We start from the raw sequence: 57,671 nt of genomic DNA, 5'->3' as shown, positions 1-57,671 counted from the left end.
AACTTTGAAACAACTGCCAGCTGATCAGTCGATCGAGAACTTTGCCAATGAGAAGTTCAATCAACTGGGAGTTGGGGATAAAGAGTATGATTCTGGAATCATGTATGTGATTGCGGTAAAGGATCGTAAACAACGGATTGAAGTAGGCTACGGTCTGGAAGGAGATATCCCTGATGCCTTGGCGATGGATCTTATGACAGAAGAAGCAAAGGACTATTTTCGCGGGGGAAATTATAATGAAGGGATCAAAATCGTTACAGGTAATATTAATCACATTTTAATAGGAAGAAAAACGATCAAGGATTTTGAACCAGGGTTCTTTGAAAAACATTTTGCAGGTAAAAGTGCTTGGCAGATTATTCGCAACTATGTCTTTCCGGCACTGGTTGTGATCGTGATTATTTATGCCTTTCTAGAGACGCCAGTATTGAAGCTTTACAGCTATTGGAAAAGCCGCAGAGAATTTGCTGCTGAGTTGAAAAATGATTTAGAGAAAGATGATCCGAAATTTCAACGCTATTTGGTTAGAAAAATGATTCATAGTAAAGAACCGGAAGTATTGATTGCTAGAAAAAAATTGTGAAACGCTATAAGCGGCTAAAAAATAAAAAGCCACGTTACTACCATTTCTATTATGCTTTTGGAACCTTGAAGCTCATGGATTTGTTTACGCAGAAAAAGAAAGAAATGAAGCAATACTCCGTGTATTATCATCACAAGGATTTGTGGAATGAGGGTGGCTCCAGCAGTGACAGATATGGCAGTGGAAGCTCGTCAGGCGGGGGAGATTCATTTGGCGGCGGCAGCACTGGCGGTGCAAGTTCAGATTGGTAAAACTGTTGAGAAATTATTTTCAGCAGTTTTTTACGTTAGAGGAAGTACAGATTTTAAGCGTTTCTTTTCCTATTAAAATAGATAGATGAAGGATTGCATGAGTTTTTCCTAAAGGATAACTAGTATAAGGTACTTTAAAGGGAGTAATGGACAAAGTAGCGCAAATTCTACTATATTTTTTATTAAAAAATCGTCAAAGCTTCAGAACAGTAGTCGATAAATCCTTAAATCGGTATTATTTCAACTATTTTAATTGTCTCAAACATATTTCAACTGTGACAAAAATAAAGAGTCTAATTATTTGTAGAGTCCTAATAGTCTAGGTAACCCCTTTCTTATTTAAGGATAATAGTGAATTAAAATACAAATTAATTATAATATATGAAAATGCTTTTAATTCTTTTATATTTTTCTGAAATAAATAGTGCATATAACATTATATTGGTTGTTTAAATAATCATTGATATTGCAGTCTGTCTGAACTATAATAATAACGTTGATTGTGTTTTTTAAGTTAAAATAGAATAAATGTGTAAACACACAAGTGAATGCATAAACAAAAAAACATTGTATTTTTGATTGGTGTTTATTGTATAAAAAACAAGAAAACTGTGTTTTAATGTAATAAAGAAGTAATTATCATGTTTTTTTATGAAAAAGAAAACAGCCTAGTTTCATATAGAGTAGCACTTGTAGAAGGATTCAAAGAGGACGGATCGAGATAGAAAAGTTCTTTTTCTTTATAAAAATTGTTGAAAAAAGAAGCTAAAATTTCTAAAAGGAATGCCTTTCGTTTCAAGCTTATTTGATATAATATGGCTGCTATTTAAGGGAACTAACCAAAGGGAAAAAAGTAAATTTTAGGGAAGTTGAGGGTCTTATGGAACAAACAATCAGTATCAAACAATTATTTGAACTACTAAGGAAGAGGATTGGGTTAATCATATTAGGAGGACTAGCAGGCCTTTTGATTTCTGGTCTATTAGCCTTTTTCATTTTAACACCGAAATACAGTTCACAAGCACAGTTGGTGGTCACATTGCCGCAAACAGAAACAACCAATGCCAATGACGTGAATACCAACTTGCAGATGATCAATACATATAAAGACATTATCACTGGGGACTTGGTAACCAAAGAAGTCTCTGAGAAATTAAGTTCTGAGTATGGGTTGAAAATGAACACCAATGACCTTAAAGATAGTATCAAGGTAGAACAAAATCAAAACTCTCAAATGTTTTCAATTATAGCAACAAGCAAAAGCCCGAGAGAAGCAGCGAATATTTCAAATACAACTGCTGAGATATTTAAGGCTAATGCGAAAGATGTGCTGAATGTCGATCGTATTTCAATTATCTCTCAGGCGGTAGCAAGCAGCTCACCAGTTTTTCCGAATAAAAAGCTAACTATTGCTGTGGGACTATTACTTGGTTTGATGTTAGGAATCTTTTTAGCGGTTCTTCTGGAATTATTAGATCGTACAGTTAAAGAAAGTAAAACAATAACAGATGAATTTGGCTTAACGCTTTTAGGAAATGTTCCAGAATTAACACAAAAAGAATTGAACGCTAAAATTCGTCGTGAACCAACATCAACAATCACTAAAAGAGAAGTTCCTAAAAAAGAAACAGACATGACTCTTGATCGTCGCAGACGTAAACGGGTCTAGGAGGTAACTATGGCTAAAAGAATGAAACAATCTGATGTAGCACAGGCAGTCAGCCTGATCACTTTAGTAGATAAAAGTTCACCGGTATCAGAACGCTATCGTACGATTCGTACAAACATCCAATTTGCGTCTTCAGCAGATCGACAAATTAAGACATTAGTAATCACTTCGTCAGGCCCAGGTGAAGGGAAATCAACGACAGCAGCCAATCTTGCAGTGGTTTTTGCTAATTCAGGACAAAGCGTTCTATTAGTGGATGCGGACATGCGGAAAGCAACAGTACACAAAACCTTCCTATTAAATAATGGGGTGGGTTTGAGTAATGTTTTAAGTACAGATATGAATGTGAGCGAGGCAGTTCAACGTAGCGTTGTTCCAAATTTATATGTAATGACAAGTGGTCCAAAGTCACCCAATCCATCAGAACTATTAGGTTCAACTCGAATGGATCAATTGGTCAGAGAATTGAGAGCTGATTATGATTTTGTGATCTTTGATATGCCGCCAATCGTAGCGGTAACCGATGCCCAAATCGTTGCCTCTAAAGCGGATGGTACGATGTTGGTCGTACGTGAAAATGTTACCCGCAAAGATTCTTTGCAAAAGGCTCGTGAACTGCTATCCATGGTTAATGCCAATGTATTGGGTGCTGTGTTTAACGGTAGTACAGATGCGAATGATCAAGGCTACTACTACTATGGTACAGATAAATAGTACAAGAGGGTGGAAGAATTGATTGATTTGCACAGTCATATTTTACCAGGTGTCGATGATGGTGCTCAAACGATAGATGATAGCATCGCAATGGCTAAAAAAGCAGTTAGTCAAGGGATCACTCATTTAATGTGTACACCGCATCATAATAATGGTAAATACTCCAATCCTGCTCAGCAGGTTATTACTAGGGTTAATGAGTTACAAAGCGTATTGGACCAAAATGATATTCCTCTCACTTTGCTTGAGGGACAAGAAGTACGGATCACGGGTTCGCTAATAGACGATATTCGAAATCAAGAAATCTTGTTTACTGATCTAGACAATACCTACGTTTTGATTGAATTCCCTTCTGGCGACGTGCCGGAGTATTCGGAGCAGCTCTTTTTTGAATTGATGAGTAATGGGCATGTACCAGTAATTGTTCACCCGGAGCGAAATGCGGTTTTTCGAAAAGAACCGAACCGCTTAATCCCGTTTCTCCAAATGGGTGTACTCACACAATTAACTGCGCCGAGTATTGTCGGCGTATTTGGGAAAGATATTCAAAAGACAGCAAAGCTCATGTTGAAGCACAATATGTTGTATATGGTTGCTTCTGACGCGCACAATCTAAAACATCGAACCTTTCTTATGAAAGAAGCCTACAAAGAAATTCATAAAATCGGTGGAGCGAGAATGGTTGAAGAGATGCAGCAGATGGCAAGAGACTTAGTTAATGGTGATGAAGTTGTACGTCCAGAATTTACAATGATCAAGGAATCACGCTTCAAATTCTTTAATTAAATAGTTTGTTTGGGGGAACATATTATGAAAAGTGAAAAGACTTTTGGGGATGTGAATTTTTTGAAAAAGAAACCTAGCTCTGAATTAGAACAGTCAGAGTTGATTTGGATTGATAAGGAAAAAATCCGAAAACAAAAAGGGTATGATTTTGTTAAGCGACTCATTGATATAGTTGCTGGAACGATCGGAATCGTATTGATTTCTCCGCTTATGCTTTGGGTTGCATATAAAATACATAAGGATGAACCGAATTCACCAGTAATCTTTTCACAGAAACGTGTTGGTCGAAATGGAAAACTATTTACGATGTATAAGTTTCGTTCAATGTGCATAGACGCTGAGAAAAAATTAGATGAATTGGTTGATAAAAATGAGATTAAGGGTGCTATGTTCAAAATGAAAGAGGACCCGAGAGTTACCGAATTTGGAAAATTTATCAGAAAAACTAGTTTGGATGAACTGCCCCAGTTAGTCAATGTTATTAAAGGGGATATGAGTTTGATTGGTCCACGGCCGCCTCTACAACGAGAGGTAGCAGAATATACTCAATATGATATGCAGCGTTTACTTGTTAAGCCAGGTTGTTCAGGGTTATGGCAGGTTAGTGGAAGAAATGATGTTCATTTTGATGAGATGGTAGGTTTTGATATAGATTATATAGAAAATCGAAGTATTGGAATGGATATTTCTCTAATTATTAGAACAATAAAAGTAATGATTAAGCCAGGTGGGGCTTATTAAGGAGTTTTTTTGTGAAAGATAAAAAGCAGCATGTCTATATCATTGGTTCAAAAGGGATTCCGGCAAAATACGGTGGTTTTGAAACGTTTGTTGAAAAGCTGACCGAATATCAAATGGAAAAAAATATTCAATATCATGTAGCGTGCATGACTGAAAACTCAGCCAAATCAGGAATTACTGACAAGCACTTTGAGCATAATGGCGCAAAGTGCTTTAATATTGATGTGCCGAAAATTGGGCCAGCTCGAGCAATATATTACGACATTGCAGCTTTAAACTATGCAATTAAGTTAGCACAAATGAATCAAGATCATCAACCAATTTTCTACGTTTTAGCATGTCGAATTGGTCCTTTTATAAGTGGAATAAAAAAGAAGATCGAAAAAATAAAAGGAAAACTGTATGTTAATCCTGATGGCCATGAATGGATGCGAGCAAAATGGAGTTATCCCGTGCGTAGATACTGGAAATACTCTGAACGGTTAATGGTAAAATATTCAGATTTGTTAATCTGTGATAGTAAGGCCATTGAAAAATATATTAACAATACATATCACGAATACAAACCCAAAACAACTTACATTGCGTATGGAACTGATTTAGCAAAAACCAACTTGAGTGAAAATGATTTAACAGTAATTAAATGGTATAAAGAAAAGAACATTCAATTCAATAATTATTATCTAGTAGTGGGGAGATTTGTACCGGAAAACAATTATGAAATGATGATAAAAGAATTTATGCTTTCAAATTCGAAAAAAGAATTCGTATTAATAACAAATGTGGAAGAAAATAAATTTTATGAAAAATTAAAAAAAGAAACTAATTTTGATAACGATGTTAGAATAAAGTTTGTTGGAACTGTTTATGATCAAGAATTATTAAAATTTATTCGAGAAAATGCATACGCTTATTTACACGGCCATGAAGTGGGAGGGACTAACCCGTCGCTATTAGAGGCAATGGCAAGCACTAAAACTAATTTGCTACTAGATGTTTCTTTCAATAAAGAAGTTGGAGAAAATGAAGTGTTGTACTGGAGAAAAGATAGTGGAAATTTAGCAAAATTAATTAATGATTTAGAAGAACACAATTTTGAATTAAATGTTAATCCTACTAAAATCATTTCAAAAAGATATTCTTTAGGTGGTATTTCTAAAGAGTATGAGTCTCTTTTCATGAAGAAGTAGATTTATAAGAATTAGACAGGCTAATTGTTTATTTTAGTAAGAAAATAATTTTGAATGCATTATTATTAATAGTTGACTAAAGTACTAATGAAGATTGAGGACGAAGTGATATGAAAAAGATTCTAATTGTTTCAAATATGTATCCATCCAGTGAATATCCTCACTATGGAGTGTTTGTTAAAAATACGGAAGATATTTTGATTGAAGATGGATTCCTAGTTGATAGATCAGTAATGTACAAACAAGTTGGAATTATCAAAAAAATATTATCGTACTCATCATTTTATATTAGAACAATTTGTATGATGGTTTTTAGTAAGTATGATTTTATTTATGTTCATTTTGCTTCATTATCCTCTGTACCTGTACTATTTGCAAACAAACTGTCTTCATCAAAAATAGTAGTCAATGTACACGGAAATGATCTTATTCCAGAAACAAAGAAAGATGAAAAATATAGAAAAATTGTACAAAAAATCCTCAATGTTTCAGAAATGATTATCTCGCCATCTCAGTACTTTACTAATGTAATTATTAATGATTTTCATATCTCAGAAGAAAAAATTGTTGATTTTCCTTCTGGTGGTGTAAATAACAATATTTTTTATCCTATGGATAAAAAAGAAGCGATAAGTAAAATGAAACTTGATGATAGTAAGTTTTATCTAGGCTTTATTAGTCGACTTGAAGCAAATAAAGGTTGGGATACTTTTCTAAGAGCATATAAAAAAATATTAGAACGAGAACCTTCGAAAAATATCGAAATTGTAGTGGTGGGGGACGGTAACGATAAAACTGCCTTTTTATCGCTATTAAACGAGTTAAGTATATCCAGCCGGGTTCATTATTATCCTTTACTTGGACAGAATGAAATTAATGTTATTTTAAACTGTATTGATGTATTTTGTTTTCCAACAAATAGAAAGAGTGAAAGTTTAGGTTTGATAGGACTTGAAGCAATGGCTACACGTACTTTAGTTGTTGCTAATAATTCATTTGGTCCGTCTTCTTATATGGAATCAGGTAAAAATGGAATATGCTTTAATGAAAATGACCCGGATGTACTATATGAGGCGATAATACGTGCTATGAACCTGAGTAAAACTGAGAGAGAGTCGTTTCTCTCCAATGCATTTAAAACTTCACATGAATACTCTGTTTCTAATCAAAAAAAATATTTAATTGATGTTTTTAAATAAGTGAAATTGATTTTCAGTAAGAAAGTAGGTGTAATAGATTGGAATCAAGTGAAATCAAAAAAAATAAAGTTGAATATATTGGTTCAAGGGATATAGAGTCCAAAATTTTAAATATTTTCCTTTATCTTTTCCTAGGTTTAATACCTATTATCGATATGATTAATGGATACAACCTTCTGTCTAATACTGGTTTAGGATCACTAATTGGAATAATGTTTCGCCTTGTATCAATAGTTTTTCTATTCTTTCTTATTATTAGAAAAAATAGAATGTCACACTTAATTATTTTATACACGTTCATTCTCTTTCTATTTACCATAGTGAGTATAAATTATTTCAGAAATGGAGATCTAAGAGGCTTTTTGGATGAGATAACTTATGCAACAAAACTTTTGTTGCCTATACTGTATACGTTGGGGATTTCAAATGCCGTGAATAACGGAATTGTGAGTAAAGATATTGTGGATAAGGTGCTAACTTTTTTTTCAATTCTTGTACCATTGACACTGATTCTTCCTATGCTATTTGATGTAGGCTACTCGTCATACGCTCTGGGAGGGGGATACAAGGGATTTTATTACTCAAATAATGAACTCAATATTCTGATGATCAGTATTACAATATTTGCATTTTGGCAATGTGCTATGTACAAAAAGAGAATGTTTATTATTCTGTTCCTTTTAAACTGTGTAACAATGCTGTTAATTGGATCAAAAGCAAGCATATTTTGTATAGTATTATTAGGAGTTGTCTATTTATTAAAAAAAATGAGTGTGAAATCAATTGTCAAAATTTTATTAGCTACGTTATTTGCGAGCGTGTTTGCATCAATATTTTTCTCAAACTTCATTGATGAAATAGTATTTAGGTTTCAATATTATTATAACATCACTAATGGTTCTGAAAATATATTCAATTTTCTATTAAGCAATAGAAATCTTCGAATAGTCCCGGCCATTACTGACATATTCCTTAATAATGAGAATGGATTTTTAAACTTTCTCTTTGGATACGGGCATTATCAGCAATTTGATGCTACTGTATTACAATCAATCATGGAAATGGATTTCATAGATACTCTGATTTGGTATGGAGCGTTGGTTTCTCTTTCTGTATTAGGGTTCTATGTTTACGTGCTAATTTGTGGAATAAAGAAAAAAAATGGTTTTTTATATACTTTTATATATATCATTATTTTTGCTTTCTCTATGATAGCGGGACACGTATTATATTCAGCTTTAGCTGGTGGGATATTCGGAATTATCGGTTCTTGTCTTCTTCAGAAAGAAGACGAAGACAAAAAAAATAATGAAATTAGTAATTTGCAAAACGGTTAAACATAAAAATGTTATTTTCAAAGAAAAAAGTGGTGAAAAGATGAATAAAATTGCGATTTTAACCTTACCTGGGAACTTTAATTATGGCAATAGACTGCAAAATTATGCTTTACAAACAATTATTGAAAACAGAGGATATAAAGTTGAGACCTTAGATATCTCTTTTTCTAGAAAAAGTAAATATAGAAAAATTTTTGATGCCGCAATGAGATGCTGCCAATCTCCCAGTTTAATTAAATTGATGTTTCGTAAAAGAGAATACGGGAGAAATTTTATCGATATGGCAAAATTGAAATCTCCAAAGTTAAAACCATTTACTGAAAAAAAATTGAAAACAAGAATTGTAGAGAAGGAAGATTTAAATAGTATTGGCTCACAATATGATGTTTTTATTTCAGGAAGTGATCAGGTTTGGAATCAATCATCCATGAGTGACTCAACATATTTTCTAGATTTTGTTCCTTATGAAAAGAGATTTTCATACGCGGCAAGTTTTGGGAAGTCAATGATTTTAAGAGCTGACAAAAGATATTTTAAAGAGAATCTAAACGGTATGAGAAAAATTTCTGTTCGAGAAATTCAAGGTGTAAATATCGTTGAAAAATTAACCACCAAGACTGCCCATGTACACGTTGATCCAACAATGTTGGTGACATCTCATGAGTGGAGAGAATTGTCTTTACAAGAGGATCTAAAATGGTTACCTTCAAAAAAATTTGTTTTGGTATATACTTTACGAGGCATGAGTGCATCAAAAAGAGAAGAGCTAAGTGAAATTGTTAAAAAAAATGATTATGAGATTATTTCGATAATGGGCGATTCAATTGATGATAATAGTCAAATTCTTACTGTTATTCAATTTATTCAAGCAATTGATAGAGCAGAACTTGTTATAACGGACTCTTTCCATGGAGCTGTTTTTTCGATTATTTTTAATACACCATTTCAAGTTTTAGAGCGAATGACAGGTAATATGAATTCTAGATTAGACACATTACTAGAAAAATTTAACTTAACTAAAAACTCAAGTAAAGAGAACATGGATCTAGAGAAGGTTCTAGAAACTGATTTTTCTGGAGTAGAATCAATTTTATTAAGTGAAAGGGAAAAATCAGCAGAGTATTTTGATAGTTTTCTTGACAATAAAGGGGACTGGTAATGGATAAGAGTTCTGAACGGAAATTTGCGGTAGTTCTTTCATATGCAAATATTATAATAAAAAATTTGATAGTTTTTCTTTACACGCCGTTTTTATTGAAATATCTTGGACAATCTGAATATGGAATTTATCAGATGACTAATTCTGTTATCATGGGTCTAAGTGTTCTGTCTATGGGTTTTTCGGGCTCGTACGTTAGATTTTATATGAAGTTTAAGAACGCAAAAGAAAGAAAATCTATTAATAGTTTAAATGGAATGTATTTATTATTATTTTTAGGAATGGCACTTTTGAGTCTCTTGATAGGTTCAATACTAGTCGTAAATACAAAAAAATTTTTTGGTGCTTCGTTTACAGGAGAACAAGTTCATCAAACAAAAGTACTAATGGGGATACTAGTCTTAAATATTGCTCTTACATTTCCGTCAACTGTCTTCGACTGCAATATTTTAGCTAATGAAAAGTTGAAATTTCAGCAAGCTAGGCAGGTTGCCCAGACTATTTTAGTACCAATAATCAGTATTCCATTAATAATCTTTGGAGCAGGCTCTGAAGCAATTGTAATCACTCAAACGGGGACTACATTTTTATTGCTAATAATGAATGCAAATTTTGCAATTACCAAATTAAATATGCGTTTTAGCTTTAAATCAATACCAATAGATCTTCTTAAGGAAGTATCTGTATTCTCATTTTTTATATTTTTATCACAAGTAATAGATTTAGTGAATAATAATGTTCCTAGCTTCATTGTTGGAATGTTTCTTGGAGCTAAAGATGTGGCAGTCTATTCTGTAGCATCACAAATAAAAAATCTTTTTTTTATGCTATCTGTAGGACTTTCTGGAGTATATGTTCCTCATATTAATGAATTAGTGAGTTCTGGTACAACAAAGAAAACTTTATTGAATTTAATGATTAAAGTAGGGCGAATGCAACTAATTCTATTGACCTTTATTTTGGGTGGTTTTATTGCGATAGGAAAGTATTTTATCGTCACTTGGGCTGGAAAAGATAATATTCAAGCTTACTATCTTTTGATACTAATGATATTTCCCGTATTAGTACCACTCAGCCAAAATGTAGGTATTGAAATACAAAGAGCTATGAATAAGCATTATTTTAGGTCAATCATCTACTCAATTTTTGCATTAATTAATATTGGTGTGACTGTATTATCAGTAATTAAACTAGGATTAGTAGGATCGATTTTCGGTTATACAATTGCTACGGTATGTGCAAATGGGGTTGCAATGAACTGGTATTATCAGAAAAAAATGGGGTTGGATATGAAAATTTTCTGGAAGAATATCATAAGTGTTTTTGTCCCCTTTGTGATATCTACAAGTATTGTTTTTACATTATCTAATTTTATGAAAAATATTAATATATGGATTTTTATTTTGTTGGGATTAATTTATTCGATACTGTACATAGCTATTTATTTACGAATAAGTGCTACTGATTCGGAATTAAGTAATGTTAAAAATTTGATTAATCATATAAAGAGATAATTTAGTTTAGGGAGAGATACTAGTGGAGAAACATTATACAGATGAAAAAAATGCTCAAATAGTAATAGCACTTCTGAAGAAACATGGAGTTAATCAAGTTATTGCCTCCCCAGGGACAACCAATATACCGATTGTGGGAAGTGTACAAAACGATCCTTTTTTCACCGTATATTCTTCAGTGGATGAAAGATCGGCAGCTTACATGGCCTGTGGGTTAGCTAGGGAAAGTGGAAAACCTGTTGTATTGACATGCACAGGTGCAACGGCATCCAGAAATTATTTGCCAGGTCTTACTGAGGCTTATTACAGTAAGATTCCTGTAATCGCGTTAACATCGCTTAATGATTTACAGGATGTAGGAAATTTGAAACCTCAAAATATCGATAGGAGTCAGTTGCCAAATGATGTTATGAAGTTATCAGTTAATCTTCCAATAGTTAATTCTTCACAGGATTACTGGTTTGTAAATCACCAGGTGAATAGAGCCCTTCTGGAAATGACTAGACATGAAGGCGGACCTGTCCATATTAATTTGAATACAAATTATATGGCAACATTCACCACTAAACAGCTTCCTAAAGTCAATTTTGTTGAAAGATTTTTTTCTCATAGTCAAAACTTACCTCAAATTCCTGTAAATTCTAAAGTTGGTATATTTATTGGTAGACATAAAAAATTTACTAAGGAAGAGGAACTGTTGCTTGATAAATTTTGTGAGCAATACAATGGAGCGGTTTTTGGGGATAGAACAGCTGGATATAATGGGAAGTATCTTTTGAATTCTTCATTAGGTGGTGTAAATTTAACTAGAAAGCACGCTAACTTCTCTAACTATGCACCCACAATGACCATTCATCTTGGTGAGGTCACTGGCGATTACTCTAGTATGGATACTTTCAATAAAAGTAATGGCCCAGTTTGGAGAGTTTCAGAAGATGGTGAATTGAGAGATACTTTCAAGAGACTTAGATATGTATTTGAAATGAATGAGAATGCTTTTTTTAGCAAATATATTAAAGAAGATTACGAAAGTAAGGATATTTCTTTTTTTGAAACTTGGAACCAATATATATCTTCACTACGTAATTCAATCCCAGAGCTGCCGTTTGCTAATTCATGGATTGCACAAAATACTATACCAAAAATCCCCAAAAATTCTTTTGTAAATTTAGGTATTTTGAATTCACTAAGAAATTGGAATTTTTATCCCATAGATTCATCCATCCAAGTTGAGTCTAATGTTGGAGGCTTTGGTATAGATGGATTAATTTCGACTACACTGGGTGCATCTTTAGTTAATGAGAATAAGTTATATTTTGTTGTTTTAGGAGACCTAGCTTTTTTTTATGATGTAAATAGTTTAGGAAATAGACATCTAGGGAAAAATCTAAGAATACTATTAATTAATAATGGGACAGGAACTGAGTTCAGGAATTCTTCTCATATAGGATCGCAGTTTGGAGAGCAATCTGATCAATTTATTGCTGCAGGAGGTCATTTTAGACAAAAATTTAATTTGAATGATAAGAAATCGTCGTTAGCACAGGCATGGTCAACTACTATAGGATTCAACTATTACTCAGCTAGTTCTAAAGATGAATATTTAAATATATTGCCTAAATTCATGGATTCAAGCAGTGATGCTCCCGTGATTTTAGAAGTTTTCACAAATCCGGAAGATGAGTCTGATTCTTTAGAGAAGATGGTTGGATTAGATAAAGAATATTCTTTAAAGGGAAAGGCGTATAATTATTCTGAACGGATTTTACCAAAGGAGAGTTTAAAAAAAATAAGAAGAAGTCTTAAGAGATAGGAGATAGAGATGAGTAGCCTAAAAAAAATGAAAAACCTTTTCTTATCAATGAGACAAAAACAAAAAATACCTATTATAAAAGAGTCAACTAAGGATGATTTATTGAAAGGTAGAACTGCTATAATTACTGGTGGTACGGGAGCGATAGGGCAAGCTATCGCTTCCGCTTTTATAGAAAGTGGTGCTACTGTTTATTTGATAGGTAGAAATACTGATAAGCTAAAAAAAGAGTCAGCTAGACTTGGGAATAGCTGTCACTATTTTCAGATGGACATTACAAATATTAAAATAATGGAGGAGCAGATACCCAAGTTATTAAAAATATCTAATTATAAGATTGATATTCTTGTTAATAGTGCTGGACTACTTACTAGGGAACAATTCGGACATGTTTCTGAAAAAACTTGGGATGACGTTATAGATACAAATTTAAAAGGTACCTTTTTTTTAAGTCAAATGGTTTCAAATGTTTGGATAGAAAAGGGTATAAAAGGAAATATTTTAAATATATCTTCCGGGAGTGGTTTAAAGCCTGGCTGGACTCCATATCAAATTTCGAAAAGGGCTTTAGATTCAGCAACAGTTGGAATGGCTCAATTCTTAATTTCTTATGGTATTGTAGTAAATTCAATAGCTCCTGGTCCAGTTTTTTCAAGCATGCAGGGGTTGTCGGAATCTGATTCTATGGAAAGCATTGATAACCCTACTGGACGATTAATTACACCCATTGAAATTGGAGAGTGGGCAGTTTACATGGTTTCGTCTATTGGACAATATGCTGTCGGAACTAACGTTCACCTAACTGGCGGAAATGGTATATTTCAATTTGAAGATAGATAATAATTTTATTGAATAGTAAATGTCAAAAAATGAGGGTAGATAAAATGTCTGATAGAAAAAAACGTAAGCGTCAAGGTGTCAAACGTACTAGCCGATCAAAGAAGATTTTCTTAACATTGTTAGGACTCTTGCTAACGATCATTCTGGTAATTGTTGGTGTCGGTGCAAAAATGTATCATGATGTAAAGTCTACGGCGGATGGTGCCTATGAGACGGTGAAGCGAAGCGGATCTGAAAAGCGGCAGGTGAATCTGTCTGAGCAGGAGCCTTTTAGTATTTTACTTTTGGGAGTGGATACTGGCGCACTGGGACGAACGGAGCAGGGGCGTTCGGATACAATGATGGTGGCGACGGTGAATCCGTCGACGAGTGAATCGTTATTAATTAGCTTGCCGCGTGATACGTATGCGGAGATCGTTGGACATAATACGCAGGACAAGATCAATCATGCTTATGCTTTTGGCGGCGCTGCGATGTCGATGGATACTGTGGAGAAATTATTGGATATTCCGATCAATCATTACATCACAATCAATATGGAAGGTATTGAAGCCTTAGTGGATGCTGTTGGTGGGATCGAGGTCAATAATCCTTTTGAATTTACGTATGAAGGCACCACTTTTCCTAAAGGTTCTCAGCGGCTTGACGGGGAACTAGCTCTGAAGTATTCTCGCATGCGCTACGATGATCCGAATGGGGACTATGGTCGGCAGGAACGGCAGCGCCAGATTATTACTGGTGTCTCGAAAAAGGTTTTAAGTACGAATGGGTTGACCAACTATCAATCGATTTTGACAACAATGGGTGAGAACGTGAAAACGGATTTGAGTTTCACTGATATGCGGAATTTGATGGGAGACTATCGCGCAGCCTTTGGCAATATCAAATCCGATCAGATGAAGGGCGAAGGATTTATGCAAGATGGTGTATCTTATCAGCGAGTTGATCCTACCGAGTTGAAGCGTGTGCAGGATGAATTGAAAGCACAATTAAAATAGACCTTAGTTTAGAGCTTCGAAACCAGAAAGTGAAGTCGGATGTTGTCTGGGGGCGAAATCGGTAAAAAGATAGGGCTCTCAAAAAGAAAAATCGGCTAATCTTTTATTTAATTGTAGAAAGACTATTTTGATATTTGTAACTGCTTGTTAAGAAGCCGGAAAGTTAACTTTCCGGCTTTTATAATTTTTCAACGAGGTGATTGGCATTCTAGCGATAGATAAATAATTTATTGTATGTTATTAATATTTTCTTGTTAATCAAATTGCATTTTCTTTGCTTGTAAATAAAAAATAAAATGTATTGTCTTTTAAAATGATAAAAAGTATACTTGTATCATCGAAAAATATTATTTTCGATGATTTTTTTGTTTGCCATTTTTTAGTAAAGGAGGTATGTAGATGAAGAAAATTGTAAGTGGGTTCATTGCACTCATTGCGGTGATTTTATTTGTGGGGCCTAGTGCTCAAGCGGATGGTGCGATTACTGCGGATGAGCAAAGAATTTTGTCGGAACTGGACAAAGGTGTAACTGTGGGCGGAAAGACGTTCAATATTGGCGCATCTGAACGTGCGCAGGCAGAGAACTTCTTGAAGCAGAATGATGTGTCTGCGGATAAGGTGAATGTGGTGGTTGAACAGATTCAGAGTGCTCGTGCTTTAGTTGAAGCGTCAGGTCTTGATGTATCAAACATCCATTCGATCGAAGCGTTGATTAAGGCGTTGCCGCTGAACACTAAGAACCAATTGAAGGATATGATCACCAAAGCGGCGAATACACTTGGGCTGACAATTACCTTCTACCCTGGAGGCTATTCTATTACTCAGCCAGGCTCTGGTTCAGCCGGTTCAACAAGCTCAGGCAACACTGTTTACACATCAGGTGGTGCTGTGAAGCAGACAGGCGTGACCTATTTGTCTAGTGCGATTTCCTTCGCAAGCTTACTACTCGTTGCAGCAGGTGCATTTGTAGTGGGACGTAAAAAGTTTGCCTAGGTCTTCAAGCTTGAAGAGGGTTGGAGTGACTTTAGTCGCTCCAATCATCTTTCTGGTTATCGGCTATTCTTTGATTTATGTAATAGGAAAACCTGTCATACAATTTGTCACTTCTTCTATCCAACTGTTTTTATTGACGGATACCCCTAACTTTGAGCCTACGAAACAGTCATTTACGGCTGTGGACAATAAAAAGATCGCAACGAATGCGAAAAATGAACTGCCATCGAGTAAGATTGATTATCCGGTGGGTGGACAGCTGTATGGGAAAGTGAAGATAGAAAAACTGCAATTGAATGTTCCTTTGTATTTTGGAGATACCGAAGAAATTTTGCGTGAAGGCGCGGGACAATTTATGGGTTCTGTTTATCCTGGAGAACTGGGAACATCGTTGATCGGCGGACACAACGTCGATGACTTTGGAAAACTGGGCGCGGCACAGGTTGGCGATGAGATTACTCTTCAAACAACCTACGGAAATTATGTTTATCGCATCAATCAAATTGAAGTACGAGATAAAAAGGATAAAGAGATCAATGACATGATCTATCAGCGCAATGATCGGCGGATCATTATTTATACCTGTTATCCAATCGATAGCTTGGGATTAACCAACGAACGGTTATTTGCCATCGGAGAATTTGTCTCTGGGTCGATGATCAATGGCAATGAGTAATGGTAATTATCAAAAAAACGATCGCAGAACAAGGAGGAAGCAACGACAATGAATCATTTAAAACGAACTATTCCCCGATGGATTTTGGCCTTTATAGGGTCCTTGCTTCTTTTTGCGACGTTGGCTTTGGTGTGTATTCGCATGACATTGTTCAATCAGAACTTTATGATCCAACAGGTTCGCCGGACGGGCTATGTTGAGACGATCAGAAAGGATATGACGGAAAGTATTCAAGACTTAGGTCGGGGGAGTAATATTCCACCTGAAGTCTTGGCGGATGTTGTTCCAAAAGAGGCGGTTTCTTCGAATGTTGAGAATTATATTCGGAGTATTTATCAGGAGGTCCCTTTTGAGCTTCAAGGGGAGAATCTGATTAAAGAAAATATTCTCAAAAATGTCGATCAGTATGCGGAACAGAAGAATTACACGATCGATGGCGCGACACGCACGAATTTGAGTAATTTAGCGGAGAGTGCAACCAAGAATTATTCCTCCTATATTGAGATTCCGTATTTATTGGAGTATGGGAAGAAGGTCATGAGCTTTCGTTCTTCGTTAAATCTGATTTTGATTTTGGTGGCAGTCGCCGCATTGTTTATTTTTCTAGGATTAATCATGATGGTCAAAATGAAGCATCAACGCATGCGCTGGAGCAGTATTGTCTTTTTTGGCGCGGGGCTGATGTTAATCGTCTTGCCAGCAGCGATTTATTTTAGCGGTGTGATCAATCGACTAGGAATTATGTCTGAAGGCTTGTATCGTTTTGTGACGCAATATATTACGGCGTTTGATCTGAGTTTTGTTTTTGCGGGACTGAGTTCGACGGTTCTGGCGATTCTATTGGTGCTTATCAGTGAACGGTTTCGTCGTAAGAAAATACTTAAGGTTCGTTAGTGAGGGGAAAAGTGATGGAAGAGACAATCAGCATAGTAGAATTAATTCAAATTTTAAAGAAGAAGGCATTATTGATCATCATGACCACGATCGCTGGCATTGGTCTGGCAGCTGGGGTCACCTTTTTCATGCTCACTCCGATTTATGATTCAGCGGCGCAGCTGATCGTACAAAATAAGCAGGCCGAGGGAACGGCGACCAATCTGCAAAATGATATCAATGGGAATGTGCTGTTAATCAATACATATAAAGATATGATCAAGGGCGATATCGTGATTGATGCGGTTCAAAAGGAGCTGCAAAAGGAATATCAATACACCTACAGTAATAACGAGCTGAAGGATATCATCGAAGTGGAACAAGCGCAAAATTCTCAAATGTTCCGCATTATCGCGAAATCTCCTGAGCCGCGAAAGGCAGCGACGATCGCTAACGTGACCGCAGGGATTTTCAAGCAAAAGGCGGAAGATGTACTGGAGGTTAGCAAGGTGACGATCACTTCAAAGGGCGTCGTTCCATCAAAAGCGATCTTTCCTAATAACAAACTGAATCTACTGATCGGTGCAGTCGTAGGGATGATGCTTGGTATCGGATTAGCGTTCTTGATCGAATTGCTGGATAAAACGGTCAAAGATGATCGGTTTATTGCTGAATCATTAGGGCTGCCGATTTTAGGGCAGGTATCTGAAATCAGTAAAAAGGATCTGTTCGAAAACCGCGGCGTGATTGTAAAAACACCGGAAGAGACTCAGAGGAAAGGGGCTCGCACAGTCAGTTCACGGAAACGCAAGCGTGTGTAGAAAACGATATTATTGAGAATTAGGAGAAGATAATAGATGGCGAAAAGAAAACAAATGATCAATCCGGTTGATTTGATTGCTTCGATCAACCCTTTTTCTACAGCAGCAGAGCAATACCGTAAAATTCGGACAAATATCGAGTTTTCTTCAGCGGACAAAAAAATTAAATCATTGGTCATTACTTCGTCAGGCCCCTCAGAAGGAAAATCGACGACGGCGGCCAATTTAGCGATCGTTTTTGCCAATACGGGAAGCCGTGTGCTATTAGTGGATGCGGACTTACGACGACCAAGTGTGGCGTTGAGCTTTAAGGTTCCTAATGTGAATGGCTTGAGTAATTACTTGACTGAAGGCAATTCATCCAGCGGAAGCTTTCATAAAGAGAGCACCTATCTGACACAGGGGAGCACGGCGCTTGATAATCGGTTGATTGAAACTAGTACAGAGAATTTGTATATCATGCCAAGCGGCCCGACTCCGCCGAACCCTTCTGAGCTGTTGCGATCACAAAAGATGCAGGACCTGGTAGAGGTGTTGGAGGAATCGTTTGATTTAGTGATTTTTGATATGCCGCCGGTGGTGACGGTGACGGATGCGCAAATTTTATCTGCCTATGTGGATGGGACGATCCTAGTGATTCGAGAACGAGCGACCAAGAAGCAAGCCGTGTTGGAAGCGAAAAAAATGCTGGACATGGTTCAGGCGAAAATCATCGGGGTCATTTACAACGGGAAGAAACAAGGTGACGACTCCTATTATTATTACGGTGCGGAAGGAACTAAGTGAGCAATAAATGATCGATCTACATAGTCATGTCCTGCCTGGGGTGGATGATGGCGCACAAAATCTAGAGGATAGTTTGGAAATGATTCGCAAGGCGATTAGTCAGGGAATCACTCATCTGATGTGTACGCCCCATCACAACAACGGAAAATATCACAATCCAGCAGACAAGATCATTCAACAGGTGGAAGCTTTACAAAAAGAAATTGACCAGCGGGGATTGAAGCTGACCTTGCTGGAAGGACAAGAAGTTCGGTTAACGGAATATCTCCTGATGGAAATCGAGCGTGGAGAACTTTTATTTACGGATTTAGATAATATCTATTTATTAGTGGAATTGCCGACAAATGAGGTTCCGTTATATGCGGAGGAAGTCTTTTATCATTTGTTGAAGCAAGGACATGTTCCGGTAATTGTTCATCCTGAAAGGAACACCGTTTTTCGCAGAGACCCCAATCGCCTACTGCCATTTCTTGAAATGGGGGTGCTAACACAACTGACGGCCCCCAGTATCGTAGGTGTCTTCGGAGATGAAATCCAGCGAACAGCTAAACAAATGCTGGAGCACCAGATGCTGTATATGGTCGCTTCTGATGCTCATAGTTTGCGGCATCGGAATTTTTACATGAAGGAAGCCTACAAGGTGATCCAAAAAGTTGGCGGGAAAAAGATGGTGGCGGATATGCAGCAAATGGCTAGGGATTTGGTGAATGGTGATCCAGTCGTGCGGCCGAAGTATCAAGCGATAAAGGAAGTGCGAGTTAGCTTTTTAGGAATGAATAGTATCTTTAGAATCTAATAGTAATGAAAAACAGGACTGTGGTTAATAAGAATCACAGTCTTATTTGTTTGTAGAGATGGAATATTATTCAAAAAAGAACAAAAAGTCTAAGAAATATGGCGTTTAATTGTATAGTAAATCCCAATTCTATTTAATGAGGTGGTGCAATTAGTTATTTATAAGTTGATTTGATGATAACTATTATATTTCCCTATAGCTATACTAAATCGAGATAGTTAGGTATAGCATAAAGACATCTTTCCAATTTGAAAAGATGTCTTTATATTTTTTTATGAATTATTGAAATTTAAAGTATTTCTATTTTTGAGATTTTTTTCTTAGTCTTGTAAAAAACTAGAAACATCAATAACTAAACAGTTCTAAATAACTTATTTGTTTAATATATCAATATCATTTCACAGATCAATTATATATTATTGATTATTAATAATCAATATAATTCATAAAAATAATTATTTGTAAGAGAGGAGATTGTGGTTATCAAATAATCGTTTTTTTTAAAGAGAGTTAGAGATGATATTTCAAAAAAATACGCCGTCTGTTAAGCCGTCAAATAGGAGGAAATTTTACATGCGTAAAGGTGAGAATATTTATCTGAGAAAAGATGGCCGTTGGGAAGGAAGATACCCAAAAGGTCGAAAACTTAGTGGGAGGATAAAGTATGGATATATATATGGAAAAAACTATAGTGAAGTCAAGCAGAAATTATACCCTCTTCGTCTTAAATATCAATCGTTGCAGCAAATTCAAGGATCCTCTGCCGAAACTTTTGAAGAATGGACGATTGAATGGTTCAATGAGGTACAAAATGAGGTAAAACCATCTACATTTTCCAGTTACTACTATAAATTATGCACATATGTTTTTCCGATAATCAGAGATATTTCTTTAAATGAGCTCTCGATTGAGACAGGAAAAAAATTGCTAGCAGATTTGCAAAAGAAATTGTCGAACTCTACAATTCAAGTTATTTTCCGGATACTAAATAAATGTCTTAATCATGCCAAAAAGCTTGGGAAAATCAATGTTAATCCTTTTTCTGAACTAAAAATTCCAAAGAAGAAACAGCGGAAAATTCGAGCGTTATCTTTGTCTGAACAAAAGAATGTAATGGCGATTGCTGCAAAAGAAAAGAAGGGATATGGCATCCCAGCATTATTAGCCTTGTATTCAGGGATGCGCATTGGTGAAATAGCTGCATTGAAATGGTCTGATATAGATTTTGATGCAAACTTAATTAATGTTAGTCATACTTACCAAAGGATCCCAATTATAGATAAACAGAGAAAAACGCAATTAGTTCTGACAGACTCGAAGACAGACGCATCTGTTCGAATAATTCCAATGAGCAAGACGTTAAAAAAACTATTATTAACTCATCGTAAACACTCAAAAGGTGCTTTTGTCTTCTCTACAAATGGTCAACCTTGTGAACCGCGCTTACTCACTTACCATTTTCATCAAATTCGGAGGAAAGCGGGTTTGTTACACATTCATTTTCATCAACTACGCCACACTTTTGCAACGCGTTGCTTGGAAGCGAACAAGGATATTCCATCGGTAAGTGCAATCTTAGGGCATGCATCGACTCAAATGACTTTAGATACATATGTAGATGCAATGCTGGAGCAACGCTATCAAGTAATTGATGATTTGGATTGCTTTATAAGTTAATTTTTTTTAGAAATAGAATTTTCGGGTATTCTTTTTTTAATCCCTGAGTAAGCGCTTACTTTGGGTGGCAGTTTTCTGTGCAGATGGTTTTCTATTCATGAAAATTGATTTTTTTCTGGTAATCACATGAGAGTAGGTTTTCAAAAAAAGAATAAGCCGTCATTCATCGTCAAAAGGTTTGAAGATTCCTTGAAATATAGGTATCTTCAGACTTTTTCTAGTTTTTTACAAGACTAGGCAAAAAATGTGTTCTAGATAAAGTAGGAACTAGAAAAAAGAAACAAATCAAATTAACTTATTGCAAACTTTGAAAGGAGGTATGTTTATCGAGGGACGGACATACTAATTTCTTATTAATTCCCAATACCCAAAGAGAAAAAGGAATCTCATTCAGGTATTGGAAAAAATAAATAATTGAGAAAATGGCGGCTACCTCTTCTCACTTATTTATTTTAGCTAATTTGGGAGTAAAAAACAAAAAGTAAAGGAGTTTATTTATGAAGAATAAGAAAAAATGGATAAGTAAAGCAGCATTGACTTTGGGTGTATTAACAATGTTAGGATCAACAGGCGCTGGATTAGGCTCGATCGCTTATGCGGATAAACCAGATCAAAACATCAGTGCGAATGCAGTATCTGATAATACATCAAAACGGTCGATTACAATTTGGAAGTATGAGATACACAGTGCATCAGAATTGGGAGGACGTGGAGACGGAGAATCGTTAGACCCTTCAGTAGCACCAGATTTGACTGGAAAAAAAGTTATGCAAGATGTCAATTTTGAAATTGTTCGTGTCATTCCTAATACAGGAGTAGATTTGACTGATCCTTTAACGCAAAAAGAAACGACTCATTACACAATTGATCCAACGTTTACTAAACAAACAGGAAAGACTGCCGCAGACGGAAGTTTGACATTTGATGTAGGAACCGGTAAAGCAGCTGATGGTATTTATTTAGTACGAGAAATTACCGACAGTAGTGGTAAATACACGTATACAGATCCAAGTACAGGTGAAACTGACCTTGAAATCAATAAACCGATGGACCCATTCTTTGTTTGGTTACCGCAAACAAAACGCGATGACACGTCTAAGTTAATCTATGATGTGCATGTTCATCCAAAGAATATTGTAACAAATACCGATTTAGACAAGACAATTGAAGGTGGTAAAGGCTATTCAATTAAAGCAGGTCAAGATTTCCAATGGGAAGCAACGACGGCCTTGCCTGATGGATTGTATAACCAAATCACAAAGGAAATGACGATTACAGATGTTCTTGATCCTACAACTGGAACAAAATCAGATTTGGTTATTACTGGTAGTATGCTGCCATATGATTTATACGCGAACTACTTTACAGTAACCGATACTTTGAATAAAGATTTGAAATTAAAGGATATTGAAGTACAAGTATTAGACAAAGATGGAACAACTTGGAAAACGTTGACTATTGGCACTGACTTTACTGTTAAGTTAGACGGTACAGCAGTAGCTGCTCATCCTGTCACAGATATGACTGTTGGGGCTGCTAAAAAAGTGGAAGTCGATTTGACTCAAGCGGGAATGAAGAAAGTAACAAATGATAAAGATACACATATTCGTGTTGTTTATAAGACTACCGTAGAAGAAGATTTCAACGGACCAATCTCTAATGAATACGATGTTGATTACTTGATTCCTGGTCAAGATCCTGTGACTGATACCAGTGACAAACCAGAATATTACAATGGTGGATTTGATATTAAAAAGACTGATAAAGCCGGAGCAGATTTGTCAGGTGCAGAATTCCATATTGCACTAACTGAAGCAGATGCAAAAGATAATATTTTCTTAGCAAGTGATGGCAAAACGTATAGAAAAACAGCTGGACCGGGCGGAACACCAGCAGCTGATACGTTACCAACTGGTGTGACTTATTTAACTTCTACCTCAGATGCAACAGGTAAAGCTCATTTTGATGGTTTGAAATTAGAGTGGTTTACAGATACAGATGGAGATGAAGAACAGGATCCTTCTAATACAGCGGAAGCAACTTGGCCAAAAGTTGATCCTGGTGACGGTACGCCATTTATTTCTAAAGAATATTGGGTAGTGGAAACAAAATCACCATCTGGGTATGAATTGTTGAAAACTCCGCAAAAAGTAATTGTTACATTGGATACACATGATAATTCTGCACCAGAACTTGAAGTGGTCAATGAACCTAAAACCAACTTACCATTCACTGGTGGCACTGGAACAATGTTACTAGTAATTATCGCAATCGGAGCTATCACTATTGGTACAGCAGCAATCGCAATTGATAAAAAACGTCGCGCCGTGTAATGGAGACGACAGAAAGGATGGGTAAGTTATGCAAAAGACGAGATTGATTAAAAAAATCGCGATCGTTCTTCCCATCATTTTCCTATTAGGAGTAGCTGCATTTTTAGCTGCTCCTTATGGGGGGCTTTTGAAAGCTGATGACACGGCTCACACAGTAGTAAAGATTTATCACGATAAAGACGATATTACAGATGGTTCTTTCCAAACGAAAGAATCATCTGTGGTATTAGATATTAAATCTGATGAAAATCAATTAGTTCAATTCTCTGAGTTGGATTTCTTGGCAGTTTCCTCTAAACAAGAAGATCTTTCGGTCAAGCAAGTTACCGAGGCGGATTTCAATGCCAAAGAAATACTTGCGACAATAGAAGAGTCCAAAGAAGAATCTAGCGATAAGACAATTAAGGATGAATTATTTCAAGTTGTTAATGATGAAGGGAAAGTTACAGGCTCATATTTACAGATAGTTAAAGGCTCCACTGTAAAGTTACTTTTTGAGAAAAAGGTAAGTGGCAATATAGAAGCACTATTAACTTCTGTTAAGGAATCAAAGAAACAGAAGCTGTTTCAATTTACCGAAAAGAAGAAAACAAAAGAAGATATTAACTTACCTACTTATGAAGAAATAGAAAAGAAAAATTTTACAGCAAAAGATTCTTTTAAACCGATCGCATTTAGGGGAGAAATTCCTGATTTGGCGAAAGAAACCTTTAAATCGACGAAATCGTCACCTGCTGTCAAAGTAACAGGACTACATCTTAGTGAACTAGATGGTACGCCAGATAAATCTGGTAAATTTGATCCTGACAATTCGCCTGGATACGATAAGGATCAAACGAACAAAATCGTAAGAAGTTATGATTCACTTACGTATAAGCTGGCTTTCTCAATGGAGAGTACCGATCCTACAACGAACTATACCAATATCAAATATCGAGTAGATATGGAACTTCCAGATGCTTATACCATTGACGGTAGCGGAGAAGAAAGATTTAACGCCGCTGTAATGTCAGGAATGGATGATTTTGGAGAGTTGATAGATGATACGGCAAGCTCGAAGAAATCAGTAGGCTATGTAGAAGATGTACTGAGAGAACCGGGAAATAGTAATATTATCATCCCGATGATTGTCAATGTGTTTGGAGCGAAACATGGACACACACTTCAACCAAAGATTAAATTAACGATCATAAGTGCTGAAAATGAAAAAACTGGTGAAATTGTTACTATAGATAAGGAGTATACCTCTAGCGATCCAGAGACAGCGGCTCTAGCGACTTCCGTTATGACCGTGTCGGCTAAAGCATCAATCACGCCAACACTGTATTCTGGCGGGAAAATTGCGCATAATGCGTTTTTAAAAGGAACTTCTGCAAAAGATGAGAATTGGGATGCGATTGGATTAGGTGTTACTTTGACACTTAATCCATTATCTGGACGAGATTCAGATGATTTTCGGGGTTCAACATTCCCGAGTGGTCCGGTAACATACCAAATTGATTCAAATTCGAGTTATTTACCAGACGGATTGATGGTGAAACCACCTGCGACTGAAGTAACACGGATCCCTGTACCTATCGGAACGGGGATGTATGATCCTAAACCTGTTGTTCCTATTGCGCATTCTCCAGCAACGACGAGTCAGACACCGACTGATTGGAACTGGATCAAATATAATTCTGCAGGGAATTCATTAGCCTTCACCGCAAGCTTAATCGATATGGCTATTCCTAAAGGAAACTCTGGAAAAATTTATACTGAAGAACCGTCTAGTTCGATTGACAAAAAACAAGTTGGTGTATATAAAACTGGTAATAACGTCATGGCTACTAGCGGGGATTCCTTCACCGTGACTAATACAGGGTATTCTCCCTTGCACAATCCTTACACCTATACGATGCGGGGCGGAAAAATCGGCGCTAACCAGAAAATTTTCTCAAGTACAAGTATGGTTGTTGAATGGTCGAAGGAACATCTAGCAGGCAGAGCGGCAGGGGGATATGAGACTACTATAAATATCTCAAGTATTTCCTATGAAGGGAATACTTACTCGACGGATTCTAAGCAGACCTTTTATGCTGGTAAAGAAATATCTGGTGCTTATGTAACAGGTGTCGGTGTTGTACGGATACCTGAAGGGGAAACACCAAAGGCATATGATAGTGCTGGCAGTACTCATAGAGCGATGAAGGGAGATGGGAAGATTGAACCTGGTGCGAGTGATGTGTATCTGGGGAATATTGCATATGCGAACCCTCTCGAAGTAAGAAAAGTATTTACTTATTTGAGATGGAACCCAAAATCCTTTAAGTATGATAAAAGTCGAGAGCTGCAGCTTGATCCAGAAACAACAGCAGGGTATGTAGATAAAGCCCAGACTGAATATGGTGTGAAAAAATCAGCAGGGACGCCAATTACTCTTACGAGACATACACGATCCAGTTTAGAGAGTGAATACGATTGGTTTCCGACAGTCGCTGCTGCCCAGAGTCATGGGGATATCGGAGCGGTCAAAGTAGTTTCTATTAAAGCAGCAGAGTCAGACTATTCATTCATGTTCCGGGCGCCAGTACAAGTTATTGGGAAGTCTGGAGCGACAGATAGTAGTGGAAACCCTCATGTTTTGACAATGGATTCTTATTCTTATGATAAGGATGACAAACTACTCAATCAGTATCCTAATATTGGCGATACCTATTATCCATCTACTTTTGATTCGGATGGAAATCTCGTGACCAGCCATACGGGTGATGGTTATCATGGTGACACGATTTTCATTAAAGAGTTGGGGATTGAAACAACGACAGCTCCTAAAAAGAAAATCTATAAAACCAATGAGAAAGTCAAATGGAAAGTTACTGGAGAAATTCATTCCAACACTGATAAGGAACATACGATCCGATTGACAACGACACTACCGAATGGACTAAGCTATGATGATGGTTCAGCAGTGGACAACTTTGGTAATAAACCGGATCCATCTGATCCTTCTACTACGATCAAGGAGACCGTTACGGTCAATCCAGATGGAACGACTACGATCGTTTGGGAGCTGACGGGGCGTAATCCGACCAAAGGACATCTGGCGGAAGTCGAATTTACCACATCTCCCGTATTGAAAAATTTAACCTTTAATTCCGCCCTAGTGGCTGAACAAACTGTCAAGACGGTCGGAGAGATCTGGTTGACCGAAGATCCTAGTCGAAGAGATGACAAGGACGAAGAGTTCCGTAGTTCTAGTGGAAAAGTTCAGTTGACGCAGAGTCAGCAGGTCATATTGAAGAAGAGTGTAGATAAAGAGGAAATTGAGGTCGGTGATAACGACCCGGCGAATCCATCCTTAAGTACGGATATCACCTATACACTCAATCTTACAAATAATAGCTCTGAGAAATTACTAGAAATGAAGTTGTTAGATGTTTTACCTTACAATGGAGATGATTATGGTAGTCATTTTACTGGGGATTACACCATTAAAAAGGTAGAAATTGTTAAGGGAGACGCAACTATTCACTATTTGGAGACAATTCCTAGCAAATTAGAAAGAACGAATCCCAAAGATATTACATTATCCTCATGGTCTACTTATAAACCAGGTGTAGATAGCGCTACGAAGATAAAGGATGCGAAAGCTTTTGTATTCCAAAAAGATGAGATGCTAATCGAGGAGAAGCTGACTGTTAAGATTACAATCTCTCCAATAGGTCAAGTAGCTGGCGATTTGTACAAAAATAGAGCGTCTATGAACACTAAATTAGATTTGCCGATTAAGAGTAATGAAGTAGAAACCACGGTATATAGTCGAGATCTTAGTGGGTATGTCTGGTATGACGATGATTACGATGGCTTAATTGGGAATAAATCAGATGGTTCTCCAGAAGATCCTGTTGGAGATATCGAGGTGAAGCTTTACCGAACAAGTTTAGAGAATCCTAGTTATACAGACAAACTGGTTAAAGAGGACTTACTTGGTAATTCATTGATTGATGGTTCTGGAAATTCGACTATCAAGACCGATGTGAATGGTAAATATAAGTTTGAGAATCTTCCAGAAGGGGAATATGTTGCCGAGTTTGTGGTAGGTGATCTGGTGCTTGTCAAAAAAATTGTCATTGTAACGAAAAAAGAAGTCGGCTCAGATCCAAGCAAAAATTCGAAAGCGGATCCTAGTGATTTTAAGACCGATAAATATACGCAACATGAATTAAAAGATTTGCCGAAGGAATGTGACCCAGGCGACAATGTTTTTCATGTGAATCACGTCAATGCAGGGTTAACGCGACTATCAAAGATCCGCCTCTTCAAATACGAAGAAGGTACCGTTATTGATGCCAATAACGATGGAACATTGAGTGCCGCAGAAATTGAGGCGGTAACAACTCATGCATTAGCGGGAGCTGAATTCCAGTTGTATAAAGGAAACAGCACCGCGGATGCGGATAAGATTGGTACGCCAGTAAAGACTGGTGCTGATGGCTGGCTGGAGTTTGGTGGCCTACCACCGGGTGACTACACCATTGTTGAGACCAAAGCTCCTGATGGTTTTGAACTGCTGAAGGAACCGATCAAGGTAACAGTGCCGACATATAACTTCATCGCGATCGTCCACGTACCGGATAAAGGTCAAACGAAACTACCATTTACCGGTGGGACCAAAGCCTTGCGGATTATTCTTATCGCGGCTGCTGCGTTATTCGTAACTGGTATGGCCGGAGTATTCCTACATTTTCGACCGATCAAAGTAAAGGGAGGAAAATAAAATGAAAAGATTACGCCGTTTATTGTTCTGTTTGTTTGTTTTCTCCCTGAGTTTTGGCGGTGTGGCGACTGCTAATGCCGAAGCAGAAGCCACTGAGGTGGAGGGAAACGCTGGTTATAGTATTTTTATCCAAAAGTACAAGATTTTGGACTTTGATAAAATCGCCGATACGATGCCATTGGATGGTACCAAAGTGGATCAAGTCAAGGATGAGAACGGGAAGACACTTGACCCGTTACCGGGGATGACCTATGAGATCACACGTGTGACACCGATCCAAGGAGGCTCAGGATTTGAGCCTGTCCAAGGGGATGGCGCGTTCCAAACGACAGTCACAACGGATGAAAAAGGGCTCGCGCATGCGGGGAATCTGGTTCAGGGGATGTACCAAATCGTTGAGAAGGAACACAAGCAGCTAAAAGACGTGATGGAACCCGTTATTGTCGAGCTGCCGTTCCCCCAACAGACTGGTGAACCGTTGAACGAGGTCTATATCTATCCGAAGTCCAGTGTCGTAAGTGCTAATCCTAAACTGCCTGTAACAAAAGGCCCGGATGGCAAACCGATCCCTGTCGAACTCGATGAAAAAGGCGAGATCAAACGACTGCCGCAGACCAGTGGGAACATTGGTACAGCGCAAGTCTTGCTGTGGATCTTGGCGATGATCGTCGCGATGGGATGTCTCGGGATGTTCAGTATCCATCGTAAGAAAGATGTTTTTTAAGAATTGATTGAATGCATCATTGCTGAAGAAAGAATCTTGGATGCGTAACTATTAGTGTCCTTGATTCTTTCTTTCAAATTGTAACTCTCTATTGGAAAGAAGGCCCCGTCATGAAGAAGATAAAAAAGAAAAAAAGACAACATTCCTTTTTAAAAATTTTCGCGATTATCATGATCGTCGGCGGAATCTTAACGCTTCTTTATCCAATTGTCGGGAATTATTTAGCCAATCGTGAACGGAGTCAAGCAGTCTCTGAATACGATGACACGATGAAAAAGATGTCACAAAAAGAAAAGGATGAACAGTGGGCTTTGGCGAAAGCCTATAACGAGTACATCTACAATAAACAAGAAGGATTACCGAAGGGTGATCCAGTGGTTTATAACAAGATCATGAAACAAGGGGATGTCATGGGCACCGTGGACATTCCATCGATTGATATCAAACAAATGCCTTTTTTTCACGGCACGTCATTCAAAACATTGGAAAAGGGTTTGGGTCATTTTGAACCCACATCAATCCCGATTGGTGGAAAGAATACCCACTCGGTCATCACGGGTCATAGTGGGGTCAAGAACCAAGTGCTTTTTACCGATATTCGAAATCTAAAAGAAGGCGATTTGTTTTTTATCAATATTTTAGGCAAACGCTTGGCCTATGAGATTGACTCCTTTGAAGAGATATTACCCAGTGATGTCGACAAGGTCAAGATACATAAAGGCAAAGATAAGGTTACGTTACTTACTTGTACACCACCAGGAATCAATACGTTCAGATTGTTAGTTACTGGCCACCGTGTTAGCTACAAAGCGGCTGTCCAGAAAAAGGTCAAGAAACGCAATACGTGGAGCTATCAAAACATTGTACTAGCAACACTAGGCTTGAATGTGGCTATCTTCGCCTTATTGATGGGCTTATATCGCCGCTTCATTAAACGCTTCCGCTCCGATGACCCAATCGTTTCGGCGAAAGCACGAAAAAATCTGAAGCGTCTATTTACTGTTACAAAAACACTCTTCATCATTCTGTTCGTCACGATGACGGCAGTATTGGTTACAGCGATCTATGGCTACCTACACATGGAACAAGAGCCAGCGTCGGCGGCGGTCAATATCGGACCTAAGGAGGAACTAAACGCCTATAACATTGATAAGATCGATGAGGCTAGCTATGAGGAGAAACAGATCGCCAGTGTCAAGATCTCAGACTACGCCAAAGCAAAATCAGTAGTCCAAAACACGACAAACAATTGGGGGATCGGAAAGATCGTAATTCCCGACGTCTCCATCGACTTGCCAATCCTCGCCGGTATGGCCAATGAAAATCTGCTGACTGGAGCGGCGACTTACCGCTCCGATCAACAATTAGGCCGGGGAAATTATGTTGTGCTTGCCCATAACATCTTTGATAAGGACGTATTATTACACCGTATCCAAGATTTAAAAAAAGGTCAGCTGATCTATGCGACGGACTTCAAAAATGTCTATGTCTACGAGGTTTCTTTGAACAAGATTATCGAAGAGACCGAAGTTTCTTATGTAGAAAAAGAACCGAATAACGGGATTGCGAAAATCACTCTCTTACGATGTGAAGGAGATATCGGAACCATCTATCGGCGTCTTGTTCAAGGAAATCTCAAGAGCGTGGAGCCTTTGCATGATGCACAAGATGATCTATTCAAAAAAATGAAGCTCAAACGAGAGGATGGGAAAATCGATGGGACGATCATGAAAAATGATCCAGTTTCAGAACCTGAGCGGGTGAGTATGACCTTAGCGGCGAAGATCATCTCTGATCCGATGCAAACGGTTGTGCCGTTATTCTTATTGTTTCTCTTACCGATTTTATTCTTTAGTCTGATCTAGAAAGGAACCAATGCATGAAAAAGATAGTGATAGGAATTTGTAGTGTACTGGTCTTCATCGGCGGACTAGTAAGTATCCGCAGCGGAGTATTAAAGGCAGGAGAGCTGACAAAGAACTCTTCTTTAATAGTAGAAACAGGAACAACAGAAAACTCGTTTCCTTCTTCACAAAACAGTGGAATACTTGCCAGCGAAGAAGTGGTGCGAGAATCTGACGCTATGACCTCTGTTGAGGAACCACCCGAAAGAGAAACTGAACCATCAGGCTCTTCGGTTAGTACAGAAACGGATAGTTCAACTTCGTCAGAGACTGTGCCTTCTGAAAGCGGTACGACCAATCCATCAACGAGTACGACTTCGTCCTCGTCAGAATCAAGTTCGGCACCGTCTACATCCAGCAGTTCATCGACTTCAAATACGACTAAACCAAGTAGTACGAGTCCTAGTAGCACAATGCCCAGCAGTGTAACGCCAAGCCCGACGACTCCTAGCAGTACGATTCCCACACAGCCGTCTACGAGTCCAAGTCAAGAACCGCCGACACCGTCAATGCCAGCCGCATCAATACCAGTGGCGCCAAGTACTCCAGCTGGTACGACACCAGCAGCTTCTCATTCGACGAGTGTTCAGTCGCGCTCATTTGTCGCACCAACCGCGCCGGATGCTTTTTCAGAGACGAGTAATTTGAATTTGCCAAAAGAGTTGAAGACGACAGAAGTGACCCAATCGGACTTGAAAGGTTTTGAACTGCCGTTATTAAGCAGCTTTGAAAACAAGTCTCATGCAGCATTGATCTATGAAGGAATAAAAAAACTCGGCACCGAACAAGAAGAAAACTATAGCGCGGAACAATTAGCAACAGATATCTATCAGAACTTATTCGATTTAGAAATTTCAAGAAAAACAGAAAAACTGCCGGAAGAAATTACCGTCGGCAGTCTGATTTATCAAAAGAAAAAAGATAAGAATATCTTGCTGGGGATCTATATCGGAGAGGATTATTACTTAACTGTTGATGATGTGGAAATTGAAGAAGAGTTAACTTCTGCTACAGAACAATCGACGGAAACCTCTGACTCAGAAGCTATAGAAGTAACGAAAAAAGACACCCAACGTCAGGTGGTCGTGGAAACAATCGATTTAGAAGAAGATCTTTTGGTTCAAGAACAGCCGGAAGCCTCGTTGACTGAATATGGGGAACAAGTTCTGGCGGAATACCCCGCCTCTACGAACTTTACTGAAAATGATAGCGCGAAGAATTTTATCGAAACCGTCGGGGAAGACGCACGAAAGTTAGGGCAAGAATACGATGTCTTTGCTTCAGTTATGATTGCGCAAGCATTAATAGAGAGTGGTTCGGGAACCAGCACATTATCCTTGTCGCCAAACCATAATCTGTTCGGGATCAAGGGAACCTATCAAGGGCAATCGGTTTTGATGGCAACACAGGAGGACCGTGGGAATGGCGAGCTGTACTCCATCAACTCCGCCTTTAGAAAGTATCCAAACTTCGCCGCTTCACTTGGAGATTACGTGCAATTAATCCGAGGAGGTATCTCAGGGAATGATTCGTATTATAAGCAGGCTTGGCGATCTGAGGCGAAGAACTATCTACGTACGACGAATGCTTTAACAGGAACGTATGCGACCGATACCACCTACGGACAAAAGTTGAATTCGATTATCGCACTGTATCATTTAACGCAATACGATCAAGTCGACACAACCGATGGGAATTCTGGCGTATTCATCAAAGGCAAAAATGAGATTCCAGAAGAATACCGAAACCGTATGAAATATCCCGATTACAATGGGGTGAATTACAACAGCTCTGGTTCTTATCCAGTTGGTCAATGTACCTGGTATGCCTTTAACCGTGTCAAACAATTAGGCAAATCGGTTGATGATTACATGGGTAACGGTGGCGAATGGGCAACCAAAGGCAAGGCGCTCGGCTATGAAGTCAGTCAAAAACCAAAGGCCGGTTGGCTGATTTCCTTCAAACCGGGCACTGCCGGTTCAGATCCACGTTATGGACATGTGGCGTTCGTGGAGGTTGTTCGTCCAGAAGGGATCTTGATCTCAGAAGGGAATGTTTATGGCGGAACAGTTATTTCGTACCGCGTCATTGACACCGCATTAGCGACCTCTGATCAGGTTTCATATATCAAAGCTAAGTAAGAAAAAAGGAGCACCGTAACTTATGGCAACTGTTCGATCACGTCAAACGAAAAAAGAAGAAATTCCGCCACAACGATCCATCGGAAAAAGTCTGATACTGACCATTTTGACACTTTTATTACTGGTGGTGATGTTTATTTCGGGACAACTCGTACGAAGAGAATATAGTTTTCATCCCATTTCAGGCACTTCTATGAATCCGACATTGACAGAAAAAGACATGGTTCTCGTGAAAAAAAGTGATTCAATTCAGCGATATGATGTGATTGCTTTTTCAGTCAAAGGAGAATCTGGGAAATTTGTCAAACGAGTAATTGGGATGCCAGGAGACACGATGTTCATCCGCAATGATCGAATGGTCCTGAACATTGGAGAATACGGAGACTTTGAAACCACCTATACGTTTCAACTCTCTCCAGCAGTGGCTGAAGAGTTTCAACACTTAACGAAGATTCCAAAGGGATATTATTTCACAACAGGCGATCATATTGATGTATCAAAGGATAGCCGAACGTTTGGATTCGTTGATAAAAAAATGGTTGAGGGGACAGTCCAATTCCATTTACCGTCTCTGATCAAAAAACAAGCAGAAAGTGAATGGAGAATATCTCGCTAAAGGGGAAAGAAAGATGTTCATATTAGGAATAATTGGTGCGGGTTTTGTTCTCATTACTTTCGTGATTATTATTTTTCGACTCATTTTTGATTTACAACTCACTAGGGTTCAAAAAGGTGTGGATCAATCTCCTTTATTTCGAAAAAAAGTCAATTATCTAAGGAAAATTGAACAAGTGAGACACATTCGCTATTTGTTATTTATTTGTTTGTCAATTGGAGTTGCCTTGATGCTCCTGATTATTTCTTTTCTGATCTTATCAAATGATTACCAGAGAATAGGAGTAGAGAAGGCTCAATTAGAAAATCGAATAGAAAATTTAGAGAGTCAACAGAAAAAAGTAATTGCCAGTATTCCTTTGAAAAATTATCCAGAAGAGGGAATTGGGCTCAAGGAGTATGAATGGGACAAATTAAACAAAGATTCAACTGTACAAAAACAAATTGAATCAGCGATTTCGCAAAATACAAGTACTTATTTTGGTTCAATGAATACGGTTGTATCCTTATCTGTTCCCAAAACGTTAACGCTTCAAATAAAAGGGCAAGCAGAAGACAATGCCAGCAAGGTAACGATCAAAAAAAATATTGATGACTTTGCGAAAGAAGCTGAAGCGATTTCCGAATTGGCTGACATTCATGTTCGGATGGTCACTTCTGTTGATAAAGAAAAGCAAATCGTGTATAGCGTGAATTATTCCCGTGAGAAAAGTGGGGATGAGTTCACTAAGAAGAATGACTCTGAACAGAATCTAAAGAATGATGGTGGAAAAGGCTAATGGCAGAGAATAAAAAAAGGCGAAAATGGCTATCAACGCAATCATTGAAAGAATTCATCAATGATATTACCGAAGAAGAGTTGAATGCGGAAGAACTCTATAACGACTCGCAAGGGGACGATTATAAAGTTTTCGAAATAGAAGAAGAATCAGAAGCTGAATTGGGAGAGTTGATTCAGAGGCAGGGAAATTCAGAAGTAGAAGAAGCCGTAGAATCCAACCAATCTATGAAACAGGCAGAAATCCAGGAGCTCCAAGCAGAGTTGGATCAATTAAAAGCTGAAGCAGAAATTCGTATCCATGAGTTAGAAATGGAAAATGAGACATTAAGTGAAAAATTGTCTTTTGAACGGATACGAATGGAAGATGCGCTAAACGACCGTGATGAAGAATGGCAGACAAAAGTTACTGAGATGGTTGAAGAGAAAAAAGAAATCGAAGCGACTATCGCTGAGCTGCAACAACAACTTGAAGAAAAGCAGAAAGAATTAACAGAAACGATCGAACGACTTAAAAAAGAAGCAGCAGATAAAGAAACAGAGGTCGTTGATTTAAAAGAGCTTACCCAACAGCTCAAAGAATACGAAAGAAAATACCAAGAGTTACAGGCAGAAACGAGTGGAAAAGAAAAAAAGCTGGTTCAGATCAAAGAGGATTATGAAGAAGAGAAGGACCGATTTGATCAGTTAAAAACGCACTATCATGATTTGGAACAAGATTATCAACAGTTACATATGATCAATCAAAAGAATGAAGCAAAGCTAGTGGAACTTCAAGGGGAGAACGATATACTGAATGAGCTGCTTGAAGAAAAAGAGCAAGAAATTTCGACAGAGTTGAAGGAACTGAAAGAAGACAATACGAGATACAAAAAAATAATCCAACAGTTAAAAGAGCAGGTTGCTCAAAAGCTTGAAAATGCATTGGAGGAATCACAAATGGCGATTGATGAACAAGGACAACTACCGGGAGAACAGGTGGAAGAAGAAACGATTGAAGATATGGAACAGTTTGCGGCTGAGAAAGAAGCCCTTAACAGCGCCTTGTTTGATGCCCATGAGGAGATTGCAAAACTAGAAGAAAAAAATAGTGTATTGGAACAACTAGAGGCCGAAAAAGAACGCTTGGCCAGTCGTTTAGCCGATGCTCAAATTGAATTAAGCAAATTGAAAGAGCAAAAGGCCGATGAAGAAAGTCTTGAACTGATTCAAGCGAAAAAACAAGTGGAAGAATTGATTGAGAAAAATGAACGCCTTAAAAAAGAAGTTGTCCAATCGCAGCAAGAAATCGGGGAAGTGTTGATCTCAGCCAAAAAACAAGCCAATCGTACCATCGAGGAAGCACAAGTTGAGGCGAAACATCTAATCAGTTCCGCCGAGTTAGAATTAGAAAACATCAGTAACCGAGCGAAGAAAATTTTGATTGAGGTATCCGAGTCGCGGAAAAATGTCCTTTCTATCTATGATGATTTGGAATTTAAAGTAGAAGCATTGTCGAACGGTACGCTGTTAAAAGAGATAAAGAAAAATAAACAGGACCAGAAGTTAGCTGATTATTTTGATTAATCACGAAATCAAATAAAAAAAAGGGGATATAGCTATTTTGATCATAAATTGGATTAGCGTTGCGCTGGTCATTTTGATACTGATTATTTGGTTTCGTCGAATGGTTATTAAGATTCAATTACAGAGGCTTAAGCTACCACCGAACACACCGCTGTCCTTTCGACGAAAATTGGAGGTTGTCAAACAAGCGGAACAGGGCAAGCATGTTTCGGCTTTATTGTATCTGACCATTCTCTTAGCGGCAGGGTTACTTTTAGCCACTTATGGACTATTTCAGATGGAAGATCAATTGCACGTTGTAACCGAACGGACCAATCAGTTAAAAGACGAGCTGTACACGATTAAAAAGGAACAGAAACAAATTATAACAAAACTGCCCATCAAGGTTTATCCGAATAAGGGGATTGGCTTGAAGGAGTATCCATGGGAGGAATTATTCGCAGAAGAAAATCGAGAGAAACAGTACGAAATAGAAAGTGACCTTTCCACAAAGGTTAGTCCATACTTTGGACTTTCCACAACATTGATTGTGTTGGATATTCCGACACAGACCTTGAATATCGCTTTAGCGGGTGATTCTGGTAGTGAGGAAAATCGACAACAGATCAAGGACAATATCAAAGCTTTTGCGAAGGAAGCAAAGGATGTATCCAAACTAACCCAGATCACGTTCCAAATGAACTTGATGAACGACAAAAATAAGAAAAAAACGTATAGCTGTACTTTCTCTCGCGAGAGTGCGGATGAAGAATTTACATTGATCCAAGAAGAAGAGTAAAGAAAGAGGAGAGAAAACAATATGACAGCACAACAAAAAAAGAATGGCTGGTTTTTCAACAAGAATATTATTGATGAAATCAATTCTGTGCCAGAAGAAGAAGTAATGATTGAGGAGAACCCCAACACGACAGTTGAAAGAACGCCCCGAGGACAAAGTGATGAAGTCTCAGAATTAAGACGAACCATTTTAGAAAAAGATGAGCAAATCGAACAGGTCAAAAGAGATACGGCACTAGAGGCTCAACGATTAACGAAAGAAAATGAAAAATACAAACAAGCGCTTCTACGAACCGGTGAAGAGAAAGCGGATAATCGTCGACAAATCCAAGATTTAGAAGCGGAAGTTCGTCGAAACCGGCAAGAGATTCAACGCTTGCAGGACAATAAAGAGACTGGCTATTTGAAGGAACAACTGGAACAAGCGGAAGAGGAAGTTACCTCTTTAAAAGACTCATTGAAGAACTATCAGACAATGGAAGATGAACTGAAAGAAGCGAAACAACAAATTCACGAATTTGTCATGGGTCAAAAAGATGACGAACTGCAACATCAGGAATCACTTCAACAATATGAGCGACAAATGGACGGTTTAGTCAATGATCTGCATGAAAAAGAAGAATTGGTTGCACAACTAGATCAGTTAATAGCTGATAAAGACCAAACGATACTAGAAAAAGAAGAACTAGTTCAACAATTAATCGAGGATCAGAGGCATGAAGATTCCATTGTTGAAAGTGAGGTTATTTCAGATCTACAACAACAGCTTAGCAATCTGAAAAAAGAAAATGAGCAATTAAAAGAAGAAGCAGTCCATTCGCAACATGAAATTGGTGAAGTTCTAATATCCGCACGACGTCAAGCGAATCGAATGGTGGAAAAAGCAAAAATGGATGCGCAGCGCATCGTCAAGGATTCAGAAGCAGAATTACAAACGATCCATGATCGGGCAAGGGAAATTTCTTGCGAGGTGGACGAATCGCGCCAAACAATTCTAAGTATTTACGAAGAACTGAAAAGCAGAGTCGATCAATTGGCCCAAAGTGATGTTCCAGACTTAGAGGAAGTCAAAGGACGTTATGAGTATCCAAAAGTCTCTGTGATAAATCGTAAAGAATATCAATAATAGCGATAAAAACAATTGTTAGTTATCAGTGTTTAAATGGAGGAAACAATGTAGATGGGAACTATAGCTTCATTGTTTCCTTGTACATAGTGTTTCAACGAATTATATGAATCATTATATAAGTATCAAGCTTTTTTAAAAAAGGGGAGATTTGAATGAATCAGGTGTTGATTCTAACGAAGAATATTTTAGCTGAGCAGGAAATTCAGCAAAAAATTCAAACATTAAATTATGAAGTTTATTGTTCGTCAAAAGTATTTGAAAATTTTAGTCAACGAGTAGAACTAGCGGATTTTTTTAAGTATTTCCAATATATCATTTTAAGCGAATCAATTTGTGAGTCAGAAGTAATAGAAATTATTCAGCTAATAAAGGATCATTCTATTCGTATCATTCGAAAAGTAGAAACCAAAGTCACTGAAATGGATCATCAGTACTTGGAAGAAGAACTTCTTCATGCGATCATCTCGAACGAAGATTCAGTGGATGAGCTACGGGAGTGCTTATTTGCATTGAAACCTCAAAAGGATTCGGGAAGGCTCTCTTATGAAGCTAAGAAATATGTACAGTTGTCAGATAAAGTTTCTATGATCCGCCCCAACGCATTGCAGAAAAATATTTCCTCCCCGGAAGAAAATTATCAATTTTTAGAGGTGATGCATCATTTGTCTCAGACCGAAATGAGGATTCTATATATCCTTTTTCAAGCAGGAAATAAGGTAGTTACTCGAGAAATAATCTGTCATAAAATTTGGAATGAAGAAGTTAATAAGTCACATTTGGCTTCATTGTCCAGTACAATCACTAGAATCAAGAATAAGTTTGAACAGACGAACTTAACCCATAAAGCGATCCAAACCTTATGGGGAAAAGGATACCGAATTAATCCAGAACTGTTAGACCGTATTCAAAAGAATGATGCTCTTCAGACACTTGTTTCGAATGAATAAAACAATATGGATAATTAATAGATTACTTATAGAATAATTATTACAAAAGACTTTTCAAAACAGCACTAGTCTACTATTAGTTTTATAAATAATCTTTTGTAGTGGTGCTGCAGTGAATGAAGTCTATAGTGACAGTGCCTTTCATTAAACTTTTCTTGCGAAGTGTTCTTTTTAATGTTCCCTTTGAAATGTTTCGATATAATAGTTTGCTATAAGACTGTCGAGGAGGGGATCAAATGAAGAAAATCATTGCAGGGATCGTGTCTTTTATACTGAGTTATGGGATGGTATACTATTTGGTCATGCCAACGCTCCAGAATTATCCCCGCTTGGATTCGATGGCACAGCGGTTTGAGCATACGGATGAGGCGTTGTGGGTCTTCATCTTTTTGAGTTTATGGCTGTTTTATTGGCAGTGGGAGCAGCGACGTTTGTGGAATATCTATCTGTATCTGTTTTACAGCTGCTACTTTTTATTATTGTTCATCATGCTTTTCACGAAGGCACGGGCTTATCATTCGTTTAACATGAATCCCTTTGAATTGTTTTTGAATAATGAGCAACAGGTTGTTGAATTGTTATTGAATATTGGCTATTTTATTCCATTAGGTTGTCTATATGGTCTGCGGGCGAAGCCGCTGGAAGCGGCAATCATAGCACTGATCACGATCATCGGGATCGAGACGATCCAATATGTCTTTTACATCGGTACCTTTGATATTTGGGATATCATCACCAACTTCACTGGTTGCATCATTGGCTATTTATTTTCTTTACAAATTAAAAAGAGAATAGTACAAACGAGATACTAATGGCTGGGTATTTTTCCCCAGCCATTTTTTAATGGCATTATTTATTTTCTGAAAATTCAAACATTTATTTGTAATAAATAATTCCATTGTAGTTCTCAATCTATATTACTATGTAAAAGCATTTGAATATTTAGTAAGATAATAGTAAAATTAAATTATAAAAGTCATATTTCCGTTAATGAAATTCTTTTTTTTATAACATGACTTTAATTATCTAAGAAAAGAATAATAAAATGAATTGAAGGAGGGCTGCCAAACGATGATCAGGAAAAAATGGAATACAGGGAAAATCATGGTTCTAGTAGCAATCTTCTTTTGTCTATTCTCCTCAGTATCTCCGATTCTCTCATCTGGCCAAACAAATGAGAAGAACCCTTCTTATCAACCTGAAAGTGAAACGCTGAACAGCAGTGATAGTTTGTCCATTCTTGAGTCTGATCTGAGTATGAATTCAGTCAATACTGAAAGTTCTGAGGACTCTGTTGTTTTAGATTCTAGTACAAGCGAGACAAGCAAGAAACAGCCTGTGAATGACAAACAGAACGATCAAATTACTCATGAAACTAGGGCTGTAGCTCAAGATATTCTTGATTCGGTTATTGTCACTGATTGGGAGCTGTATCGTGAAAAAGGTGGTGTAAAGGAATCACTAACTGTCGAACCGAAAAGCAATGCTGTTTCAAATCAAGCGTACAATTTCTATTTCAATTGGATGATATCACCAGAGAAGTTAGGCAGAAATATTTTACCGGGCGATCACTTCATTTTGGAGATTCCACAAAATGAAAACCGGGATACAGGACATTGGTATGCGGTTCCGGGGGAATGGCAAACGATGATGACGAGCGATGGCGTCAACGCTGTTTATAGGTATCGAGTTGAAAATTCAGTCAATGGGAAAACACAGGTAATTCGTGTTGAGTTCTTGGAGGATGTAGATCAACTTCATATCAATACGCTTACCTCAGAATTAAATTTTACTGGATTTATGAATTATGTAACAAAAGAAAGCGTTCAAAATGTCACCTTTGGCCGGGATACAACTGGTGCCGGGCTTTCAAAAAGTATAACCTTCAATCAAATCGCGCTGAATGCTACGAATGGCTTTTCCTATAAATATGGTTCTGCTGGTTCGAATAATTCTTTAAAGTGGGGCATTCAGTTTAATGGAGCCGCTAATGTGGAGCTGGGCGGAGATGAAGTAGATTATAACGTGAACGGCGGGGTAGGAAATAAGTATCAAGGTTTCTACACGGACAAACCAGGAAGGGATGTCTGGCATCCATGGGGCACGAACTATACAGATATTTTTGCACCAGCAGGAAAAGAAGGCGGTGGTGAATTAGGCGGCTATGTTGAGGATGAACTTCCAGCAGGAGCGGAAATGACGACGCTGACAATTGCAGCTTATATTCCGATCCCGATTGGGCTGACGCAGGAAAACTATGCGAAGCAAGAAGGGGTGTATCCATCTTCGACAGCCGCTTTTCAATCGTTTGTGCTTGCGGATTACGGCAGTGGTCCAACGTATCGAGGAAGCTCCGATAATAGCGAGACACAGCAGCCAAAGCAGGGCACTGGCTTTACTCTTTTGGCACAGGGAGCTAGTGAGACGAAAGCACAGTTCAAAGCTCGGATTCAATCGTTACCCTACCAATATGGGGTGTATAAAGAAGCGTCAGGTGTATCGACTGTGATGATGCATTATGGCTCGATGAAAAAGGTCGGAAATGAGCAAGCAAGACTAAGCGATCTTACCAATGACTCCTATACAGGCCGGGTAATCACAAATCCTAAATCTGGACAATCTGTTCAAATCACTCAGTTTGCAGCAAAAGCGGCTGATTATTCCATCAAACGCGGTTATTACGCTGAAGAAGATCGCGAACTATTGGAAAATTATTATTCAATTACTTTTGGGGATTCCAATGTTATTGGCGGTAAAAGTGCTGCATACAACATTTCTTTGACGGTTCGTTACCCTCCAAGCACCCCATCCGGATCTGTACGGAATGAATCAGCGATCTATACTCATAGTGCTTTGACTTTGAATCGCAATCAACCTGAAGCGATGCCAAAAAGAGATGGGGCTACAGCAGAATTAAAAAATCCTTATGGGAGTATTACCTTGAATGCCAATCAAGCACTGCTGCAAAAGTTTGATGTTGAGCGAGATGAAAATGATCAATATGTTCCAATCAATGGTGCTGAGTTTAAGCTCCAAGTAAAAGACGGTAGCAATTGGAAAGATGTTAAGAAAAATGATGATCTATTGCTCTTCATAACAGATGGAATCAAGTATTACGAAGTAGAAAATGGCGCTACCGTTGAGAAAACGGTCAATGGCTTGGTAAAAGTAGATTTTGGAGAATTAGGATTAGCAAATGGTACTTACAGATTTGTTGAGACGAAGTCAGCAGCTGGCTATGATGAAAAAGAATCGCCAAACTGGAGTGAAACAGCAAACGCAGTAGTATCAGATGCCTTTGATATCCCTTCAACAACGTCAAGAGGACCAACAGTCACGGTATGGAATAAAAAACTTCCCCAAGTGAAATATACTGTAGAGCATTACGTTCAGAAAAGTGAAGGAAATACGGCAAAAGAAAATTTTGAGCTGAGACAGACAGAGGAGAAATCGGGCTATCTCGGACAAGAAGTCGTCGGCGAACCCTTGATGGATTTACTGAAGTCCTATGAATATGATGAAGATTTGTCGATTGATTACGGAAAGATAACAGGCACGATAACCGAAGATGGCGAGTTGAAATTGCAATTGTATTATACGATTGCGGCAGAAGTACCATTCACCTTCTATAAACAGGGAATGAATGGTGAGATGATGCCATCTGTTGATTCGAACGGCCATCAGCTGTACGACGAAAAAGGGCGGGAGCTGAAGGTTGCGTTTGATATTTATGAGTGGGATGGAAAATGGAGTGAAAGTAATCCCTACAATATTGGGAATGGCCCAAAAGCGAAGCCTGAGGTTTGGACTAAAGTGAATAAGGAACCCTTAACTACTGATGCACTAGGAAGAGTTCGGGTTCCTAAAATTGACGATTTAACCAAGTACTATGCAATCGTAGAGGTTGGGACGTATCCAGAGTATGTTTTACCAAATAATGAACCTCCCACAAATCTTACGACCTATCGTGAAGTATATTGGTGTGTTCAAATGAGTACGAACCTCATTTTCTCAACGCCTTCTTGGGCACACGGAACAGAGGTAGACAAGCCAGACTTCGAGAAACCTAGTGAGACAAATGGTAATCGATATATCCTCAAGAATCGCAAGCCGGATATTTCTTTATTCAAAGTCAATGAACAGGATGAACCGATGCCATCGTCGGACAAACAAAAGGTACAATTTGAAATTTATCGCTGGAATGCTGGCGGTTATTTCTATGAGAATTATCCATACTCATGGGGACAATGGACGAAAATAAACTCGGATGCCGCTACGGATAATCAAGGCTACTTCGCGACGATCGGACAGACGGGTTTAAACGGTGCTGATGATAAGAATTATGACTGGTATGTTGTTCGTGAAACAAGTACCTACAGCGGCTATCAAAAAGCAGAGGGGTATTGGCTTATTAAGACGGCCTGGAATACGACCACTCAACAATTCGAAATCTTTGATGTGAAATATAAGATTATTCAAGGAGGGTCTGTTATTGATGGCGATGATCCGGGTCACAAAATCAGCGCTAACAAAACAGAACTCTATCTGACGAACAAAGCGAAACCGATCAGCTTTACCAAGGAAGACGAGAAACAAAATCCGCTTGGCGGCGTTCATTTCTCTCTTTATAAGACAAAAGAAGGCGAGCAAGGAACCACTGGTAGTGAAGATCCAACGGCCTCAGATACTAAATGGGATATGGCGAATCCAATCGAAAAAATCAGCAGTACAAATGCTTCAGATAAGGGGAAGGTCACATTTGACAATCTATCCCGCGGAGATTATCTGCTGATGGAAACTAAAACAATCTCGGGCTATCAACTACCTTTGGGACATTGGATCGTGACCATAGATTTTTATGGTGAGATTGAAACGATTCGTGGAAGAGGTGATCCGCTGCCACCAGCATTTCGAGTAGATAGTGGCAAGTATTACTTGCCGAACTATTTGAAGAATAGCTTGCCTAGAGCTGGCGGATATATGCGGATGATCTTAGTCGTACTAGGCATTGTATTACTGGGTTCGGCGATCATCATTTTGCAAAATCAAAAAAATAAAACAACGAATGAAAAAGGGGAAAGAAGATGGGAAAAAAATTAAGTAAACTAATCGCTGTACTATTCATTTTATCAACTACATTAGGTGGAGCGATGGCTGGATATGCAGCAGATGAAGCTATCCGACCAACTGAAGGGGATCTAACGATTCATAAGTATTGGGCAGAAACAGCTGATGATGTGAAAGCTGAGGGCGATGGTACTGAGTTAACCACGCCACCAAGTAATCCTCCAGTTAAAGGGATTCAATTTGATGTATATTCAATGACACCTAATGATTCTTCAACACCAGAAACACCGCTATCAGATAAAGACGGTTGGACATATTCAAGAAGCGGTACCGAATTAACTGTAAAAAAAGGTGGTACAGAATACAAATACAAATTAGTAAAGCAAGTAGCTGATGGAACTTATGCTGATGGTAAAACTAACGCTAGTGGCGAATTGAAGTTTTCTGGTCTTGATGCTGGCTACTACTATGTAGAAGAAAACTTGACAGCTTCTACAGGATACGAAGTCCAAGGAAATGGAAATAAGGATAAAGTAATCACTTCAGCTTCAAAACCATTTATCGTAGCTGTTCCAATGACAAATACTGCAGGTGACGGCTGGAATGATGACGTCCATGTCTATCCGAAAAACCAAGGACTGAATCCAGAAAAGAAACCGGACAAGCCCTCCGTTAATGTCGGAGATGAAGTTGAGTGGACAATTACTGCCAATGTACCAACGGATATCGGTACTTATTCTAAATTTGATATTACCGATGAATTAGACAAACGTTTGAACTATGTATTTGATTCTGGTGATATTAATGCAAGTGCGGTCGTAAAGGGTCTTGATGCTAGTGATACTTCATTAGTTACTTTAGATAAAACGGTCGATTATACTGTAAGTCAAACAGCTGCTAGTCCTGGGACCAAAGAAAAGATCGTTATTTCTCTAACTCCTGCTGGAATCGCTAAGTTAGCAGCAGATACAAATATTGTAAAAATAGCTGTTTCGTTTAAGACAACAGTAAATGGGAACATCGCTTCTGATTTAGAAAATATCATCGAAAATGAAGCGAACATCGAATTTGAAAATGATTCTACTACAGGAACTGAAAAAGTTCCTACACCGCCATCTGAAGTTGATACCGGAGAAATCGTGATCGACAAGAAAGATTCTGATGGCTCAACTGATTTAAAAGGTGCGGAGTTCCAGTTAGCGTCTGACGATACCAATGCAAATAATGGAGATTTCTTGAAGGTTAAGCTTGATTCAACAAACACATATATCGTTGATATTCTTGATAAAGATGATACAGGATATGCTGCTGCCCTCCCATGGGTCGTTCGTCCCTATGAAACTGTTGCAGGTAACCTAGGTCTACAAGGCACAACTTTCTACGCAACTTCTTTTGAAGGATTGCAAACTCATACTGTTTCGGGAACTGATACTAATTGGAATAGTTACTGGGTTGTCGAAACCAAAGCGCCAAAAGAATATAATTTGCTAGGTTCACCAGTTCAAGTGACGTTTAAATCTGGTTTAACAAATTATGTTTTATCTGAAACGGTCATCAATAAAAAAGGTTTCACGCTGCCAAACACTGGTGGCATCGGAACGATGTTGTTAGTGGTAGTAGGGATCGTTCTGATCGGCTTAGCTGTGATTTTAACAATGAATAAGAACAAAAAGAACGCTTAAAGGATTTAAATAGATGGCCGAGTCAAAAGGCTCGGCCTTTCTACTACATAGAATTTGTCGGAAGTGATCAACAATTAGTGAGAAATTGATAGAAAGGATTATGCGATGAAGCGGGCGATCTTGATTATTTTGTTATTAGTAACGGGGATCGGCGTCATTGCCTATCCTTTTATCGGAAATTACTTGAATCAAAAAAATGCGACGAAAGTAGCCGAGACGTATCAAAAAAATGTCGATAAATTATCCCTAGAAGAAATCACTGATATTTTTCAAGCGGCTCAAATCTATAACGAGAATCTCTTGGGTCAGCCAGCTCATGATCCTTTTATCCCAGGCTCTGGCATCGTTATGCCGGATAATTATTATCGCGTGTTGAATGTCAAGGGAACGATGGGGCAGCTTAAAATTCCAAGAATTGATGTCGATTTACCGATTTACCATGGGACAAAAGACAGTGTATTAAGAAAAGCCGTTGGGCATTTGGAAGGCTCGGCTATGCCGATCGGCGGTGAAGGAACCCACACTGTGCTGACTTCACACACAGGATTGACGGAGGCTAAGTTATTTACTGATCTGACCGAACTGAAAAAGGGAGATCATTTTTATATTCATGTATTGAATAAAGTTTTCGCCTATGAAGTTGATCAAATCCTAGTGATCGAACCTGAACAGACGGAAGCGTTGAAGGCGATCAAGGGAAAAGACTATGCGACCTTGTTGACGTGTACTCCTTATGGGGTCAACTCTCATCGCTTATTAGTGCGGGGAAAAAGAGTGCCTTACCACGCCCAGAAAAAAGTGAAAAAAAAGAAAATCAGTCAAGAGGATCGTATCTTATTGAAAGCAGTCTTGATAACCACTGCTGTAATGGTATTATTGGTTTTATTAAATTATTTAAGGATCAAGCGTAAAGATAAAAAAGCCTAATCAAAAAAGTTGTTCCTAGTAACAATTCATGTTAACTTACAATTAGTAAGTGAGGTGTGTGAAGATGGAATATCTTTATCAAGCAGGAAAACCAGAGGGAAAAAAGTTTATTTTGCTTCATGGAACAGGCGGCGATGAAACATCGTTAATTGAATTGGCCAAATACTTAGATGCAGATAGTACGATTTTATCCTTTCGTGGCAAGATCGTAGAGGATGGCATGAATCGTTTCTTCAAACGCAATGGCTTGAATCAATTTGATTTTGAAAGTTTAGAAAAGGAAACAGATGATTTACTGGAAGTGATCAAGGAGATCAGCGAAGAAAAAGCAATCCCCTTGGAGGAATGGATCTTAGTCGGGTACTCAAATGGGGCAAATATCGCAGCGCATCTATTGCTGGAACGTGAAACGACGCTAAACAAAGGTATCTTTTTCCATCCAATGTCATTAGAGGTTCACACCCAATCGTTTCCTTTAATCGATAAAAAGGTTTGGGTTTCTTATGGCGGAGACAATGATCCAATCGTTAGCGATGCTTCTTTTGCGAAATTAGTCGCGGCCTTTCGCGATCGCGATGCCGATATCACCGTTATTGAGACACCCCACGGTCATCAAATCTCGATGGACGAACTTCAAAACGCTCGCGAATGGCTGAAAGGGTAGTTACACTTTTTCGGATGTGGTAAAATGAATCGAAGGGGTGGCACAATGGCAGATTCATTTGAATACAAGGGCTTGACCATAAAATCGACAGACTTGGCCTTCAGTGATGAAGAATTACAAAAATTATTGACCTTTGAAGGAGCGATCACACATGAACGCTTGAAGGGCTTCAATTTTCATTATTTTTTGATGCCTGAATACGACTTAAATGGTCTGTTGGCAAAACTCGGTGAGGCTGAACGTAAAGCAAAAAGGATATACTACATTACAGGGCAGCTAGTCTCCAGCGATTTGAAAAACATGGCGGTAGATGGTTACTATATGCCGACAAACTGGGGCTTTATGCACGTAGATAGTCATAAATAAGAGGTGGAAGATGAATGCGCATCTTTCGCCTTTTATTTTTTGTACACAAAAGGTCTTTACCACACGTGGAGTTGAAAGGGATAAGTAGGATGCTAATCATTGTTTTAAGCCGGAAATTCCCCATTCCTAGCAATCGTAGTAGTAAGTTTGTCGATTTTCTTTTGTTGATAACTTGGAGCATGGCTCGTTTCTGTGGAATTCGTTAGGAAAGTATCGGGATTTTCCACATTTTCCACAAAATCCACAAGTGGATAACTAGATGGTACTGATTAAGAAGTTATGTAGGATTTCCTTGATGGAGCTAAGAAAAATATTCTCGAGTTTTTTTCAGAATGATGTTATTGTACATGAACCAAAACTGTTTTTTTAGATATTGATAGAACTACTCACCTAGAAACACCAAAATTAATTTTGATCCCATCGCTAAAACCACTATAAACTCTGTTAGTATATCCACATATTCTATGATAGAATGCAGACGGAATGAACGATAGCTAGGAGACAGGCCTATGTATACAAAAGAAGTTTTCAATAATAAGATGAACAGCTGGATCAACATCGATGCGGAAAATACAGACGAACTAAAGAACCTTTATCGGGATTATGGAATCGATCGTGAATTTGTGGATTATTCCTTGGACCGCAACGAACGTGCTCATTTAGATTATGATAAAGCAACGGATGTCCTGTTGCTGATTTTTAACGCACCGAATCGGCGCAAGATCGACAATCATTATGAGACAGTACCGATGACTTTTATCGTTGTAAATCGAACACTAATTACAGTGACCAATCAGCAAACGAAATATTTGTACTTTGAAATTAAAAATTATTTAGAAAAAAATCCCGAGAGCACGCTGTTTGAGCTGCTATTTGGCAGTCTCTTCATTATCTCGGAGCAGTATTTCCCATTTGTCGAAGGAATGGATCGCGATCGCAAACGTATTAGTAATTTGTTAAAAGAAAAAACGACGAAGCAAAATTTGCTGCTGCTATCCGATTTAGAAACTGGAATTGTTTATTTTGTAACAGCTTCGCGGCAAAATGTGCTATTAGTGCAACAAATCAAAAGCCATGGCATCTATCGTCGCTTAAGTGATCAGGAAAAGGAACGTTTAGATGATGTCCTGATTGAAGCGCAGCAATTAGTGGAGATGACGAAGCTGTCATCGCAGATTTTACAGCAGCTTTCAGGCACTTATAACAATGTTTTGAATAATAACTTGAATGATACGATGCGTATTTTGACTGTTCTTTCGGTTCTTTTGACGATTCCTACGATCGTCTCTGGCTTTTTCGGAATGAACATGCCGCTACCATTGGAGCACAATGCTTTTGGCTGGATTATTACGATCATCGTTAGTCTCTTCTTGTGGTTTGGATTATCGTATGTTCTGCGGAAACTGATGAAATAATTCTAAAATGACATAGACTCGAATTGAACAACTCAATAAAACAGGAGAAGAGAATGGCACGATCTCTTTTTCTGACATTAAAATCCGTTTGGTTTATAAGCTAAACAAGGATTATGTATAGAAAAATCTTTGACAACCACTAATTGAACAAATTATTATAGTGATACCTAAACTTGACTTTAAGTTGAGAAGCGGAATAGAAAGAGGTAAAATAATGTATACTATTGGTCAAGTTTCTCAAATGTTTGATTTACCAGTATCTACGCTGAGGTATTATGATAAAGAAGGTTTGTTTCCAGACATTCAGCGAGTATCTGGCATTCGCAAATTTTCAGACAGTGAATTAGAAGCTCTTAGAGTTATTGAATGTCTAAAGAAATCTGGTTTAGAAATCAAGGATATCAAACAATTCATGGAATGGAGCAAGCAAGGAAGTCAGACTTTTGAAGTACGCAGGGAACTTTTTGAGAAACAAAAAGCAGCAGTTGAAGAAGAAATCGCCAAGTTGAATAAAGTACTCGATATGATTCACTACAAGTGTTGGTATTATGATGAAGCCATGAAGTTTGGCAATGAAGAGCGGCTCAAAAACCTTACACCGAATGAGCTGCCTGAAGCAATCAAGCCTCATTATGAACGATCTCACTAAGAATCAATCAAGCTAAACGGACACTGTTTCCTTTTTTAGAAGGAATATGTCCGTTTTTTTATGGAAAAAAAATATTTTGAATAAACGGACATTTTTAAGGTAAAAGATGATACCTTATGAAGTGGTTAGTGCAATGAGTATATCAGTTATTAACGATAAAGTTGCTTTACTATACTTTATTTTTTACTCGAAGGCACTCTATATCCTATAAAATATGGATTTTTTGCACTAGAGTAAGTGCAATCATTTCATATTGTTGAAGGAGAAATAAATGACTATAGTTAAACGTGTAAGGAGAGAGCATCATGCAGCAGATTACGAAACGACAGATCCAAGTATTGCTTCAATTGCTTGAGGATTCGCAACCGGTGACTACAAAGGAATTGGCTACTCAGCAAAATGTAAGCGTACGCACAATAAAATATGATTTGGACACGATTCGTTTGTGGCTAAAGGCGCGAAATCAGGATTTGACAAGTAAAAGAAGCCAAGGTGTTTGGTTGACACTAAGCGATTCTGAACGAATCAAGCTGAAAAGTGAGCTGATGGATGTTGACCGTCTGGAATTGTATGCCGATCAAACCTTGCGACTGGACCGCCTAAGTATTTTTTTGATGCTGACAAATCAAGCAATCACCTCTTTTGAATTGGCGGAGCGTTTGATGGTCAGCAAGGATACGGTTCTTAACGACTTGGAGGTTTTGGAAAAACGTCTAACTGATCAGGGAATGACGCTTGAACGTTTGTCCCGCAAAGGTTTTTTGATCACAGGTCCTGAGCATCAGGTTCGATTGTTGATTGAAGAAGTACTGCAAAAGGACTTAACCGATTATGACATCTACAAAATTATGGATTTACTTTTACAGAGTGAAAAAAAGGAAGGCTATGAGCTTTATTCAGCCAAAGGCACAGCTTTTCAAGAAGTTTTTAATCAGGTTCTTGCGGACATGCGACAGTTATTGAAGCAGATCGATACGGCGGAGTTAAATTACGCGGAACTGCTGAACATGCTGATACGAGTAGCGATCGCCACAATACGACTGCAAAATGAATATACGATTGGCCGTTATCAATTGCTGAACGATCCAAAAGAGCATCAGGAACTCTCTTACTTATTGATGCAACAGGTCTTTGCACATTACCAGCTGCCGCTATTTGAGGATGAATATCGCTACATCTACAGCGATACCTTCGAAAATGATCTGCAGCAGGATGTGATGGTGTTGACCGAGAATTTGATTCAGAAGGTGAGTAAAAAGATCAACTATTCCTTTTTCAATGATCCACAGTTGCTGAATAATCTCTATGCACATTTATCGATGCGATTATCTCGTAAACAAAAATTCGTCAATGAATACAATCCGTTCAAGGATGACATCAAGGCAAAGTATCCTGAGCTGTTCGATGCGATTGAAATGGTCGTTCGACGTGAGATTCGAGGGAAAAGCTTGCTGATCAATGATTCGTTTATTGCTTATATCGCCTTGCACTTTCTCGTGTCTTATGAAAAGGCGGCGGACATGCGCAGTGTTCGGGCGGTCTATGTTTGCTCTACTGGCTTAGGTGTAACGAGTTTGATTAAGCAGAAAATATCAGAAGAGCTTTCGAATATCGAAATCGCAGCGTTTGCTTCGGTGCTGAATGCAAAGGAAGTCATTAAGCAAAAAGAGCCTGAATTAGTCATCAGCATTTTTCCAATTGAAGGAATGGATTGCGAGTTTATCAAAGTGCATCCGTTACCGACGAAGCAGGATTTGGAAAAGATTCAACAAGCAGTCAAAAAAATTCTGAGCCAAACACCGCAACACGGTGTCAGAAAAGTGAGATGGGAGCCGGCAGGAAATCGAACGTCATTAGAAGATTTCAGTAAGGAATTGATTTTACAGGCATACACAATTTACGAAAAGCTATTGCTCCTATTCCAAGAGCAGCTAAACCAAGAGTATCGTGAAGCGTTCTTATTGCATGTCTTTCTAATGGTCCATCGAATTACCTTTGATCAGCAATATATGATGGAAGGAAATAAAGTGGATGAAGTGTTACCAACTTCTACATCATACAACAAACAGATCGAGGAGCTGTTTGCCGAACACAACTTAGCGATTAATCAATCAGAAATCACAGCACTATTTGCGTATATCAAAGGAGGAAATGAATGACCGTGACTGGAGAGGCGTTACAAATTATATCAACTAGCGAATATCAACAAGAATTAGAAGAATTGATTGATTGGTTAAAAAAAGAACTTGCATTAGTGAAAATTGAACCTACTGAGCTGCAATGGACAATTCTAATCAATCATTTGAATGAAATGTTGAAGCGCTCAAAGGAACAGGAAACAATTCCAGAGGTTGATCCAGAAATGTTCAGTGAAGTATCAAAAGAAGCATTGCAGTTAGCAGACGGCGTTGTAAGAAAAATCGATAATTTATCCCAAGATGAGATGTATGTTTTATCGATCCATTTTGAAACAGCCAAACAAAATGAACTTTAGGAGGAAATATAAATGATCACAGTAGTAATTGCAGACCGTATGGGCAAAGGACAAAACGTAGCAAAAGGGGTAGAAGCAGCAGGCGGAAGAGCAGTCGTTGTTCCAGGAATGGGCGCAGACATGCGTTTAGGCGATGTGATGCAGCAGGAAAACGCGGACATGGGGATTTCATTCTGCGGTAGCGGCGGAGCAGGAGCGCTGACAGCTTCAACGAAGTACGGTTATCCAGAACGGCATGGCATGCGCTCCATCGAAGAAGGCATCACAGCGATCAATGATGGCAAAACGGTTTTAGGTTTCGGTTTTATGGATCAGGAAGAATTAGGCAAACGTTTAGTCGAAGCCTTTGAAAAGAAACACAATTAGGGAGATGAGTAAATGAGTATTCAAGATTGCCAACAAGTCATCGTGACAGTCGAAGGCGAAGGGGATTCTAAGCAGCACGCGTTTGCTAGTGCGCTGGGTCAAATCCAAAAGAAGATGATGCAGGAATCAGAAGTGATTTTACGAATTGAACCGATTGAAGTAGAAGTGATTAAAGCGATCGAAAAGACGTATAAGGAACGCTTTCTCTTTTTCTTCTTTCCAAGAAAAAGAACGAGCTATCATGTGGAATTGGAAGTAACGGTCAGTGTAACAACGCTTCAAGTTGGTGAAGTAGAATTTACCAAGGAAATGACAGATGATCCTGATGGTATTCAAATTCCTGTTATTTCCAAAAAAATATAAGGAAAAATAGAAAGGAAGTAAAGAAGTGGAGTTTACAGTTATTTTAATTAAATCAATTATCATTGGCGGCTTGCTTGGGTTTTCAGCTTCTATGGGAGCAGCGCGGATGTTTCATGCTCCAAGTACGCAGGGCTTGGGAGCCTTTCGTACATTGGGAGAAATGAACGCGTGTATGGGAGATCCAGCATCGCATTTCTCATTTGGACTAGGCTTTTTCTTCAACGCTTGGGCTTCGACTGTTGGAGCAGGCGCATTTACACAGGATGTTACGCATCGGATTATTCCCAATTGGGCAGCTTCGGTCTTATTAGCGAAAAATAAAAATGTTTCAGAAACGATGCATGATCCTAGGAAAATGGGCTTTGTTGGTGCTGTTGTCGGAGCACTTGTTGTTGCATTTTTAAATTCAACTGCTGCAGCTATTCCAGAAGCTTTGCAGGTAACAGCTGTAGCCGTATTGGTCCCAGCGGCCACCACCTTGATTAATGTTGTTATGCCAGTCATTTTCTGGTTAGCTGCACTAGACGCAGGAAAACGTACGGGTTTCTGGGGCACGTTATTTGGCGGTATTGCACAATTGATTATGGGGAATGCCGTTCCTGGCGTAGTATTAGGTATCCTGATCGGTAAAGGCGTCGATGAAATCGGCTGGTCAAAAGTAACGAAGATGATGATGGGTGCAATCATCTTGCTATTTGTTTTGAGTGGTTTCTTCCGCGGGTTCGATTTACAAGTCTTGGAAAGTTTCAAACTACAAGCACCAAACTGGTTAGAAAATATCCATAAAATGCTTGGGTTGAGTTAAAGTATTTTTGAATTGTGAGTTAGTTAAAAAATTGTTGAAAAGAGTAGAAGATAGATTGAAATATGTGATGAGAATCATATTTTTTACTGAAAAGTAATTTATTAATCAGGAGGGAAATACATGGATAACACAGAGGAATTGGAAAAAGAACAAGCAGTGCTTTCTGAAGAGAAAAAAGCGAAAAGCTTCTGGTATGCGGATTGGGCATTTCCGATCACCGTAGGAATCATGGCAGCGGCGGTTTTTGCTGGGACTCATATGTATGTCGTACACGGAGTAGGAGCTTTTAATGAAGTGTCAATTGTTGCGATGTTGAAGGCAGGATTAGATGGCGGCTCATATGGAGCAGCGGCGGCATTTGGTGCAAGCTTTCTATTTGCACGTATTCTGGAAGGTTCTTTGGTAGGGATTCTGGATTTAGGCGGATCTATTTTAACGGGGATCGGTATCGGAATTCCGGCGATCTTCTTGAGTATGGGGATTCGCGCACCAATCGATAACTTTGCCTTGTCGCTGATAACAGGTGCTGTTTTAGGGTTATTAGTTGGTGGCGTGATTATTTTGATTCGTAAGTTCACCATCAATCAGGCGAACTCAACCTTTGGTGCTGATGTGATGATGGGTGCTGGCAATTCTTCAGGACGTTTCTTAGGACCACTGATTATTTTGAGCGCTTGTGGTGCTTCAATTCCGATTGGGATTGGTGCAACATTGGGAGCATTAGGATTTTACGCTTGGAAAAAACCTATAGCTGGCGGTGCGATTCTTGGAGCGATGGTACTTGGTACGATCTTCCCAGTTGCATTGCAGTAGAAAGAAGGCCAAAGGATGTTTGATTTATTAGTCAAAAATGGGAAACGTATCAATGGGGAAAAAGTCGAAGTAGCAATCAAAGATGGTGTGATCTTAAATGTAGACACCACGATTGAAACCCCCGCTGAAAAAATAATCGATTTAGCAGGAGAACATTATGTATCCGCCGGTTGGATTGATGATCATGTTCATTGTTATGAAAAAATGACACTTTATTATGATTATCCGGATGAAATCGGTGTAACTAAAGGTGTGACAACCGTGATTGATGCTGGAACGACCGGTGCAGAAAATATTGGTGATTTTTATGAGTTGTCTAAAAAGGTCAAGACCAATGTTTACGCACTCATCAATATTTCAAAATGGGGTATTGTTGAACAAGATGAACTAGCTGATTTAACGAAGATTCAGGCGGATCTTGTACATGATCGATTGGTTGAGCTTCCACAATTTATCGTAGGAATCAAAGCGCGAATGAGTAAGACCGTTATTGGTGAAAATGGGATTACACCGCTGGAATTAGCAAAAGATATTCAGCGAAAGAATCAAAACCTGCCATTAATGATCCATATCGGTTCAGCGCCGCCAGAGCTGCAGGAAATATTAGCAGTATTGGATGAAGGCGATGTGTTGACTCATTGCTTTAATGGCAAACCGAATGGGATTTTGGACAAAGAGACAGAACAAATCAAGGATTTTGCCAAAGCAGGTTATGAAAAAGGCATCGTTTTTGATATTGGTCACGGTACGGATAGCTTTAACTTTCATGTTGCAGAGACTGCGCTAAAAGCAGGGATCAAAGCCACATCAATTAGTACGGACATCTATCATCGCAATCGCGAAAATGGACCTGTCTACGATTTGGCAACAACAATGGAAAAGCTACGTGTGGTAGGATATTCGTGGGAAGAGATTTTGGATAAGGTAACAAATGTACCGGCGCACTATTTCCATTTAGAGAAAAAAGGGAAATTGGCAGCGGGTTATGATGCTGATTTAACGATTTTTGATTTGTCCAACGGAGAAAAGACATTGACCGATTCAAATGGTTTCACTCGTACCGCGAAGGAATTGATCAAACCAGTGAAAACGATTATTGGAGGCACCATTTATGACAATTAGTTATGACAAATTTGGCTTAAAGGAAGTTATCAATGCATCTGGAAAAATGACGATCCTAGGTGTATCAAAAGTATCAGAAAATGTTTTAGCAGCACAGCGCTTTGGCGGAGAACATTTCTTTGAGATGAGTGAATTATTTATTCAGACCGGCGCCTATCTAGCGAAGCTTTTAAAGGTTGAGGATGCGCAGATCGTATCTTCTGCCTCAGCCGGTATCGCACAATCTGTTGCTGCGATTATTGGACAAGGCAGTTTGTATCACGTCTATCATCCTTATACCGATCGGATCAAAAAACGCGAGATTCTCGTGCCGAAAGGACACAATGTTGATTATGGTACTCCTGTTGAAGTAATGGTAGAGCTAGGCGGCGGTGAAGTTGTTGAGGCGGGATATGCCAACGGCTGTTCAGCCGAACAAATGGAGATGATGATTACCGACAATACTGCAGCACTACTTTATATCAAGAGCCATCACACAGTACAAAAAAGTATGCTGACAGTTGCTGATGCTGCTGCAGTTGCTAAGAAATATGGGCTGCCTTTGATCGTTGATGCGGCGGCGGAAGAAGATCTTTACAAATATACTCAAGCTGGAGCAGATTTGGTCATTTATTCTGGCGCCAAAGCGATTGAAGGTCCAAGCAGCGGATTGGTGATTGGCACAGCAAAATATATTGAGTGGGTTCGCTTGCAGGGCAAAGGAATCGGCCGGGCAATGAAGATCGGCAAAGACAATATTTTAGGCTTCACGCAGGCTTTGGAGGATCGCTTGCAGAATGGCAGCGAGTCAGGCGAATCGATGAAACAGCGTCTACTGCCTTTTATTGAAGAGCTTAATAAAATTGAAGGACTCGAAGCCAAAACTGTTCAAGATGGTGCTGGCAGAGACATTTATCGGGCCAGTGTAAAAGTCCAAAATAAATCGGCGAAAGAAGTGATTAACGCGCTAAAAGCAGAAAATCCTGCAATCTATACACGAGAATATCAAGCCAATAATGGCATCATCGAATTTGATATCCGCGCTGTCAATGAGGAAGAACTAGGAAAGATCATTACACGATTAAATGAAATCATGTAGAGATATCAAATCAAATTATAAATTGAAGGAGCAAATCGAAATGTCTTTAACCCCAAATTACTATCAAGATCGTGTTTGTTTAAACGTCTTAGCCAACTCTGTCGAAAATGCTCGTGACTGTTACGAAGCGGCAGAAGGACACGTTGTTTTAGGAGTGCTGTCAAAAAATTATGACAACGATGAAGCCGCGATTGAAGCGATGAAAAAATATCAGGAAGCAACAGAAAATGCGTTATCTGTCGGACTTGGTGCCGGTGATCCAAATCAAAGCCAAATGGTTTCCCGAATTTCTGGCGTGCTGCAGCCGCAGCATGTAAATCAAGTCTTCACAGGTGTCGGAACCTCACGGGCTTTGTTAGGTCAAGCGAATACAGTAATCAATGGACTCGTTTCTCCTTGCGGTAAAGTGGGCTATGTCAATATCGCCACAGGACCTTTGAGTTCTCAAACAGCAGAAGCGATCGTTCCTATTGAGACAGCCATCGCCTTATTGAAGGATATGGGCGGAAGTTCGGTCAAGTATTTCCCAATGAAAGGTCTTGCCCATAAAGAAGAATACGAGGCAGTCGCAAAAGCCTGCGCAGAAAATGATTTCTATTTAGAACCAACAGGCGGGATCGATTTGGAGAATTTTCAAGAGATTGTTAAAATCGCTTTAGATGCTGGGGTAAAAAAGGTCATTCCTCATGTTTACAGTTCAATCATTGATTCCGAAACGGGCGATACACGACCAGAAGATGTCAAAGCTTTGTTAGATATGTTGAAAGAGCT

The 57,671-nt window shown here is 38.5% G+C and carries 49 protein-coding genes (2 of these 49 cut by a window edge); all 49 read left to right on the top strand.

Annotated elements, in window-relative coordinates; all coding sequences use genetic code 11:
- On the top strand, positions 1 to 583 hold the 3' portion of the coding sequence (locus KQI58_RS07205) for a TPM domain-containing protein (RefSeq protein ID WP_253295823.1). The gene continues 185 nt to the left of window position 1, outside the view; only the last 583 of its 768 coding nucleotides appear in the window; its start codon lies off the left edge, out of view; the stop codon is at positions 581 to 583.
- Positions 584 to 657: 74 nt separating this feature from the next.
- Positions 658 to 834, top strand: a complete 177-nt coding sequence (locus KQI58_RS22615; RefSeq protein ID WP_253295822.1) for a hypothetical protein — start codon at positions 658 to 660, stop codon at positions 832 to 834.
- A gap of 880 nt (positions 835 to 1,714) precedes the next feature.
- Entirely contained in the window at positions 1,715 to 2,503 is a 789-nt protein-coding gene (locus KQI58_RS07200; RefSeq protein WP_216407791.1) for a YveK family protein, read from the top strand.
- Between the two features lie 9 nt (positions 2,504 to 2,512).
- Positions 2,513 to 3,217: a CpsD/CapB family tyrosine-protein kinase gene (locus KQI58_RS07195; protein WP_216407790.1), complete on the top strand. Its 705-nt coding sequence runs from the start codon at positions 2,513 to 2,515 to the stop codon at positions 3,215 to 3,217.
- Between the two features lie 18 nt (positions 3,218 to 3,235).
- A complete protein-coding gene (locus KQI58_RS07190; protein WP_216407789.1) occupies positions 3,236 to 4,003 on the top strand; it encodes a tyrosine-protein phosphatase in 768 nt (255 codons plus the stop codon).
- Between the two features lie 24 nt (positions 4,004 to 4,027).
- On the top strand, positions 4,028 to 4,744 hold the full coding sequence (locus tag KQI58_RS07185; protein ID WP_216407788.1) for a sugar transferase: 717 nt from the start codon (positions 4,028 to 4,030) through the stop codon (positions 4,742 to 4,744).
- A gap of 11 nt (positions 4,745 to 4,755) precedes the next feature.
- On the top strand, positions 4,756 to 5,934 hold the full coding sequence (gene cps2T / locus KQI58_RS07180; RefSeq protein WP_216407787.1) for a beta 1-4 rhamnosyltransferase Cps2T: 1,179 nt from the start codon (positions 4,756 to 4,758) through the stop codon (positions 5,932 to 5,934).
- Positions 5,935 to 6,044: 110 nt separating this feature from the next.
- Positions 6,045 to 7,133 (top strand): glycosyltransferase family 4 protein, encoded by a 1,089-nt coding sequence (locus KQI58_RS07175; protein ID WP_216407786.1) that lies wholly within the window; start codon positions 6,045 to 6,047, stop codon positions 7,131 to 7,133.
- A gap of 38 nt (positions 7,134 to 7,171) precedes the next feature.
- Complete coding sequence (locus tag KQI58_RS07170) at positions 7,172 to 8,470, top strand: O-antigen ligase family protein (protein ID WP_216407785.1); 1,299 nt, start codon at positions 7,172 to 7,174, stop codon at positions 8,468 to 8,470.
- Positions 8,442 to 9,629 carry a polysaccharide pyruvyl transferase family protein gene (locus tag KQI58_RS07165; RefSeq protein ID WP_253295821.1) on the top strand — a complete coding sequence of 396 codons (1,188 nt, stop codon included), beginning with the start codon at positions 8,442 to 8,444 and terminating at the stop codon, positions 9,627 to 9,629. The genes KQI58_RS07170 and KQI58_RS07165 overlap by 29 nt, the downstream gene beginning before the upstream one ends.
- Entirely contained in the window at positions 9,629 to 11,143 is a 1,515-nt protein-coding gene (locus tag KQI58_RS07160; protein WP_216407783.1) for a lipopolysaccharide biosynthesis protein, read from the top strand. Before KQI58_RS07165 ends, KQI58_RS07160 begins: the two co-directional genes overlap by 1 nt.
- Before the next feature lie 22 nt (positions 11,144 to 11,165).
- Entirely contained in the window at positions 11,166 to 12,956 is a 1,791-nt protein-coding gene (locus KQI58_RS07155; RefSeq protein WP_216407781.1) for a thiamine pyrophosphate-binding protein, read from the top strand.
- Between the two features lie 9 nt (positions 12,957 to 12,965).
- Positions 12,966 to 13,796, top strand: coding sequence for an SDR family NAD(P)-dependent oxidoreductase (locus KQI58_RS07150; protein ID WP_216407779.1), 831 nt, complete (start codon positions 12,966 to 12,968; stop codon positions 13,794 to 13,796).
- Positions 13,797 to 13,840: 44 nt separating this feature from the next.
- On the top strand, positions 13,841 to 14,794 hold the full coding sequence (locus tag KQI58_RS07145; protein WP_216407777.1) for an LCP family glycopolymer transferase: 954 nt from the start codon (positions 13,841 to 13,843) through the stop codon (positions 14,792 to 14,794).
- A 399-nt stretch (positions 14,795 to 15,193) separates the two neighbouring features.
- Positions 15,194 to 15,787, top strand: coding sequence for a hypothetical protein (locus KQI58_RS07140; protein ID WP_216407775.1), 594 nt, complete (start codon positions 15,194 to 15,196; stop codon positions 15,785 to 15,787).
- Positions 15,788 to 15,812: 25 nt separating this feature from the next.
- The gene (locus KQI58_RS07135) at positions 15,813 to 16,463 is read left to right on the top strand and encodes a class D sortase (protein ID WP_216407773.1); all 651 of its coding nucleotides are present in this window, start codon (positions 15,813 to 15,815) and stop codon (positions 16,461 to 16,463) included.
- 48 nt (positions 16,464 to 16,511) lie between these two features.
- A complete protein-coding gene (locus KQI58_RS07130) occupies positions 16,512 to 17,357 on the top strand; it encodes a hypothetical protein (RefSeq protein ID WP_216407771.1) in 846 nt (281 codons plus the stop codon).
- Between the two features lie 14 nt (positions 17,358 to 17,371).
- Positions 17,372 to 18,157, top strand: a complete 786-nt coding sequence (locus tag KQI58_RS07125; protein ID WP_216407769.1) for a YveK family protein — start codon at positions 17,372 to 17,374, stop codon at positions 18,155 to 18,157.
- A gap of 36 nt (positions 18,158 to 18,193) precedes the next feature.
- Positions 18,194 to 18,943: a CpsD/CapB family tyrosine-protein kinase gene (locus KQI58_RS07120; protein ID WP_216407768.1), complete on the top strand. Its 750-nt coding sequence runs from the start codon at positions 18,194 to 18,196 to the stop codon at positions 18,941 to 18,943.
- Positions 18,944 to 18,950: 7 nt separating this feature from the next.
- Entirely contained in the window at positions 18,951 to 19,739 is a 789-nt protein-coding gene (locus KQI58_RS07115) for a tyrosine-protein phosphatase (RefSeq protein WP_216407766.1), read from the top strand.
- Between the two features lie 573 nt (positions 19,740 to 20,312).
- Entirely contained in the window at positions 20,313 to 21,416 is a 1,104-nt protein-coding gene (locus KQI58_RS07110; RefSeq protein ID WP_216407764.1) for a tyrosine-type recombinase/integrase, read from the top strand.
- 497 nt (positions 21,417 to 21,913) lie between these two features.
- Entirely contained in the window at positions 21,914 to 23,749 is a 1,836-nt protein-coding gene (locus KQI58_RS07105) for a SpaH/EbpB family LPXTG-anchored major pilin (RefSeq protein ID WP_216407762.1), read from the top strand.
- Between the two features lie 28 nt (positions 23,750 to 23,777).
- Complete coding sequence (locus KQI58_RS07100) at positions 23,778 to 28,508, top strand: SpaA isopeptide-forming pilin-related protein (protein WP_216407760.1); 4,731 nt, start codon at positions 23,778 to 23,780, stop codon at positions 28,506 to 28,508.
- A 1-nt stretch (position 28,509) separates the two neighbouring features.
- Positions 28,510 to 29,232, top strand: a complete 723-nt coding sequence (locus KQI58_RS07095) for a pilin N-terminal domain-containing protein (protein ID WP_216407758.1) — start codon at positions 28,510 to 28,512, stop codon at positions 29,230 to 29,232.
- Positions 29,233 to 29,342: 110 nt separating this feature from the next.
- Entirely contained in the window at positions 29,343 to 31,097 is a 1,755-nt protein-coding gene (locus tag KQI58_RS07090) for a sortase family protein (protein ID WP_216407756.1), read from the top strand.
- 14 nt (positions 31,098 to 31,111) lie between these two features.
- Positions 31,112 to 33,277, top strand: a complete 2,166-nt coding sequence (locus KQI58_RS07085; RefSeq protein WP_216407754.1) for a glucosaminidase domain-containing protein — start codon at positions 31,112 to 31,114, stop codon at positions 33,275 to 33,277.
- Between the two features lie 22 nt (positions 33,278 to 33,299).
- Entirely contained in the window at positions 33,300 to 33,893 is a 594-nt protein-coding gene (gene lepB, locus KQI58_RS07080; protein ID WP_216407752.1) for a signal peptidase I, read from the top strand.
- Positions 33,894 to 33,906: 13 nt separating this feature from the next.
- A complete protein-coding gene (locus tag KQI58_RS07075) occupies positions 33,907 to 34,671 on the top strand; it encodes a hypothetical protein (protein WP_216407750.1) in 765 nt (254 codons plus the stop codon).
- Positions 34,671 to 36,236, top strand: coding sequence for a hypothetical protein (locus KQI58_RS07070; protein ID WP_216407748.1), 1,566 nt, complete (start codon positions 34,671 to 34,673; stop codon positions 36,234 to 36,236). The genes KQI58_RS07075 and KQI58_RS07070 overlap by 1 nt, the downstream gene beginning before the upstream one ends.
- A 37-nt stretch (positions 36,237 to 36,273) precedes the next feature.
- Complete coding sequence (locus KQI58_RS07065; RefSeq protein WP_253295819.1) at positions 36,274 to 37,014, top strand: hypothetical protein; 741 nt, start codon at positions 36,274 to 36,276, stop codon at positions 37,012 to 37,014.
- Between the two features lie 21 nt (positions 37,015 to 37,035).
- Entirely contained in the window at positions 37,036 to 38,139 is a 1,104-nt protein-coding gene (locus KQI58_RS07060; protein WP_216407746.1) for a hypothetical protein, read from the top strand.
- A gap of 155 nt (positions 38,140 to 38,294) precedes the next feature.
- Positions 38,295 to 39,089 (top strand): helix-turn-helix domain-containing protein, encoded by a 795-nt coding sequence (locus tag KQI58_RS07055; RefSeq protein ID WP_216407744.1) that lies wholly within the window; start codon positions 38,295 to 38,297, stop codon positions 39,087 to 39,089.
- Positions 39,090 to 39,325: 236 nt separating this feature from the next.
- Entirely contained in the window at positions 39,326 to 39,901 is a 576-nt protein-coding gene (locus KQI58_RS07050; RefSeq protein WP_216407741.1) for a VanZ family protein, read from the top strand.
- Between the two features lie 259 nt (positions 39,902 to 40,160).
- Positions 40,161 to 44,189 (top strand): SpaA isopeptide-forming pilin-related protein, encoded by a 4,029-nt coding sequence (locus KQI58_RS07045; RefSeq protein ID WP_216407739.1) that lies wholly within the window; start codon positions 40,161 to 40,163, stop codon positions 44,187 to 44,189.
- Positions 44,174 to 45,838, top strand: coding sequence for a SpaH/EbpB family LPXTG-anchored major pilin (locus tag KQI58_RS07040; RefSeq protein WP_216407737.1), 1,665 nt, complete (start codon positions 44,174 to 44,176; stop codon positions 45,836 to 45,838). Before KQI58_RS07045 ends, KQI58_RS07040 begins: the two co-directional genes overlap by 16 nt.
- Positions 45,839 to 45,943: 105 nt before the next feature.
- Positions 45,944 to 46,765 (top strand): class C sortase, encoded by an 822-nt coding sequence (locus KQI58_RS07035; protein WP_216407735.1) that lies wholly within the window; start codon positions 45,944 to 45,946, stop codon positions 46,763 to 46,765.
- A gap of 64 nt (positions 46,766 to 46,829) precedes the next feature.
- On the top strand, positions 46,830 to 47,429 hold the full coding sequence (locus tag KQI58_RS07030) for an alpha/beta hydrolase (protein ID WP_216407733.1): 600 nt from the start codon (positions 46,830 to 46,832) through the stop codon (positions 47,427 to 47,429).
- 45 nt (positions 47,430 to 47,474) lie between these two features.
- Complete coding sequence (locus KQI58_RS07025; RefSeq protein ID WP_225844239.1) at positions 47,475 to 47,795, top strand: hypothetical protein; 321 nt, start codon at positions 47,475 to 47,477, stop codon at positions 47,793 to 47,795.
- Positions 47,796 to 48,304: 509 nt separating this feature from the next.
- A complete protein-coding gene (locus KQI58_RS07020; protein WP_016181021.1) occupies positions 48,305 to 49,210 on the top strand; it encodes a magnesium transporter CorA family protein in 906 nt (301 codons plus the stop codon).
- A 214-nt stretch (positions 49,211 to 49,424) separates the two neighbouring features.
- Entirely contained in the window at positions 49,425 to 49,859 is a 435-nt protein-coding gene (locus KQI58_RS07015; protein WP_216407729.1) for a MerR family transcriptional regulator, read from the top strand.
- A 305-nt stretch (positions 49,860 to 50,164) separates the two neighbouring features.
- Positions 50,165 to 52,018 (top strand): BglG family transcription antiterminator, encoded by a 1,854-nt coding sequence (locus tag KQI58_RS07010; protein WP_216407727.1) that lies wholly within the window; start codon positions 50,165 to 50,167, stop codon positions 52,016 to 52,018.
- Entirely contained in the window at positions 52,015 to 52,353 is a 339-nt protein-coding gene (locus KQI58_RS07005) for a PRD domain-containing protein (protein WP_102872289.1), read from the top strand. Before KQI58_RS07010 ends, KQI58_RS07005 begins: the two co-directional genes overlap by 4 nt.
- Positions 52,354 to 52,365: 12 nt before the next feature.
- Positions 52,366 to 52,719, top strand: a complete 354-nt coding sequence (locus tag KQI58_RS07000; RefSeq protein WP_216407725.1) for a glycine-rich SFCGS family protein — start codon at positions 52,366 to 52,368, stop codon at positions 52,717 to 52,719.
- A 12-nt stretch (positions 52,720 to 52,731) separates the two neighbouring features.
- Positions 52,732 to 53,082 carry a DUF4312 family protein gene (locus KQI58_RS06995; RefSeq protein ID WP_016181016.1) on the top strand — a complete coding sequence of 117 codons (351 nt, stop codon included), beginning with the start codon at positions 52,732 to 52,734 and terminating at the stop codon, positions 53,080 to 53,082.
- Between the two features lie 25 nt (positions 53,083 to 53,107).
- A complete protein-coding gene (locus KQI58_RS06990; RefSeq protein ID WP_016181015.1) occupies positions 53,108 to 53,887 on the top strand; it encodes a DUF4311 domain-containing protein in 780 nt (259 codons plus the stop codon).
- Between the two features lie 120 nt (positions 53,888 to 54,007).
- Positions 54,008 to 54,700 carry a DUF4310 family protein gene (locus tag KQI58_RS06985; protein WP_216407723.1) on the top strand — a complete coding sequence of 231 codons (693 nt, stop codon included), beginning with the start codon at positions 54,008 to 54,010 and terminating at the stop codon, positions 54,698 to 54,700.
- 15 nt (positions 54,701 to 54,715) lie between these two features.
- Positions 54,716 to 55,822, top strand: coding sequence for an amidohydrolase/deacetylase family metallohydrolase (locus KQI58_RS06980; RefSeq protein WP_216407722.1), 1,107 nt, complete (start codon positions 54,716 to 54,718; stop codon positions 55,820 to 55,822).
- On the top strand, positions 55,812 to 56,900 hold the full coding sequence (locus tag KQI58_RS06975; RefSeq protein ID WP_216407719.1) for a DgaE family pyridoxal phosphate-dependent ammonia lyase: 1,089 nt from the start codon (positions 55,812 to 55,814) through the stop codon (positions 56,898 to 56,900). The genes KQI58_RS06980 and KQI58_RS06975 overlap by 11 nt, the downstream gene beginning before the upstream one ends.
- Positions 56,901 to 56,940: 40 nt before the next feature.
- On the top strand, positions 56,941 to 57,671 hold the 5' portion of the coding sequence (dagF, locus tag KQI58_RS06970; protein WP_216407717.1) for a 2-dehydro-3-deoxy-phosphogluconate aldolase. Its footprint extends 7 nt past the window's final position; the window shows 731 of its 738 coding nt (coding positions 1–731); it begins with the start codon at positions 56,941 to 56,943; its stop codon lies beyond the right edge, outside the window.

This window comes from Enterococcus raffinosus (assembly GCF_018917525.1).
In the GTDB taxonomy this organism is placed as follows: domain Bacteria; phylum Bacillota; class Bacilli; order Lactobacillales; family Enterococcaceae; genus Enterococcus_A; species Enterococcus_A raffinosus_A.
This window is presented reverse-complemented; position numbering and strand designations above follow the sequence as displayed.

Excerpts from the sequence above, each read along its gene's own strand:
- KQI58_RS22615 (WP_253295822.1), top strand. The coding sequence starts at position 658 with ATGGATTTGTTTACGCAGAAAAAGAAAGAAATGAAGCAATACTCCGTG.
- KQI58_RS07200 (WP_216407791.1), top strand. The coding sequence starts at position 1,715 with ATGGAACAAACAATCAGTATCAAACAATTATTTGAACTACTAAGGAAG.
- KQI58_RS07195 (WP_216407790.1), top strand. The coding sequence starts at position 2,513 with ATGGCTAAAAGAATGAAACAATCTGATGTAGCACAGGCAGTCAGCCTG.
- KQI58_RS07185 (WP_216407788.1), top strand. The coding sequence starts at position 4,028 with ATGAAAAGTGAAAAGACTTTTGGGGATGTGAATTTTTTGAAAAAGAAA.
- KQI58_RS07175 (WP_216407786.1), top strand. The coding sequence starts at position 6,045 with ATGAAAAAGATTCTAATTGTTTCAAATATGTATCCATCCAGTGAATAT.
- KQI58_RS07165 (WP_253295821.1), top strand. The coding sequence starts at position 8,442 with ATGAAATTAGTAATTTGCAAAACGGTTAAACATAAAAATGTTATTTTC.
- KQI58_RS07160 (WP_216407783.1), top strand. The coding sequence starts at position 9,629 with ATGGATAAGAGTTCTGAACGGAAATTTGCGGTAGTTCTTTCATATGCA.
- KQI58_RS07150 (WP_216407779.1), top strand. The coding sequence starts at position 12,966 with ATGAGTAGCCTAAAAAAAATGAAAAACCTTTTCTTATCAATGAGACAA.
- KQI58_RS07145 (WP_216407777.1), top strand. The coding sequence starts at position 13,841 with ATGTCTGATAGAAAAAAACGTAAGCGTCAAGGTGTCAAACGTACTAGC.
- KQI58_RS07140 (WP_216407775.1), top strand. The coding sequence starts at position 15,194 with ATGAAGAAAATTGTAAGTGGGTTCATTGCACTCATTGCGGTGATTTTA.
- KQI58_RS07130 (WP_216407771.1), top strand. The coding sequence starts at position 16,512 with ATGAATCATTTAAAACGAACTATTCCCCGATGGATTTTGGCCTTTATA.
- KQI58_RS07125 (WP_216407769.1), top strand. The coding sequence starts at position 17,372 with ATGGAAGAGACAATCAGCATAGTAGAATTAATTCAAATTTTAAAGAAG.
- KQI58_RS07120 (WP_216407768.1), top strand. The coding sequence starts at position 18,194 with ATGGCGAAAAGAAAACAAATGATCAATCCGGTTGATTTGATTGCTTCG.
- KQI58_RS07115 (WP_216407766.1), top strand. The coding sequence starts at position 18,951 with ATGATCGATCTACATAGTCATGTCCTGCCTGGGGTGGATGATGGCGCA.
- KQI58_RS07110 (WP_216407764.1), top strand. The coding sequence starts at position 20,313 with ATGCGTAAAGGTGAGAATATTTATCTGAGAAAAGATGGCCGTTGGGAA.
- KQI58_RS07105 (WP_216407762.1), top strand. The coding sequence starts at position 21,914 with ATGAAGAATAAGAAAAAATGGATAAGTAAAGCAGCATTGACTTTGGGT.
- KQI58_RS07100 (WP_216407760.1), top strand. The coding sequence starts at position 23,778 with ATGCAAAAGACGAGATTGATTAAAAAAATCGCGATCGTTCTTCCCATC.
- KQI58_RS07095 (WP_216407758.1), top strand. The coding sequence starts at position 28,510 with ATGAAAAGATTACGCCGTTTATTGTTCTGTTTGTTTGTTTTCTCCCTG.
- KQI58_RS07090 (WP_216407756.1), top strand. The coding sequence starts at position 29,343 with ATGAAGAAGATAAAAAAGAAAAAAAGACAACATTCCTTTTTAAAAATT.
- KQI58_RS07085 (WP_216407754.1), top strand. The coding sequence starts at position 31,112 with ATGAAAAAGATAGTGATAGGAATTTGTAGTGTACTGGTCTTCATCGGC.
- lepB (WP_216407752.1), top strand. The coding sequence starts at position 33,300 with ATGGCAACTGTTCGATCACGTCAAACGAAAAAAGAAGAAATTCCGCCA.
- KQI58_RS07075 (WP_216407750.1), top strand. The coding sequence starts at position 33,907 with ATGTTCATATTAGGAATAATTGGTGCGGGTTTTGTTCTCATTACTTTC.
- KQI58_RS07070 (WP_216407748.1), top strand. The coding sequence starts at position 34,671 with ATGGCAGAGAATAAAAAAAGGCGAAAATGGCTATCAACGCAATCATTG.
- KQI58_RS07060 (WP_216407746.1), top strand. The coding sequence starts at position 37,036 with ATGACAGCACAACAAAAAAAGAATGGCTGGTTTTTCAACAAGAATATT.
- KQI58_RS07055 (WP_216407744.1), top strand. The coding sequence starts at position 38,295 with ATGAATCAGGTGTTGATTCTAACGAAGAATATTTTAGCTGAGCAGGAA.
- KQI58_RS07050 (WP_216407741.1), top strand. The coding sequence starts at position 39,326 with ATGAAGAAAATCATTGCAGGGATCGTGTCTTTTATACTGAGTTATGGG.
- KQI58_RS07045 (WP_216407739.1), top strand. The coding sequence starts at position 40,161 with ATGATCAGGAAAAAATGGAATACAGGGAAAATCATGGTTCTAGTAGCA.
- KQI58_RS07040 (WP_216407737.1), top strand. The coding sequence starts at position 44,174 with ATGGGAAAAAAATTAAGTAAACTAATCGCTGTACTATTCATTTTATCA.
- KQI58_RS07035 (WP_216407735.1), top strand. The coding sequence starts at position 45,944 with ATGAAGCGGGCGATCTTGATTATTTTGTTATTAGTAACGGGGATCGGC.
- KQI58_RS07030 (WP_216407733.1), top strand. The coding sequence starts at position 46,830 with ATGGAATATCTTTATCAAGCAGGAAAACCAGAGGGAAAAAAGTTTATT.
- KQI58_RS07025 (WP_225844239.1), top strand. The coding sequence starts at position 47,475 with ATGGCAGATTCATTTGAATACAAGGGCTTGACCATAAAATCGACAGAC.
- KQI58_RS07020 (WP_016181021.1), top strand. The coding sequence starts at position 48,305 with ATGTATACAAAAGAAGTTTTCAATAATAAGATGAACAGCTGGATCAAC.
- KQI58_RS07015 (WP_216407729.1), top strand. The coding sequence starts at position 49,425 with ATGTATACTATTGGTCAAGTTTCTCAAATGTTTGATTTACCAGTATCT.
- KQI58_RS07010 (WP_216407727.1), top strand. The coding sequence starts at position 50,165 with ATGCAGCAGATTACGAAACGACAGATCCAAGTATTGCTTCAATTGCTT.
- KQI58_RS07005 (WP_102872289.1), top strand. The coding sequence starts at position 52,015 with ATGACCGTGACTGGAGAGGCGTTACAAATTATATCAACTAGCGAATAT.
- KQI58_RS07000 (WP_216407725.1), top strand. The coding sequence starts at position 52,366 with ATGATCACAGTAGTAATTGCAGACCGTATGGGCAAAGGACAAAACGTA.
- KQI58_RS06995 (WP_016181016.1), top strand. The coding sequence starts at position 52,732 with ATGAGTATTCAAGATTGCCAACAAGTCATCGTGACAGTCGAAGGCGAA.
- KQI58_RS06985 (WP_216407723.1), top strand. The coding sequence starts at position 54,008 with ATGGATAACACAGAGGAATTGGAAAAAGAACAAGCAGTGCTTTCTGAA.
- KQI58_RS06980 (WP_216407722.1), top strand. The coding sequence starts at position 54,716 with ATGTTTGATTTATTAGTCAAAAATGGGAAACGTATCAATGGGGAAAAA.
- KQI58_RS06975 (WP_216407719.1), top strand. The coding sequence starts at position 55,812 with ATGACAATTAGTTATGACAAATTTGGCTTAAAGGAAGTTATCAATGCA.